The sequence below is a fragment of the Pseudomonas juntendi genome (genome assembly GCF_009932375.1).
Classification (GTDB): Bacteria; Pseudomonadota; Gammaproteobacteria; order Pseudomonadales; family Pseudomonadaceae; genus Aquipseudomonas; species Aquipseudomonas juntendi.
Genome location: NZ_BLJG01000072.1, coordinates 1 through 49,930, shown reverse-complemented (window position 1 = coordinate 49,930; position 49,930 = coordinate 1). Strand labels below are relative to the sequence as shown.

Genomic DNA, 49,930 nt, shown 5'->3' with positions numbered 1-49,930 from the left:
ACTATCCTGACGCGGCGGGCGCTCTTCAACGCTGAGTTCGGTATAAGACATAGGGGCAGCACCGTACCGGAAAGGTCAGGTGTTGCACTCAGTTTTTGCCGCCGCCCTTTTTCGCGGGATTGCAGCCAAATGGCGCCTTACTTGACTACTCACTTGTAGTATCCATTCGCCGTCATTTGCATTCGATCTGACGTAGTATTTTCATACAGGATGACCACCTCAATGCCGCCGCGCCTTGATGAGTAGTCAAAGCCAACGCACATCGCAGCTAAGGAACGCCATGCGAGTAATGATTCTGGAAAATGACGCTTGGTGTGCAGACCTACTCAAACAGATCGTGCTGAGTATTCGTCCCGGCGTCCAGGTCGATCGGTTCACCCGAGTCCAGAATGCGATTGAGGCCTGGCAGCTTGCTCCCTACCAATTGGTCTTGACCGAATGGAATCTATCCGATGCCACCGGCATCAATCTGCTGAAAAATATCCGCCGGGAGGATCGCCGCACGCCTGTGGTCATCGTTACCGGTCATTCGGATCGGGCTAGTGTCCTAGCGGTTCGCACTCTGGGTGTTAACGCCTTCATCACCAAGCCGTTTCAAGTCCCGCGTGTCATCGAGTACCTTGCGAAGTTGATTCCACAGCCTGACGCAGCCACCAACAGCCCGCTCTTGGGGGAGGACTTGATCGCGTACCTTGCCGGGAAAGATGCCGGTGAACTCGACATGCCGTTGATCGGCAATGTAAGGGAGCAGTTGTTGAGCTGTCTCAAAGGAGAGGAGCAAGATCTGCGTGAACTCGCGGAGTCCTGGCGACATGACCCTGCCCTATGCGCCAAATTGATTGCCGTCGCCAACAGTAGTGCCTATAACAATGGTGGCCGGCCCTGCCTCAACCACATAGAAGCTCTACGCAAGCTTGGCGTGCAGACTTGCCTTAATTTGGCCATGGGGATGGCCTTGCGACAGTACACCGAACAGGCAAGCCCCCTACTTCAACTGAAAATCCAAAGTCAGTTGGACGAAATCGAACGCCTCAGTGATCGAACGCTAGCCTTATCGAGGCAGTGCCGCATAGATCCAGCCCCTCTGCACACCGCAGCGCTGCTCCATCGGATGGGCGAGCTCTGTGTGCTCCACCTCACTCAAATCTGGGAAAATAGCGGCTATATCATTGATGATAACCAGATAATGCAGGGTATTGCCGAATTCAGCGGCCCTTTTGCCATTAGCCTAAAAGCCCATTGGGGCTTGCCCATGCCTCTGCGCGAATTGATCGGCGCAGTTTATGTATTGCCACCGGCACAGGTACGGCGCGAGCAGGTGGTGATGCGCCTGGCAGCTGCAGAACTTCAAGGAGAAGAGCTCTCGACGATTGAGCGGCTAAAGAGACTGGCGGGGTTGGCTTAGCCCAATTGCGCTGGGAACCCTTGCTCGTGACCGACCTTTCGATAGGTCTGATCATCAATCGATCCTCTGCCAGCCACACTCAAGCTTCGCTCACCACAAGTGGGTTTTGCAGACGGTGAACCCGTCGCATGGTCACCATGCTGGTGCGCACCGACTCGAAAAATGATATCAATGAGCCAGGTTCACGAGGGTGATCGTTTTCGGGCAAATAGCCGCTATCTATATATGGATATTATCTATTAATGATTAAGCTTATTCCTGCTAGTGAGCTTTGCCTCGGCATGTATGTCCATGATTTCAGCGACTCAGGAATGGATCCAACTTTTTGGAAAGGACGATTCCTGATCCAGACCTCCTATGATCTGAGACGCATCAAAGACTCGGCTGCTCATGAGGTGTGGATTGATGTCGGCAAGGGGATAGATGTCGCGTTCGGGCGACTTGAAGCGCCACATCTTTCGACCGTAGGGGGTACGGCGGCGCGAGACTTGACGACGTTAGCGGCTGAGTTGCCTCAAGCCCAAAAGCTCTGTGCGGAGGCCAAAATGGCCGTGGTCGCGATGTTCCGCACGGCGCGTATGGGCCAGCCGTTAAAACTGGCGCGTGTTGGCGAACTGGTTGCGGAGTTCTCTGATTCCGTGTTGCGTCACCCCAGTGCCCTGATCAGCCTGGCTCGCCTGAAAACCGCCAACGACTACACGTACATGCACTCGGTGGCGGTCAGCGCGCTCATGATCGCCCTCGCTCACGAGCTGAAACTGAGTCAAGATTTAGTACTTGAGGCAGGCATCGCAGGGCTGTTGCACGACATCGGTAAAATCGCGATCCCAGAAGCAATTCTCGACAAGCCTGGAAAACTCACTGACGAAGAGTTTGACGTTATACGCAAGCATCCGAAAGCTGCAATCAACATCCTGACCGACAATGAGTACGTCAGTGATTTGGTGCTGGATGTATGCCTTCACCACCACGAAAAATACGATGGCAGTGGCTACCCCCATCGACTTGCCAGCGAGCAAATCAGCCTATTTTCGCGCATGGGAGCGGTGTGCGATGTGTTCGATGCGTTGACATCGACACGCCCTTACAAACCCGGTTGGGATCCCGCCGAGGCCATCCATCAGATGGCGACGTGGCAAGGCCACTTCGATACTGAAATATTGCACGCCTTCATTAGAACAATCGGTATCTACCCGGTGGGGGCTCTGGTTCGACTGGAAAGTGGGCTGCTGGGCGTCGTGATGGAGCAGCATGAAAAATCGCTGTTGACACCACAGGTCAAGGTATTTTTCTCAACGCATTCTAATCTACCCGTTCCTCATGAAATCATTGACCTCGCCAAATTAGTAGGGCGTGAAAAAATCATTAGCCGAGAGAGTCCAGCGAAGTGGAGCTTTAGTCAGCTCGATTTACTCTGGACGGGTCTATCGACCTCCGCCGGTCTGACTTTTTCTGAGTAGGTATAAATTCCAAGACAACCCTCCGCAGAGAACTCGCAGTGTTAGCCAAGCTATTCGATGACCTGCTGGAAAACGACGCCGTGCGCGGCCCTGGGCAACCATCAAGCCAAAGCGCTGTTGGAAGCATTGGATGAGTGCTCTCCGAAAGGCTGACTCCATCAGCCGATTCTGGCGGTTCTGCTCAATCACGGCTTGTGCCATGAGGAAACCACCCAGCTCCGCATTGAGGACGTCCCGCATCTGCGCACCCACACAGCAAGGGCGGCAATTGTGTCGCTATTCCCAGTCAGCGACACGGCCGTGACTATTTAAAGTCGTTTGGTCACACTCCTGGAGCAGGAGATTCGCCCGCGACAGAGCGTAGTGGGGGGCATGCCGAGACAAAGGAAAATTAGGACATTTTCGTCGCAAGCGGATGATCTATAAAGTTTTTAGCGTAAACCACTCTAGGCTTTATTGATGGATGGGCGTAGACATCGACCTATCCTCGCACGCCCGGCCGTCAATTTATCCAGCGCTCGATAGAGCGTTGAGCGATGCACAGCCTGATAGGCCGCACTCGGTCCGATTACCGATAGAGCCCGCGCTCTGCAGTGTGATCAAACTCAATCCGCCAAGCCATAACGCTTCATCACATCCTCTAAGGGTACCGACTCCGAGCGCCCCTCCCGGGTTACCCAGCAGGCGCTGTTCCTCTAGATACAGGTCTTCCAGATCATCCAGGTGCGCCACGATGGCTTCCCGGGCATAAAAGGTTTTGGTTCTGCCGGTGGCTTTGGCAAGGTTTTCCAGCTCCGAAGGCAGTCGAATAACAACCATGACCAAACTCCATAGTTAGAGGTTGCTACCGGCCTCAGCCCACTTTAGGCGATGGAAGTCGAAAGACTGCTGCAACTTCGGCTTTACGATGCGAAAGTATGGCGAGACGTCGAAGTCGCGTGGCACGAACAGGCTGTAGTTGCGGATGTGTAACAGCTCGCGACGCGCCTGTTCTACCGCCGGATGCAGGGGATCGCTGCTGTCGATCTCCGGCAGGATGGGGTAGTGGATTGACTCGAAAGCCTGTGCCAGCAGCGTCGAACAGATCGCACGGGTGGGAGAGCCACTGCCAAACGCGATCATCCGCCGCTTCAGTCGCCCAGGTAGTGGTGGCCTTATCAGGTAGCGGGCAAGATCGAACAGGTTGCGCAGATCGTAGCCCTGTCCAAGCCGCACGCGCACGAAATCCAGCAACGCCGCGAGGTCGGTCTCATCCAGCCCGACCGGGCGGCAGATGCGAGTGTGCTGGTCCAGGAAGTCCGCCAGCGGCACTAGGTGCACGCCAGCCACTACATCGGCTTCGATCAGCGCGCGCACCGGCTCGCTAGCGCCGGGCATAGGAGCCAGGCGGTCGCCGACGTAGAGTGCTGCGTGCGACCAGGTGGACTGGGTCAGGTACTTGATCGCGCTGGAGAGGCGGCTGGTGCCCTCTACCAGTAGCACGTCGCCCACACGCAGGGTGGCGGCGAGGTGTTCCGGCGGGAAAGCCGGCAGCTGGCTGTGGCCTGGGCGCGGCCGCGTCAGGTGGGCGGCCAGGCGAAGGCCAAGGGCATGTAACAAGGACATCATTTGCTCCAGGTTGGGCTGACGATAAGGCCAGCGCAAAGCCACGGGACAGGCTCACTTCGTCAGGCCGAGCACGTCCTCTGCGCTATGGTCCAACATGGAGTTCCATTGCTCCCTAAAACCCCGATTTCGCCTTCGGCCTGCTCGATCAAACTCGTATTACCTTGACCCCAACGAGAAAAATTTCAAATTCCGAATCACTAATTTGGCCGACCGGACCAAAGCCCAGCGCTCTGAAGTAGGTTGATTGGCTGACCCATTGCGTCATGCCATTCATGGCATCCAATGACGTTTGACTCGCCGACTCAGTGATCGTGTATCGACACCCAGATTTGTCTACTGCTTCAAAGCAATCTATTTCTTGAACGCGAGTAGCCACTTCAATGACTTCCATATCGGCTGCAGAAATTAAACGATAGCACTGCTACACCGCGACGCTACTCAGCGGGCCTTATGCTTCAGTCATGCCCAAGTACGGAAACGAGCGCATGGCGTTCTTTCGCCGCCCGCTCAACAATCTCGATTTGGATCATAGCTTTTCGCCATTACCTTGACCTGCTCAGACTGTAGTTGTAACGGCTTGCAATCGAAAATAGCCGCGCTCGCAATCAACGCGATTTTCGGCTCAGATTATCTGCGACTGACGGAGCCCTCTGGCTCAGATTAGCTGCGACTGAACATCCTCTCCAAAGCCCCTAATCAACCGGTAAGCTGCTTGATGCGCTCCGCCAAGCGTGTGAATGCCTCGTTCGTGTAGTCCCGCACCTTGGATTCTGCTCCCTGTGCACGTAGGGAGGTCTTGAAGTCGGGGGCGATAGAGAAAACGGACAAAATCCGCTAAGCGTGCGGCCTGTCAGGTTGAGGCCATAGAGGCTGCCGGCGAAGCGTCAGAAAATGCAGGGTTCGGCCCTATCCTGACGTTGCGCAGGGTGCCGGACGTGTTCTTATTGCGTATGCGGTCTGGCGGTCAAATCAACTCCCAGTGCCCGCATCACTACCAGCATGGTTTTCAGTGTAGGGTTCCCGCGTTCGCTGAACGACTTGTAAAGCTGCTCTCTGGCCAGCCCCGTTTCCTTGGCCAGCTCGGTCATCCCCTTGGCGCGGGCAACCACTCCCATAGCCTTAGCGATATAGGCGGCGTCTCCAGTGTCCAGGGCGTCCGCGATGAACACCGCTATCGCCTCTGGACTGTCCAGCGCTTGCGCGGGATCGTAGTCATAAATTGGCTCGGTCATTGCGGTTTCCACTCATTTGCTAGGCGTTTCGCCGTTTCTATGTCCCTGGTCTGGCTGCTCTTGTCTCCACCACATAGCAGGATGACGATTTCTGTCCCGCGCTGCTGGAAGTAAACCCGATAGCCTGGGCCATAGTGAATCCTCAACTCGCTTACTCCCCGGCCGACTGGTGACACGTCGCCGGGTAGACCATTCGCCAAGCGGAAGATGCGAGCGGCAATTGCGGCCTTTGCCCGCTGATCCTTTTGTATTTTATAAATCACAAAAGGTCAATCAAATGCGGGCTTCGCGTACGGTTTTTCCCGAATTCTGCGGGCTCCCCGTATCAACCTTACCGGCGGTTACGCCTGGCGGCAGAGCCGCAGGCAGGAGGGCGTAAAGTTCCGAGCGCTTCGGAAGCTATATAATTACTTAGAAATCAACTACTTATGGAGTCGCTTGTGCAGTCCACGGTGGAGTTTTTGCTTGATCTCGGCATACCCCACTTACGGGTCAATGTCGCCTAAGTTATACATTGGGCACAAAAAATCGGTTTATAGTGGCTTATTGATATTTTCGCGCGGCTTCGCCACGTACGCTAAGGATGGGAGTTTTATGCTTCTGAGCAGCTACAACAATGTCCTCGTCACTTTCTCTATGATTGTCGCCATTCTTGCCTCTTACACGGCCCTCAACATGGCCAGTCGAGTGTCCAGCTCTACGGGGAGAGCATCCGCGTTTTGGCTGATCGGTGGCTCGTTCGCCATGGGGTTCGGTGTCTGGTCAATGCACTTTATCGGCATGCTCGCTTTCAATCTTCCCATTTCCCTGGGCTATGACATCCCGCTCACACTCCTGTCGCTGCTGATCGCCATTGCCTCATCGGCCTTTGCGCTCTGGCTGGTTTGCCAGAAGGATCTGCCTTGGGCTCGCTTGGCTCTAGGTGGCCTGTTGATGGGTAGCGGCATTGCGGCCATGCACTACACCGGCATGGCTGCCATGTTGATGACGCCGAGTGTGATCTATATTCCCTGGATATTTGCCCTGTCCATTGTCATTGCGGTTCTTGCCTCAGGGGCGGCCCTGTGGATCGCCTTCCAACTGCGCAAAGACTCAAAAAAGGCTACCTATGCCCGTATCGGGGCGTCGCTGGTAATGGGTTGTGCCATCCTCGGCATGCACTACACCGGCATGGCTGCTGCGCAGTTTCCTGTCGGAAGCTTCTGCGGGGCGGCAAACACCGGCATCGATACCAAGTGGCTGGCAGTGCTGGTGATTGTGGTGAGTCTGGCGGTATTCGCTATTGCCTTAATCATTTCCATGCTGGATGTGCGTACCAAGTTGCTAGCGACCTCACTTGATCGGGCCAACAGTGAACTGGTTCAGCTGGCATTGCACGACAACCTAACCAAGCTGCCCAATCGCTTCCTGCTGGATGATCGCCTAGAGCAAGCCATTCAAAAAGCTGCACGGGAAAAGCGTCATTTTGCGGTGCTATTTATGGATCTGGATGGTTTCAAGGCCGTCAACGACCTGTACGGGCATCACGTCGGCGATCTTTTGCTGATCGAGGTCGCACAGCGGATTCTCGACACCCAACGCAGCGAGGACACGGCGGCGCGGCTAGGAGGCGATGAGTTTGTCTTGTTGATTGATACGGGGGAGCCCGAAGATGCGGCGATGCTAGCGCAAAGGCTGATCGAGAACATTGGTAATGCCTATCACATCGGCCGCAATAACCTGCACGTCTCAGCCAGTATTGGTATTGCCTTGTTCCCCAATGATGGTCTGACCGCGCATGAGTTGATGGTTAACGCGGATGCCGCGATGTACCACGCCAAGGAAATAGGACGTAGTGGCTACAGCTTTTTCGAAAAGACGATGAACACCAATGCCCATCAACAGATGCAACTTCAACACGATCTGCATCAGGCGCTGGATCGATGCGAATTTGTCCTGCACTACCAACCGAAAATGCTTGCTCCCAATGGCCCGATGATCGGGGTCGAAGCGTTATTGCGCTGGCAAAGCCCGGATCACGGTCTGGTCCCGCCAGACAGTTTCTTGCCACTCGCGGAAAGGACCGGTCTGATCATACCCATTGGCAACTGGGTGATCGACGAAGCGTGCCGCCAGATGCGCGAATGGCACGACGAGGGGCATCAGGACTGGAGCATTGCGGTCAACCTGTCCACGGTTCAACTGGGGCAATTCGGCTTGGTCAATATTGTACGCATGGCCTTGGAGCGTCATTCATTGGATGCTCGTCATCTCGTTCTTGAAGTCACCGAGTCCACCGCCATGCGCAATGCCGAGGCCAGTTTGGTAGTCCTGAAAAAACTAGCAGAACTGGGGGTGAGCATCTCCATCGATGACTTCGGGACGGGCTACTCCAGTCTGCTCTATCTTAAGCGCCTACCGGCCAATGAACTGAAAATCGACCGAGGCTTTGTCACCGAGTTGGCTCAGGGCAATGACGATGCGGCAATTGTTTCGGCGATTATTGCGCTGGGCCAAACACTGGGGCTGAAGATTGTGGCCGAAGGGGTGGAGACGGCAGAACAGCAAGAGTTGCTTACCCGACTAGGCTGTCATACGTTGCAAGGCTATTTGCTTGGCCGTCCTTTACCCGCAGAACTGCTGGTCAAAAGTCTGACTGCAACACCGATTGCCGAGACTACAGCGACTGCTTGATGCGCTGTAGGGAGCAAGCCGACGTTTTGCAAGGAGCCCGCAGGATGCAGGCCAGCTCGCGCTAGGGGTGGTGCCGGCCCGCGGACAGCTCCGCTCGTGCACAAACAGCCGATTGTCGTCACTGGCTGCCTGTCCGGCGCCACAGGCTGTACAGCGCAGATAGATTCCGGTCAGCAGCCAGTGCCGCGAATGCTCCGCACCTGCTGACCAAGTGCTGAGGGCCCGCCGCTAGCCTCTCAGAGGCAATGACGGAAGCCCGCAGAATTCGGAAAAATCGTACGCGTGCGGCAATTGAGGGACGCATGACCGGCCAAGTCCACAACTACTTGGGCTTGTTAGTTCGTCTTCGTGATTTTCGCGGACACGAAAAGACACAAAAAACTACAGATCAAATCCTCGCGGTAATTTAGTGCCGTGCACACACGGCAGATGACTTTCACAGGTTTCTGCCCCACGGCGCTGGCCCTATCTCGCAAGTCTACATCAATCATTTGCCAGCGCCGCGAACGCTTAAGCCCTTGCTAATCCAGCGTTTGCGGTGCTACGGCGCTGGATATTAACCCTACAGTTCACCCGTTGAATTTACGTACCGGATCTAGCAGTCTGGGATCGTCGCTCATGGATAGTGGCATTGCGCAATCAACGGCCAATGGCTGTGGCTAGCAATCGAACAGAATAGGACTGCCCACCACGATCCCTCCTCTTCAAGGCTACCGACATCATGTTGTTCAACGCCTCTAAAAAAACCATTAATGCGCAGCAACAGACCATCGCCCTGCAAGCCAGTCAGCTCGAAGCCATCAACCGCTCCATGGCGGTCATCGAATTCGACCTGAATGGCATCGTCCTAGCGGCGAATGAGAATTTTCTTAAGGCCATGGGGTATCGTTCAGAGCAAGTGCTTGGTCAGCCGCACCGACAGTTCTGCCTGCCAGACTACGCGCGTAGCGGCGAGTACCAAGCCTTCTGGCAGCACCTCAAAAGCGGCCAGTTCGAATCAGGAACCTTTGAAAGAGTGGGTGCTAATGGCCAGCCAATTTGGCTGGAGGCCAGCTACAACCCGGTCAAGGACGAGCAGGGCAACGTGGTGAAGGTGATTAAATATGCGCTTGACGTCACGTTGAAGGTACAACACGAGAGCCAAACCAAAGGCAAGTTGCAAGCCCTCGACCGGGCCATGGGTATTATCGAGTTCAACCTGGACGGCAGTATTGTTGATGCCAACCAGAACTTCTTGAGTCTGGTCGGCTACAGCTTGGCCGAACTCAAGGGCAAGCACCATAGACTGTTCTGTAAGCCTGCATTGGCTAGCAGTAGTGAATACCAGGACTTCTGGCGGCGACTGAATCAAGGCGAGTTTTTCAACGGGCAATTTGAACGGGTCGGCAAGCGTGGGCAAACCCTGTGGTTGGAGGCCAGCTATAACCCGGTGTATGACGCCAGCGGGCAGTTAAGCAAAGTGGTGAAATTTGCCTCGGACGTCACCGCGATGGTTGAGAAGCATGCGCAGGACACTCAGAGCGCTAGTCAGGCGTATCACATCTCAGTCGAGACACGCCAAGCTGCCGAACATGGCACGGTGGTTATCCAGCAAGCTGCGAGCGAAATGCGGGAAATCGCCGCTAATATCGAGGATTCGTCGGTCATCATCGCCAAGCTCGGAGAGCGTTCTGAGCAGATCACCGCCATCGTCAAGACCATTCACGGGATTGCCGATCAGACCAACCTGCTGGCTTTGAACGCGGCCATCGAAGCCGCCCGAGCGGGTGAGCAGGGTCGTGGATTTGCGGTGGTCGCCGATGAAGTTCGACAATTGGCCTCACGTACCAGCGGCTCGACGATGGAAATTTCTGGGATGGTTAACATGATCCAGAGCGAAACTCAGCTAGCAATCAAGAGCATGGACGGCACCCGTGAACGGGCGACCAAAGGTGTCGACTTGGCAAATCAGGCTGGTGCGGTGATCCAGCAGATTCGCGATGGAGCAAACGATGCAGTGCAGGCGGTGAGCATGCTTGCCCATGAGCGTGGTCAGTGAACATGGCGCTTGATTTGCTGGAAGCCATATCCAGATGTGCAGTCATCTTTTGGAAATGACTGGTGGCAATCTGGCAGATTGAGCACTTACGCATAACGACGTTTTCGTTCAGTCGCCCCCCACAAAAAAACCACGCAGTGGGTTTTTTTCGCCTGCTGGACGCCAGGTATGGGGGGGCTGGCCTAGCCTTCACAGGGTGAGTGGTATGACGTACAGGCCACTCCTTACTCTATAAGGATCTGATCCATGTCAAACGATCCAGCTGACCGTAATGTGTTGAATTCTACCGCCGCGTATGAGGCTGTTTTGGGGCTAAGCAGCGGGCAGACGGCACAGTGGGGGAACCTGCTGCTCAAGATCATCGAAGGCAGATCCCTGCATCAGGTGATGGAAGTGGCCGGTCGTGCTGAGGGGTATGCCTTGGGCTTACGCGATGCGGGAGTCATCACTGAAATTCAGCGTGATCGAATGGCATGTGTGGCCATGGCCGTGGCCGCTGAAAAAATCCAGAGCTTGCCTAACGATGCGTGACGGTATCCATGAGGACGCGCTGCGATCTTGGGTCAGCCTGACAGACAAAGCGCTTAGCGTACGAAATTTTCCGTTTTCTCTGTTAGCCCCAAGGTCGCCCGCAGCGCCCATGAAGCCGTGATGTGGCTCGGCGCATCGCAGCGACGCCGGAGTACGCGCGCTCTCGCTACGAACGTAAGAAAGGTGAAATGTTGTTTGCCCACCTCAAACGCATCTTGAAATTGGGTCGCTTGTGACTACGAGGCATGAGTGGCGCAAGCGATGAGTTCACTCTGGCGGCAGCGGTACAGAACCTGCGGCGATTGGGCAAACTTGCTTCTCAAGGGCCGCCAGTTACGGGATAGGTGCACCTGCTGTGTAGTCCGCTTCTGATCCTCAGTGCTGTTGCCTTCTGAAAGCGACAAAACTCTCACACAACCCCGCATCGCTGCTATCCAACTACAGTCTCCATCTTTCAGCATCCGACTACACTGAGTTACCGCTGAATAGTTGGACAACACCATGTTGATTGGATACGCCCGTGTCTCAACCGACGACCAACTCCTCGATCTGCAACGCGATGCGCTGACGAAAGTCGGTTGCGAGCGCCTGTTCGAGGATACCGCCAGCGGCGCCAAGGCCGAGCGGGTCGGGCTGACTGCCTTGCTGACCACGCTTCGCCGTGGCGACACCGTGGTGATTTGGCGCCTGGATCGCCTCGGCCGCTCGCTGAAGGATTTGATCCGGCTGGTCGAGCAATTGGACGCCGCCGGCGTCGGCTTACGCAGCTTGCAGGAGAATATCGACACTGCCTCGATTGGTGGCCGCCTGGTGTTTCATCTATTCGGTGCCTTGGCCGAATTCGAGCGCAACCTGATCCGCGAACGTACCCAAGCCGGTTTGTCCGACGCGCGGGCTCGTGGCCGCAAGGGTGGCCGTAAGAAGCGGCTTGATCCGGCCAAACAGGAGCTGGTCCTACGCCTCTATCACGAGCGGCAACACACGGTGGCGGAAATCTACCGGATGATGGGCATCGGCCGCTCGACACTCTACAACTACCTGACCGAGGCCGAGCGTGATGCCCAGCGGGCGGCGTAAAGCCATTCCAACCGATTCGCTGATGCAGTTGCGGCAGCGGCTTGACCGCTTGCCGAAGAAAAGCCCGGAACGAACTACCCAGGTGGCCGCAATAGCCGAGTTGTACGGCGTGTCCCCAAGCACCGTTTATGGGGATGTAAGCCGGAACCCCAGAAATTTCCGTCACCCTAGTTGGGTGGGCTCAACACTCGTGTCACCAGCTACCTTCTGGAGAATCGAGCTCGGCCATCCCTCCCTGGACGGGCATCGCTCGACGATGTTCAACGGCTCCCTCACGGGGCCGTCGTTTTGTGGGGGCTATTCCATCCACAAGTCGTCGAGGTTCTTGAAGTTCCAGAGCGTCGGGTCTTCGGGGCCAGTGATACTGTCCTTGCAACTCGTGGCCGCCAGGTCGATGGTCTGCATCGGGATCGGCTCTCTCGAGCGTAGCGAGAAGAACACGCGAACCTTGGGAGTCAGCAGTGATTCCATTCCCGGCTCAACGACAACGGCCAGACGCTGAGAGGACAGGCGAACCAAGGAGCCGACGGGGTAGATGCCCACGGCCTTGACGAAGGCGTGGAAGATGCGTTTGTCGAAATGGCCCTCCCACTTGGCCATCTGCCGCATCGCCGCGGACGGGTCCCACGGCTTTTTGTAGGCTCGCTCCGACGTCACGGCATCATAGACGTCGCAGATTGCGCCCATGCGGGCCAGGAGTGAAATGGCGTCACCGGCCAAGCGATCCGGGTAGCCGGTTCCGTCGATCTTCTCGTGATGGTGCAGGGCAATGTCCACCACCCCGGGCTCGGCCCCGCCTGCGCGCAGCATCTTTGCGCCCTCCACAGGGTGGCGCTTCATGATGGCGAACTCGGCATCGGTGAGCTTGCCTGGTTTGTTAAGCACTTCCAGCGGCATCGCGGCCTTGCCTAGGTCGTGCATCAGTCCGCCGATGCCAGCCAGGCGCGTTTGCTCCTCGTCTAGATCGAGATGCCGGGCCAGCGATAGCATCAGGGCGCAGACGGCAACCGAGTGCAGGTAGGTGTAATCGTCGTGCGTTTTGATGCGTGCGACGCTGATGAGGGCATGAGGTTGGCGCAGCACCGAGGCAGCGATTTCTCCGACCAGCGGCAACGTCGTGCTTGGGTCGACGGCCTTGCCAAGCCGGGCTTCCTGGAACATGTCCATGACTTGGGACTTGGCCGCAAGACAGAGTTTCCGTGCATAACACATTTCGCTCTCCATTGAGGTTGCGCCGTCACTTTTCTTGCTTAGTGGACTAGACGGCAGAGATTGCTCCTCCGACAATTCTCTGGGCTCTGGGCTCTGGGCTCTGGGCTCTGGGCTCTGGGCTCTGGGCTCTGGGCTCTGGGCTCTCTGGGCTCTCTGGGCTCTCTGGGCTCTCTGGGCTCTCTGGGTCGACTTAGCTTTTGGCCAAGTCGACCCAGACCTCCCCGACGCCACATTCTCGAATGGCAGAGAGATCCTGAGGCTCGGTCAGCAGGAAGCTGCCGCGCCAGAATGGGTGTCGAACCCAAGAGCAGGCGAGCTTGTGGATGTACATGCCGAGACGAAGCTCGGATACGGGAATGCGTTTTACCAACTTATTTTCCTTTCTGAGTTGGGTGGTTAGGCGTGCGCCGAGGCTGGCACCCAGCGGTAGAGCGGAGGTAAGGTCACGCCAAGATTCTTGGATCAGCCGGAACCGCCGAAATTTCCGTCAGCCGATCAACATGGCTTTGTCTCGCGCTCGGTCGATGCGTTCCTGCATCGCCTGCATGACTTCTTCGTGGGTGTACGACTTGGCGTTGGGGTCGTCGGCCTCTCGGAGAGCTTCCTCGACCTCGCGGGTCATCCGCGCATATTCTTCCGGCCACAGCGCTTGCTCCATGCGCAGCGACGCCTGCCCAAGCAGGTGCAGCAGGCCGAACAGCCGCATGTCATTGGTGGCGACGACGTGCTCTCGAATCCGCTCCTGGATCACCTCGCAGGCCCGATGCGCCTCTGGCGTCGCCGTGCCCTCGTAGCCGGCTGGGAGTTCTGCTTCTTCAGCGATTCGCGCCCAAGCGATAGCCAGCGCCTCGATGGTGGACAGGTTCATTTGCTCATCCACTTGCGCAGCAGACGCTTTTTCAGGGAGGCGCGCTCTTGCGGATTGCGTCCCTTGTGGTTGGCAATGCGATCCGCCGTGGCGGCCTGGCGCTTGATGGGCCAGTAGGAGCGGCCATCCTTACCCATCGACCAGACGTTGCTGACCTGGTTTTCCAGTAGAGGCAGATGGGCGCATAGAGCTTCCGGCGACGCGCTGGCCAGCGCGGTGCGCTCGTGGGTTCGCCAGCGCTGATGCCAGAGTTTCTTGTCCTCGCGCTCGCTACGGCAGGTCGTGTGCCCAACGATGGGCGTTTTGCGGCGGCTGCGGCTCATGATGTGGTTGTCTCCAAGAACATTCAGGACAGGCTTTCTGGGTAGAGCGCCGTCAACCGGGACAGGGTTTCTTGCACTTGTTCCAGCGAGGTCATCAGATGATCAACCTGATCCTGAAGATCCACGGCGAGATCAAATAGCTCAGCCACTCGGCTGCGTGATCCCTCGTTGAACGCGGCCATTGCCAGTTGATGCAGCTTCAACAGGTCGGTGCGCAGTTGCGGAGGTGCGCCGTCTGCGCTGTCATTCAAATCGCCGCGCAGCACGTCCACGGCATCGACTGCACGCAGCAGTGCCGTGGTATCGAAATTCTCGGGAGTCAGTTCGTCCCATTCGTCGTCGGTGATGCGGGCTGCCATCAGGAGGGCTCCGATTAAGCGGTTGCGAGCGTTAGATGCCCGATCGGCTCGGCTGCTGGCCGTACCTTGATTTCGATGTCGTAGCCGAGGCGATTCAGACAATCCATCAGCTTGCGTTCGGATAGATTGGTGAAGTCGCCGCGCATCATGCCCGACACCTTCGGTTGCGGGATGCCCATGCGTTTGGCCGCCGCTTGTTGAGTCAGCCCAAGGGCGCGCATGGCCCTCCTGATCTCGACCACCAGGCCGGTCTTGATCTTGAGCTTTTCAGCGTCAGGCAGTCCAAGGTCGGCAAAGACGTTGCCCGAGCTGCGCTGAACCTCGACGCCTTCAATGATTCGTTTTTGCATTTCGTAGCTCCTGTGCCAATACCTCGGCCACCTTCAGCCGAGCGCGGATGATGTCCATGTCGGCCTTTGGCGTGGCGATTCCGCTCTTGCTCTTCTTCTGGAAGCAGTGCAGGACGAACACCGCTTCCGCAAACTTGACCGTGTATACCGCTCGATAGGTGCCGCCGGCATCGTCTTCGACGACCTCCAGCACGCCGGCACCACCGAACCCCTTGAGCACCTTTGCTGCGTCATCCTGATCGCCTATCTGCGCCAACGAGAGCGCGTAACCGAAACGGCGACGCACGTCGGACGGCAACGCCATCAAATCCTTGTGGCTGCTCGCGATCCATTCGAGCGGTTTTTCTTTGTTTGTCATGACGGAATTTTATACCTGTTCAGGTAATGATGTAAACGCGGCAACCTCAAGGAGGTGTCGTAAAACATTTGATTGTGGGGACGATAGAGAAAACGGACAAAATCGTACGCTAAACGTGCGGCCTGTCAGGTTGAGGCCCTAGAGGTTGCCGGCGAGGCGTCAGAAAATGCTGGAATCGGCCCTATCCTGACGTTGCCCAGAGTGCCGGCCTGACGCCCAGTTAGGGCATAGCCTAGATTGACATGCGCGATGCAACCCTTAACTTGCTTGCACCTATCGTTTCCATGCTAGCTTTATCGTAACGCTAAAGAAATTGGGCTTAATGCCGAACACAATAAAATAAAACAGCCAACCCTTGAGGCTCTTATGCGCCAGAATTTACCAGTGACGGGTCGAAACTTAGAATTCCCAAAAGATGCCAATATTCTTTCGACTACCTCCCCTCAAAGCCATATCACGTACGTTAATCCTGACTTCATTAAAATCAGTGGTTTCACTGAGGAAGAACTATTAGGCCAGCCTCACAACATCGTAAGACACCCAGATATGCCGCCTGCTGCATTTGAGCATATGTGGAGTACATTAAAATCTGGCCGCTCATGGATGGGGCTAGTAAAAAATCGCTGTAAAAATGGCGACCACTATTGGGTAAGTGCTTATGTAACGCCAATAGCTAAGAATGGTATATGGACTCTCCCCACAAGTAGTGAGTAAAGCTTTGCTTTTGCACCTGTCGTCAGCGCGGTTGCATTCGTATATCCGGCCTGTTTTGGACTTTTCCGCCCTGGCCATTCTGTAGTTCGCGCAGCGGGGGCCAAGCGTTCAATCGATCACAAAGATCATCATTGTTATCGGCCTTGCTCCGCTGCAGGACTCGCCTGTTCCGACAGTGCTGCTGCTCACCACAACCACAAGAAAACCATCACACCTTTACTGATCACCCCCGCCGTCAGGCGGGCCTTACGCTTTGCCAATTGCCATTGAAGCGCCGCTCGTGGCACCACACCGCCCAGCAGATCCGCACCAGCTTGTTGGCCAGTGCCACCGCCGCTTTGTTGTGACCGATACGCGCCGCCGTCTGCACAGCCCAGCGCTGTAACTGCGTCAGCTTTTCCGGCGTTCGAGCCTGGCAGCGTTGTGCGGCGAGCAAGGCTGCACGTGAGCCGTGGATCAGTAACGTGCGCACATAGACATTGCCCTGCCGGCTGATATGGCCGAGCTTGCGGCTATTGCCACTGCTGAACTCACGCGGCGTCATACCCAGCCAGGCGCTGAGCTGGCGACCATTGGCAAAGCGTTCGGGCTTGCCGACAGCGGCGGTCAGGGCGCTGGCGGTTAGCAGGCCAATGCCACTGACTTCATCCAGTTTGCGCACGATGTCATCATCAGCATGCCAGCGCTTGAGTTGCTGTTCGCATTCAGCCATGCACTGTTCGTACAGGTTGATCTCGGCCAGGACGATATGCAGCAGGCGGCTCAAGCATGCGAGTTCAGGTTGGTCTACCAGCTCACTGGCAGCCCGGATGAAGGCTGCGGTCGACGTTGGAGCTTCGATACCCGCTTCACGCAGCATGCCGCGCAGCAGGTTGATGCGCTGGGTGCGGCTCTTCTTCCAGGTTTCACGTAGCCCGTGCAATTGCTGGAGCTGTTGTTGATCGTGGCTCTTCACCGGCACGGGATGAATGTCGGTGCAGCGCGCCGCTTCGAGCATGGCATCGCAGTCATTACGGTCGGTTTTGTTACGACGGCGATAGGGCCGCACATAGCGTGGGTGCAGCAGCTTCACCTGATGACCGAGCGATTGCGCCAGCCGCCCCCAGTAATGCGCTGTGCCACAGGCCTCCATCACCCACTCGACCGGCTCGGCCTGCTCCTGTATATATCGCCGGAACGCCTCTCGGTTCAGCCGCTTGCGCTGCACCACCTGGCCGGAGCGGACACTCTCGGCAACTTGGTAAACGGACTTGGCCAGATCAACTGCGATGCGCTTCATGAGGACACTCCCAATTTCAGTCACCACCGTTCTCGGTATAGAGCTGTGGCGCGGGGAAAGTCCATTACAGCATTTAAGATATCCATTATCGTTATAAATAAAGAATTCCGAGCCAGATTAAACTTATCGAGAGCTATAATCCGGAAACGCTTAGTATCTTTTGCTTGGACACCTGATCAAACAAAAGATACCAAATTCAAAAACGAAGCCCTTATGCGTAGATTTTGTGCGCCCGGATCAATAATCGGCCACCGGCATATACAAGGTGTACAGCGAGTTTTCCTCACGCGAAATTCGATCCTGCAATGCGCTGCCGATCCCTTGTAGCTTTTCCGTAAATTCATCAATATTGCGCCCATCCACTTCGCTCGTTATGTAGTGGCGAAGGAACTGCGTTACTGTCCGCCCGATCTCGGACATTTCCCGGCGCATCTGATTGATGAGCAAAGCGCTATCTTCGTTACCCGAAAGGCACTTACTCAGATAGGTGTATAAACGCAGGTTTTCTTCAAGCAGGTGCTCATTCAATACGCGCTGGAAGCGCTGCAATGCATCCATAACACCGGGGTAATCGTGCGACGCAGCACTGGTCGAGATAGTGCCGAATATTGACAGAAGCGAACCGTGATGCCCCTTGAAGCGAGTAATCAACATGGGATCATAAGAAACTTGCGTGCCGGGTGCGTATTGCGTACCGCCTGTATTGCCTTGCAAAGCGGCCTCTTGTGCGGCCTCTTGCTTGCCCCCTAACCAACTGAAGAAACGACTCAACATATATTTCTCTTTGTGTCCATGCCCAATATTAATAGCACTGCTTCTGCGGTGGTGGTCGATTGTACTACAGCATTGAAAGTGCACGAAATTGGGTAACCCCAATTAGGCCCATGAAATTGTGTTAACTTTTGTTAGCACCAGCTTAGTTGTGATGACTCTTGTATCGATTTCCTTATGCATAGACATGAGGAATCACCAGCAACGCCAACATATTTTCCTTGACTTTAAATTTCCCAAGTACTGCCTCGTCAGCATCAGCGCCTATCGCCATTGCCAAACGGTCACATTTTGCAGAGCGACCATCGCTAATGAATGCGTTCAGAGGCTTTTCCCACGCATCATTCGGCCCGCCATCAGAAACCAATACGACCGTCGGACGATACGCACGCGAAGGGACGACATCTTTGTCCTCGATCATCGCTTTGGCCATTTGCAATGCCGTGCCAAGCGGGGTCATGCCGCCAGCAGAAAGATCCTGCCAATGAATATCGCTGGCGCTGGCAAGCGGCTGATGCAGCACTACCTGAGAGCCGAAAGTGATGATCGCCACATGGATTTCAGTTTCACCGTTCTCGGTGTCGCTGAACGTATCCAACATATCGCGAACGGCATCATTCACATTGCGGATCTTCTCTCCGCTCATGCTGCCGCTGACATCGAGAAGAAGCACGACGGGTAGAGGCTTCGCTTTCGGTGCCGTGAATTTCGACGGATCGAATGGGATATTGCTCATATAAAAAACTCCTTTATCCAAAATTACGGGTTCGCACGTAGTCATGACGAAAACTTGTCTCGCCGTAACGACGGCAGGACCTACCCCTTTGCCGCCTCGGTCAAAAGATCGTCAACCGAGCGCGCCACCACATACCGGGCTGGGTTCTCACCAACCCCCAGCGCCGTGAAATGCGCCTTGCCGCATTCGATCTTGGCGCTTTCCTTGTCGCGCAGGTCGTCGGTGAACAGGCTGCTTTTGGTTTCCACCACAAAGTACAGGTGCTGAGTGCCGTCTTCTTCCACCAACACGGCCCAGTCGGGGTTGTAGGTGCCCAGCGGCGTGGGCACTTTGAACCAGCCTGGCAACTTGGCGTAGAGCTTGATGGCGTCGTTCTTCTCCAGCCCATCGGCGAAATCCCGCTCAGTGGTCGAGTCGTACACCACGTGCTCGTAGATCGACTTCTGGGTATCCAGCAGCATGTTCTTGAGATAGCCGGTGAGCTCTTCCTTCTCGAACAGCTCCTGCGCATAGACATGCTGGTCACCCAGCTTCTGGTACTTGATGCCATCGACCAGGGCCAAGCGCTTGCAGCGGTTGATGGTTTCGGCAGTCAATTCGATGAACTGCTGCGGATTGCGTTTGAAGTCGTTCAGGCGACCGCTTCCCGTCAGGATGCTGACGATGGTGCGCCGGGTGAGCTGGGTGCGATCCTGAAGGTCGGTCAGCAAATCCGGCAGCTCAATATCCGCCTCGTCCAGCACCACGGTCGCCGCGCCCGCTTTCTCCGTCGCGGCGACACCCGCCTTGCCGATAGAGATGTCGGCCTTGCGCCATTGCAGTCGTGCTTTGGCAATCACCGGGGCCTTCTGCAACGCTGCGATGCAATCCGTCACCAACTTGGCGTTATCGAACTGCACGCGGTACGTTGTTTGGTGCTTGATGCGGTCCCACAGTGCCTTGAACTCGTCACTCAGATAAACGGCCTTGCCATCCTTGCCCTTGCGCAGCGGCACTTGCCTGCGTTCATCGGCATTTTTGATATCGAGCCGGCCCGACACCTTGCGCAGCACTTCAGCAATCTGGGCCTTTTGCGCATCAAACTCGTCCGGCAGTTCCAAGGTGCCGTTCTTCAGCGCCGTTTTCAGTGAATCCTGCACCTTGCCTTTGGCATCTATATGGCCGGCGGCTTTCAGGTGCTCCCACAGTGCCTTTGATTGCTCGATGCCCAGCGGTGCGGCGTGCCCATCAGCGCCAGTCACGGCAATGGCGGCAAATTGGTGCTGCTCCACGATGCCAAAGCGGATGCCTGTGTCTTTCTCGATTTCCTTCTGCAGGTTTTCGGCAAACTGTTCGTAGTTTTCCGTGGCCACCACGGTCAGGGTGTTGACCTCGAAGCCCCGTACCCGCTCGCCATCCTGGTTGACGCACAGGCGCAGGCCGCGACCAATGGTCTGGCGGCGCTCGCGCTCGGTCTGGATGTCGCGCAAGGTGCAAATCTGGAACACGTTGGGGTTGTCCCAGCCTTCCTTGAGGGCGGAGTGGGAGAAGATGAACTTCAGCGGCGTGCTGAAGGACAGCAGCTTCTCCTTCTCTTTCATGATCAGGTTGTAGGCGCGTTCGGCATTCTCCCGGTTACCCGCATTGTTCTCGGCGGTATCAAGCCAGCCGCCCTTCTTGTCGATGGAGAAATAGCCGTTGTGCACTTCTTCGGCGGCGGACTCCAGGTCGATCTCGGCAAACAAACTCTGGTAGGCCGGCAACTTGGCGGCACGGCGATATTCTTCCTCGAACATCTGCGCATACACGCCCTTGACCGGCTGGCCGTCCGCATCGTACTGACGGTACTTGTCCACCGCGTCGATGAAGAACAGGCTCAACACCTTGATCCCCAATGGACGCAGGTGCTTTTCCTTGTCCAGATGCTCCTTGATCGTGCGGCGGATCATCTCGCGTTGCACGGCCAGCGCATCCACATCACCGTGGGCCTGACCCGGCTGCAAAAACACTTCGCCGCCGGGGCAGCGCAGCTCCATGAACGCTTCGCCCTTGGCCGTATTGATCTCGCCCACCCGAAAATCGGCGTAGATCGCACGGCCATCGGCGCTCTGCTGAAGGTCGTCGCCATCGCTGACCGTCACCTCAGTCCTTTGCACGCCAGTGGCGGTCTGTTTATCCAGCTCGACCTTGGCGCTGATGCGGCCGCGCTTGTTTTCCACCTTCACCAGGCGCACGAAAGGCTTGTTGTGCGCATCCTCCACCGTGGCCGACGCCACCTCGATCTGCTTGACCAGCTTGCGCTCATAAGCATCCACGGCATCCAGGCGGAACACCATGTGGTGCTTGTCCACATGGGTAGCGGAATAGCGCAGCGTGCAGAGCGGGTTCATGGCATCCAGCGCTTCCTTGCCGCGTCCTTCAAGGCCGCCGTCCACACTTTGCGGTTCATCCACGATGATGATCGGCCGGGTGGCCTTGATCAGGTCGATGGGCTTCTCGCCGCCCGTCTTCTCGGTCTCTTTGTAGAGGTTGTTCACATCCTTCTTGTTGATGGCGCCCACCGTCACCACCATGATCTGGATGTTGGAACTAGTGGCGAAATTGCGCACCGGCCCGGGCTTGCCCGAGTCGTACAGGAAGTAATCGAAGGGCACGCCCGCGTAGAGCCCCTTGAAGTGATCCTCGGTGATCTGCAGGGTCTTGTAGACGCCTTCCTTGATCGCCACCGACGGCACCACGATGACGAACTTGCTGAAGCCATAGCGTTTGTTCAGCTCGAAGATGCTGCGCAAATAGACGTAGGTCTTACCGGTGCCGGTTTCCATTTCCACGGTGAAGTCGCCGGACGCCAGCGAGCCGGATGGGGGCAGACCGCCCCGCAATTGAATGTCCGCTAGATTCTTGTGCAGCTCATCGTCCAGCAGCGTCAGTCGGTTACCGACACCCAGATCCGACTCGGCCATGCCCAGCGTCATTTGCTCAGGCTGGGTCCCGGGAAACAGATCCGACCCCACCGGCGTCGGCGCCTTCATCGTCACCGTGAACTCGGTGCGGCACACCTCCTGGCCACGGAACAGGTCGCACACGGCCTCAATGGCCTGCATCTGGTAGTCGAGGTTCGGCTCGAAGTGAAGTTTCATGGCGAGCCCCCCTTACAAGCTGCGCACGTTCTGGATGCCGTGCTGCTCCAGAATCGCGGCGAGGTTGGTTTTGGCCACGTCGTCGGCAAAGGCGCTGTCACGGAACACGCAGGTGCTTTCTTTTCCAGCAGGGCCAGCGGGTGCCAGCTCTTTGTGCCAGGCGATGATGCCTTGGGCGAGTGGCTCCACCTGCTCACGGGTGATCTTTTCGGCCAGGCAGGCCAGTAGTACACCGCCGCCCAAGGCATGCACATCCAGCCCTTCAATACTGCGCTGTTCGATGGGCACGCACAGATCAAGTCCGAGCTTGAGCAGCAGTTCGTAGAGCACATCGGCCTCGCTGCGGCCTTCGAGCAGGTGATCCTGATGGTCGAACAGCGTGGCTTCCAGATCGTCCGGCTTCGGATTCCAAGCGCGAATGTTGGAGGTGTCGAGCTTGAAGACGCGGAAACCCGTATCACCCACGAACAGTGGGTTGTCCGCTTTGACCTTGGCTCCGGCACGACGTAGGCGTTCTTTCGTCAACTCAGCGATGTTTCGCTTAAGTCCAAGCTTGTCGCATACGGCTGCGGCTGCCTTCTGGCTCTTTTCTGCTGGATTCAGCGGCTCTGGAAGTTGAATCGTCAGGATGCGTCGCGCAGACCCGTCGATTGCGTTCTGCTGCATTACGGCTTGTCCTGCTGCTGCAGAACCCGCAAAAAGGTCGGCAACAATGTCATTTCCACTCGAACCAAGCAGTACGCAGGTGCGAAGAAAATCAATTGACTTAGGAAAATCGAATGATTCGCCCGGAATCAACTCTTTCAATGCTCGCTTGGCACTATCGGTCGAAAATTCGCCGCCAAACCACACCGACTTCGGCTTCGAAGTGCGCTCAATGGTCTCGTCTTCGTCATCATCAGCTTCATCGTCGGCATCATCTACTGCTATCGACGGATCAAGGTACACCCGATGATCAACATCCAACCTGCCACTACGTCCGGATCGCTTTGCGTGCATCCAATCCAGATGCTGTTCCACTTTTTCATATCCCCAGCGCCAGCGCCCTTCAGAACCGTCTCCACGCAGAGGGAAAATCTCGACATCGGTGGCGCTTTTTCGATTCAACGAACATACGCCAGTCGTCTCATCCCAATAAATAGGGAAATACATCTTGGGGCGATCCTCGCGACGATCCGGGCCGCCGCGCTTTCTCAGGTCTCGAAGTGCATACTTTTGACCATTTTCGTCCTCGTATTTGAATGCGGCTCGTTGCGCCTCAGTCAGCGGTAGACCGTTGGAAACAAAGCCAGGGTTTGCGTAGATGACAACGTATTCGTGACAAGCGGCGATGTGCTTTTTGTCGTTGCGCCCCTTCATGTTGTTGACAACAGAAACGGTGGCAACGAAGTTTTCTTCGCCAAATATTTCATCCGCAAGCATGCGAAGGTTATGAAGTTCATTGTCGTCGATCGAGATAAAAACGACGCCATCTTTCTTAAGCAAACTCTTCGCTACCTTCAAGCGCGGATAAATCATATTCAGCCAATCCGTATGAAACCGCCCGCTGGCTTCGGTATTGCTGCTAATCTTCTGCCCGCCATCGATTTGGCCGGTCAATTCCAGATAGTTCTTGATGTTGTCCTGAAAATTATCCGGATACACAAAATCCTTGCCGGTGTTGTAGGGCGGGTCGATATAGATCAGCTTGACCTTGCCGGCATAGCTTTTTTGCAGCAGCTTGAGCACTTCGAGGTTGTCGCCCTCGATCATCAGGTTCTGCGTGGTGTTCCAGTCCACGCTGTCTTCCAGGCAGGGGCGCAGGGTGCCGGTGCTGGGCGTGAGCGCCAGTTGGCGGGCACGACGCTTGCCGTGCCAATTGAGGCCGTACTTTTCGTCGGCGTCGGTCACGCTGGCATCACCCACCAGCGCCTTGAGCACATCCACATTCACGGCCACGCCGCCCACGCCCTCGGTGATCAGCTCAGGAAACAGCGCCTTGAGCTGTTCGATATTTGCCGCCACCAAGTCGGCGGACTGGGCTTCGGGGCTGGCTGCCGTGAGTTTTTCCATGGTCTTCTCCGTCATTCGTTCAATCTTCAAAGTTGTCGGCGCGCAGCGGCCAGTTCGGCCTGGATGCGCTTGAGCGTCAGGTTCAGTTCTACCTGGCGCGCCAGTTGTTTTTCCTTGGCGGCTTGCGCTCGCAGGCGGTCGATCTCGTTCTCCAGCCGCTCACAATCAGCCAGCGCCTGCCAGCGGGCAGCCGCTTGTTCCGGGGTTGTGTCAGCCTGGTAGGTTCCCGTCAGCCGTGCCGCCTGCCAGGCCCACACGCGCTCCATCCAACCCTGATAAAGGGCATGCAGCGTGGTCTGGGGTTGGCGTGCAATCGACAGGGACTGCACGAAGGCGCGCTCGATTTCGGGGGCTATTGCGTCTTCCACTGCGGCGGCATCTTCGGTTGCGTGGGGCAGCGAGGCCAACACTGGGTCGCCGTCGAGCACGACCTTACCTGCCTCGTTCTGCGCCCAGCGTTTGTGCGCCAGCGAGAGGGTCAGTGCCTGGCCTTGCACAAGCAGCAACACGGGATACGGCACGGCCCGATGCACCAATTCGGCAAGGCGAGCGAGACTGGCGGGCTTGACGGTGCCACGCAGGGTCAAGCCAAGCACGGTGACTTCCAGGTATTCACGCTGCGCGTCCCGGTAGCTGGGTACGCCAATGGTGTTGGGCTTGAGTGCGGCAAGCCACTGGATTTCTTCAATGGCGTCCGTGATTAGGCGCTTGTCGGATGCCGTGGGCGCACCGTTCTCCAGCAACAGCTTCTTGGGGACGCGCTGATCCACCCGTGCGCTGTCGGGAAGACACAGTGCGGCAACGACATCCGTCCGGTTCATGACGACAGTTCCGCGCCAAAGGCCTTGATGGTTTCTTCGCTGTCGCGTCCGGCAATGGCTTTGCCCATGGCCTGTTCGATGAGCTTCAACAGCGCAGCAGCGCGTTGGCGGATGAAAGTATCAAAGTCGTCCGAGCGAAGTACCTGTACCGGAATCACATGCGAAGTCAGGAACTCATCGAGACTGTCGGGGGCAACCTGCTTGGCCTTCTGGATACGGGCGAGGTAGACGCTGGGGGCATCGCCACTGATGAAGCGGTTGGTGCCTGCCGCCAGCGGAGCCTTGTTGACCACGCTGTTCCACTTTTCCTTGGGCAGCTTCTGCTTTTCGCACCAGGCGCGGGGAAAGACGTGGTGGATGTCGATGGCGTTGTTGAAGTAGGTATTGAGATCAATGGGCGTGCCGCTGGCGAAATCACGGCCACCGTGCTTCATGAGCAAGGCGGCCAGCCCTTTGTAGGCCGCAGCGAGGCGGCTTTGCAGGGAGAGCAGCCTTGTCGGTGCGAAGTTGGCATCGCGGACCGTGCGCGGTTCGCTGCCGCCTTCGACCCAGGCGACCACATCCTGGATGTCCATGCTAAAACGGGTTTCGTTGGCGCCACCGTACAGTTCGCCAAGCACACCACTCCAGTACCAGCGCAGCAGCTTCTGTTTGACGCCGTGTTGCGTCGTGCGGTCTGCCAGGTGAGCGCAGATGGCCGACAACGGTATGAGCTGTGTGGCATAGGGAAGGCTTCGGTCGTCGAAGATTTTTTCTTCTGCAAGCAACTCTGCTGCGCGCTTGAACCCTTGCTCCAGCGCGGGTTCGAACGCCTTGAAATCCGCCAACGGCAGCCGCAGCACGTCGGCGCGCTTGCAACTGACGGGCGTGCCCTGTGCCTTGTGCCTTTGATAACTGGCTAGCAGAGTCACTGCGGTGAGAAAGCTGGTGCCATCCACCGCCTTGAGCACGTCATGCTTGGCGGTCAGTCGCTCCCGCCGGGCCTCCCAGTCGTCACGCAGATTGAATTCATCGGCTGCGAAGGTGGCCGTCATCAGCTCGAAAACTGTGAGCGTCACGCCGCCGGTATTGACCTTCTCGAACACCTGGCACACGGCTTCGCGTGGCGTGTCCTGGGTCAGTTCGATGGCGGGAACCTTGAACTGCTGGAAGCGTAGCCAGATGTCGTTGCGGAATCGTTGCATGAACTGCATCGCTTCCGCTGCGAACTGGTGATGGGCGCTGAAGCCGCTTTCCCAAGCCATGAAACCCTGAATATCGAAAAGCAATGCCACAGGGAAGAGGCGTTGGCTGTATTGCAAGTCTGGCGTGCTGACGTCCAGCTCAACCTTGCGACCGAAATCGGACGTGACTTGCAGCGTCTCCGGCACCGAGAGAACAGCTTCTTCGCGGTCTGCCGATTCGTCCAGGCATTGGGCCATGTCAAGGAAATACAGGCGGCGAATGTTCGCGCCTTTCTCCGTGCGCGTCGGCACGGGCTGGCCGCTGCGCAGCGCCAGGTACATCGAGGTCAGGCGTTGCTGACCATCAAGTACGAGGGTCTTTGGAGTAGGCGCAGGCTGCAGGTTGACGCCGGCAAACAGTCGGGGCTTGAACGGTACCCCACCTGCTTCCAGAAACATAACCGCGCCGATCGGGTAGGACAGCGAGAGGCTCGCGATCAACGACCGAATATGGTTGTCATCCCACACCCAGCCGCGTTGGAAGTCAGGAAGCTGGATCTGCCCCGATGCGATTCCATCGAGGACATCTTTCAATGCGGGTTCGGCGGTGCGAAAGCTCATGCTGGTCCTTGTAATCAAATACTTGGCTGATCGGGCAACACAACGAGGAATGCCACCACCTCGAAGTCGTCACTGCCAGCGAACTCGCCCTTCATGGCGTGCGTGCCGCCAGGTGTGAAGAGGCTGGCAACGGCCCGTTCCTCATGCTTGCCGGCGACGGATGCCACGGCCGCCGCGAGCAGCTTCTGGGCGTGGCGCATGTCCTCACCGCTTTTTGTCGCCTTGTCGAAGCGCGCGCAGGCACTGTCATCCGGCCGTTCTCGCCCCAGCGCCAGGCGCTTGAGGCGATCCAGGATGCGCTTGGCCTGCGGGTAGGGCAGCAATACGTGGCCGTCATCGCCGACATGCACCAGGTAGTGCGGCGCGAGCGGGTAGTCGGACGACGCGGCGGATTTTGCCGTCGGGCCGCAGGCTTGCAGGCAAAAGATCACGCCAGGGGGAATGTCGGCATCCAGCGTGGTGGTGACCGCAAAAGCCCCCAGCGGCTGGGTGTCCAGCTTGCCGGGGTGGCTTTTAAGGAACTGCGCGAGGTCGATGCGGAAGTCGGTCAGGGTGAGGTCGGTGATCGCCACGCCGGTGGACAGATCTTCCATGTCGATCACCGTGTCCTGCAGCTTGAGCAGTTGCTTGCGCCGGTACTCCAGGTCGTTCATGGCGTTGCCGGACTGCTGTTCGATCAGGTTTTCTTCGCCGGTGGCCGAGATATCGAGCAGCACCATGCGCCCGCTGACGCGCTGTTCCAGGTTGATGTATTCCTCCAGCTCCATGTTGGGCCAGAAGTTCACCAGCTGGATGCGTTGGTTGGGCGAGCCGATGCGGTCGATACGCCCGAAGCGCTGGATGATGCGCACCGGGTTCCAGTGAATGTCGTAGTTGATCAGCCAGTCGCAGTCTTGCAGGTTCTGCCCCTCGGAGATGCAGTCGGTGGCGATCAGCAGGTCGATTTCGCCTTCATCCGCCATCTCTTGCGGACGTTCCTTGGCGCGCGGCGCGAAGGCCGAAAGCACATCGCCCATGCCTTTGCGCAGGCCCGGCAACGTGGCCTGGATGCCGGCGCTGCCGGTGACGACCGCCGCGTGCATGCCCAGCGTATCCCTGGCCCAGGAGGCAAGTTGGGCGTAGAGATAGTGCGCCGTGTCCGAGAAGGCCGTGAACACGATGATCTTGCGGTTGGCTTTGCCATCGTGGGTGTTGATGGGTTCGGCACATTTGCGGGCAATCATGTCGCGCAAGGCCGCTAGCTTGGCATCACGTGCGGCATCCACTTGGCGCGCTGCCGCCAGCAGGGTCGCCAGGCGGTTGCGGTCTTCCAGCAGATCCTGCTTCCAGCGGATCAGATCCACATCGCCCAGCAGCACCTTGACCTTGCGACCGACCAGCAAGGCCTCGAACGCCGGGTCGTCGATATCGACGTCGGCAATGTCGATTTCCTCCAGTGCTTCGGCATGGGATTCGATGCGTGCCAGTGTGTTCTCTACATCCTTGAGTTGGCGCTGCACGGTCAGGGTGAAGGCCGATACACAGCTTTCCATGCGTTTGAGCACGTTCACGCGCAGCAGGTGGATCAGGCTTTCCTCGCGATCCGCCTGGCGGAAGAAACCTTCGCCGCCACGCACCTGGGTGCTGTATTTGGCGTCGTAGGCCGCCTGCTTGTGGGGCAGCACATAGCGCAGCGGCGCGTAACTGGCGAGCGTGAGCCGACGGATTTCCTGGTTGATGTCGCGGATGGCACGGAATTCGCCCGCAAGGTCCACGTCGGCCTTGATGTTGATGGGCGGCAGTCTGTCAGGGAAGCGGCCGGTCTCGCTGGTGCCGTAGTACTTCTCAACATGCCGCCTGGAGCGGGCAATGGTGAGATGGTCTAACAGGGTGAAGTAGTCGAACCCCAGCATTTCTACCAACTGACTGGGGGTCTTTTCAGCTTCGTCCAGCGCCAGCCAGCGATTGAATTGCGCCTGCGCCTTGCGGGTCGTGGCCTCGATACTGACGATGCCATGCTCCATCAGGGCGGTGTCATCACCTTCGGTGGCAAAGGCAATCTGGTTGCGCAGGTCGGCCAGGCGATTGTTCACCGGCGTGGCCGAGAGCATCAGCACGCGGGTCTTGACGCCTTCACGGATGATGCGTCGCATCAGGCGGTCGTAGCGTGATTCCTTGCCCTTGTGCGTGGCCTTGTTGCGGAAATTGTGCGACTCGTCGATCACCACCAGGTCGTAGTTGCCCCAGTTCACATGAGACAGGTCGATGTCACCCGACAGGCCGCCATCGCGCGACAAATCGGTGTGGTTGAGCACGTCGTAGTTGAACCGATCAGCCGCAAGGATGTTGCGCTTGTCGTTGGCCTTGTAGAGCGTCCAGTTGTCGCGCAGGCGTTTGGGCGCCAGCACCAGAACGCGGTCGTTGCGCAGCTCGTGATACTTGATGATGGCCAGTGCTTCAAAGGTTTTACCCAGCCCTACACTGTCGGCGATGATGCAGCCGCCAAAGCGGTTCAGCTTGTCGATGGCACCCACCACCCCGTCGCGCTGAAATTTGAAGAGCTTTTTCCACACCACGGTATTACGGATGCCAGTGGCAGACTTGACGATGCGCTCCTCGTCCATCTCGTCACCGCTGTCCTGAAACAGGCGGTGCAGCATCAAGGTGTAGATAGTGAACGGGTCACGGTGTTCGCCAAGGGCTCGCAACGCCTCAAGAACGGATTCGTGCTCTTCTCCCTGACCCTCGGAGTCGGTTGAAGCAGCAGTTCGCAAGGCTGCCCACTGGTGCTCGAACCATTGGGCGAGCTGCGCGGCTTCCTCGGCCGTTTCTGACGCCTGAATCAGGTTCAATGGATTGCCTGGCGTCAGGCCAAGGCCAGATGTGTTGAAGGCAAAGGAGCCCAGAACCACTTGTGCAGGTGCCCCGTCCGGGCCGCGCATGACAGCAGCCCCCTGTGGCACCGACCTCGATGCCCGCCGGAGCGCTACTTTTTCACTGATCCATTTCGCGCACTGATTGGCCAGCCAACGTGCCTGCAGACGATTGCGCGCAGCGCGGTCGCCCTCCGTGCCCAGGAGTTCGAGCGCCTCGTTATCTGGAGGCACGATCAATTGGACTCGATCCAGAGCGGACAACGCCTCCTGGATTTCCGCGAAGGCGTAGAGAGAAAACGAAGGCGTTACACAGTCGAGTCGGTTGCCGTGTTTGAGGTTGGGCCTCATCAAGTCGATGACGCGCTGTGTTCCGGTGTTTTGGATCAGCTTCATGGTCGTTTCCGTTCAGTCATCAGTCGACGTTTCTGCGCTTGGCGGCGCATACCCCGGCGCCAGCACCGCATTGCGCACGCCATAGATGGCGAGGTGATCCTTCAACCAAAGCCGGTACTCAGGGCCGCGCAGGCTATGGTCTGAGGAGCAGTCCACACTCCATTTGCGCAGGATGTAGCCGGCGGTGGCGGCGCGCAGCTTCATGTGCAGCACGCCGCCCTGCATGGCGTAGTCCATTTCGGTGATTTCTGGCCGGGGTTGGTCTGGGTGGGGAACCAGCTCCAGCTCGACGATCCGAGTCCACTGAATGTCCTGATCGTTCATTTCATGGGGCGCCACGGGCTGCCCCTTGCGCACCACCGGGCGCTTGATCCGGGTGATGACGAAATCCCGGAACTCCTGCGATTTGCGGTCGAAGGCGCGGACGTGCCAGCGCAGGCCGTTGTCGATCAGCGCGAACGGGACAATCTCCCGCGCGGTGCGGCCACTGGAGATGGAGTGGTATTCGATACCCAGGGGGCATTCGTAATGGATGGCCCGAGTGACGCTCGCCAGGATTGCTAGGTCAGGGTGAGTGAGCCGGGACGGGCTCTCGCTGGCCACCCACGCCTTGATGTGCATCGGTTCACCGTCGCCAAACCCCTGCGTCAGCCAGGACAACACTCGCTCGGGTGGGAAATCGAAGATCGGCTGGAAGCTCGAACCCAGGACGTAGAACTTGCCTTTGCCGTCGTAGTCGATATTGCCCGGTGCCAAGTCCTTGTACAGCGCCAGATCCCTGGACGCGGCAGCGGACTGGATACCAAAACGCGCGACCAAGTCCTGGCGGCGCATCTCCCCAATGAAGCGCAGACGCAATTCCACGAACGCGAGGCGGTCACGCTGTGGTTGGGTTAGATCGGCAAGCTGTTCGTGGGGCATCCTGGTTGGCTCGTTCGGGTTAGCGAATGCTTATGCAGATTTCTGCAGAAAGTATATGAGCTGCTTGAAAAGACGTCTATGAATCCAAGCGAGTTTGCTAGTACGCTGCATTATGATAACCATTTTTTGAGGCGCAAATGAATGATCTGTCACGGACGAGTAGGCGATCAGCCCAGCGGAGCGCACCAGGAACGGCGTGGAATGGGGTGCATCCAGCAGGCCATCGCGGACGAAAACTGATGCGAATAGATCCTTGATATGGAACAGGAGCACGGCCCATGGAACTGCGACACCTTCGCTGCTTTGTGGCTCTCGCAGAGGAGCTGCACTTCACACGGGCCGCCGAGCGCCTGCATATCGAACAACCACCCTTGTCCCGCGCCATCAAGGAGCTTGAGGACGACCTGGGCGCGGTGCTCTTCGTGCGCAACCGCCGGGGTACGGCGCTTACCGAGGCGGGCGCAACGTTCCTGCAAGACGTGCACAGGGTGTTGGCCGCGCTGAAATTGGCTCAGGAAAATGTCCGGGCGGTCGCGTCGGGCCTGAGCGGAAGCCTTCGAATCGCCATCTCCGACGGCGCAATCGATCCCCGGCTGTCAGGCCTCCTGGCCCGTTGTCGCGAGGAAGAGCCAGAGATCGAAATTCGCCTGTCCGAAGTGCCGCTGGCCGAGCAGTTGCGCGGGCTACGCTCGGGCGACTTCTCGATCGGCTTCGCGCACACTGCGGAGGTCGGCGATGACATCCTGACTGAGCCACTCTGGCACGACTCGCTGGTGGTCGCGGTGCCCGCCCGGCACCCCTTGCTTTCGCATAAGACCGTTCCGCTGCACAAGCTCGCGAGCTACCCTCTGGTCTTATGCGATCCACAGCTATACGAAGGCTACTACCGTGAATTGGCGCGGCTCCTGCGGCCGCTGGAGCGTGAGCCTGACGTCGCCGAGCATGTGTCTTCGCTGGACATGATGCTTACCCTGGTCGGTGCGGGCTACGGAGTTGGCTTCATCAGGGCAACCAGGGTCGCGGCGAGCCAGCGCTCCGATGTGGTGATCCGCCCCCTGGCCATGGATTCCGCAGTCATCACGACCTACTTGCTTCGGCCCGTCAGCGAGGATTTGCCGGTGTCGGCTGCGCGGTTCATCGCGCGCCTGCACGAGCACTCGGGCGATTGATCGGGCGGCAAGAGCTGCTACTGAAGCTCGGGCTGTTATGGCGAGCCTGGCGGCTCACTGCCAGAGTTGAGGTTCTTTTCAGTCGCCGCCATCAACTCGCTGGCGCTGATTCCGAGCGCGGCAGCAATTTTCAGTATCAAAGGCAGCGTCGGCACATGCTCCCCGCGTTCGATCTTGCCCATGTGCGAACGCGATATTCCCGCCTGATACGCAAAATCGTCTTGAGCGACCCCCTGCGCGACGCGAGCGGCACGCACGGCCCGCCCGAAAGCTAATGCTGGTTCGGATTCATATGTGGGTGTGCCAGGTGGACGACCTGGCTGAATAGTAAGCTTCTGCATCAACAGAAGCGTCAAACAATCCTCTTAAATTAACCACGTTAAACATATAGACGTTAAACTTCTCTCTTTACTATGATGCTGGTTTGCCCTTGACCTGCTTCGTCGCTTCTGTAGGTTCTCCGTGGACAACATCACCAGCCAACCCGCCCACCTCAGGCTTGCGATTGCGCCAGGCGTATCGTCATCTCAGCTCTCGGCGCTGCTCGCGCTGCAACGAGCGGAAGAACCCGAGGTCAGCATCACGTTCTTTGAAGTGGCAGGTGACGAGCTGCTTGATGGGCTTCGTGAAGGCCGCTACGACGTGGGAATGTCGCTTCAAGGAGCGAGCGATCCGGCCCTGGAAACCCAGCCCTTGTGGATTGAGCACATGGCCGTTGCGATACCGCTGAGGCTTCCCTTGCTTGAGCAGGCATCGCTCACCATCGCCGACCTCCAGAACTATCCGATCTTTCGCTGGGAGGCTGAGACCTGTTCTTCGCTGGATCGTCGGCTGCTCGCGCGTCTGCCTGCTGACCCGCAGAACCTTCAGTACGTGACTTCCTTCGAGATGATGGCGCTATGGGTTTCTGCCGGCTACGGTGTCGGGGTATCCGCACAATCGCGTATCAAGCACGCCCCTGGATGGGGAGTCAGCATGCGACCACTGGACGACGGCCCCTACGAAATCGTGGCGCACCTGCATAGGCCCCAGGGGCAAGCGAACCCTGTTTCCGAACGGTTCGAGCGCAGGGCACTGCAGATCGCAAAAGCGCTCCCTTCCTGATCGCAGTGGCTGTCGGTAGCTGCCAGCAGAAGGCGGTGGATTTATGCCTTTCGCCAAGAGGGGTGATGTGGTACATTCAGAGGCCACTTCTGGTTTTAATAACCAGAAAAAATCTTTATTAATCAATGGGTTGGCTGCCTTGGGTGATTCCCTCTACCCGCTCCACATTACATTCCCCCGCATGGCGTTCCGGCAACGTCATCGCTGTCAAAAGGAGCGTTCGCTCCTTTTTTCGTTTCTGCCCATCGCTTCGATCTGCTGCTTTCGATGATCAGCAGCATGGCCAATTGCCTGTCGATCCGTTTCAATGCACCCAAGGTTTCGTGAAACATTTCGAAAGGACGACGCATGTTGCTCTCCCGCTGGCTACCGGGCCTTGCCAACCTGCTGCACTACCGCCGCGAATGGCTGCACGCCGACCTGCAGGCAGGGCTGTCGGTGGCAGCCATCCAGATCCCGATTGCCATCGCCTACGCCCAGATCGTGGGCCTGCCGCCGCAGTACGGCCTGTACGCCTGTGTGCTGCCGATGATGGTCTATGCGCTGATCGGGAGCTCGCGCCAGTTGATGGTCGGCCCCGACGCGGCTACCTGCGCCATGATTGCCGGGGCCGTGGCGCCGCTGGCCCTGGGCGATCCGCAACGCACTGCCGAGCTGTCGGTCATCGTCACCGTGCTGGTCGGGGTCATGCTGATTGCCGCTGGCCTGGCGCGGGCCGGGTTCATCGCCAGCTTCTTCTCGCGGCCGATTCTGATCGGCTACCTCAACGGTATCGGCCTGAGCCTGATCGCCGGGCAGTTGTCCAAGGTGGTGGGGTTCAGCATCGAGGGCGACGGTTTCATCCTCAGCCTGATCAACTTCCTCCAGCGCCTGGGCGAAATCCACGGGTTGACGTTGTGCATCGGCCTGGCCGCCCTGGGCCTGCTGATCTGGCTGCCACGCCGCTACCCGCGCCTGCCGGCCGCGCTAACGGTGGTGGCGCTGTTCATGCTGCTGGTGGGTCTGTTCGGCCTCGACCGCTTCGGCGTCGCCATCCTCGGCCCGGTGCCGGCCGGCATCCCGCAACTGGCCTGGCCACACAGCAACCTGGCAGAAATGAAAAGCCTGCTGCGCGACGCCCTGGGTATCGCCACGGTCAGTTTCTGCAGCGCCATGCTCACCGCGCGCAGTTTTGCTGCCCGGCATGGCTACGCCATCAACGCCAACCACGAGTTCGTGGCGTTGGGCGTGAGCAATCTGGCCGCCGGGGTTTCCCAGGGTTTTGCCATCAGCGGTGCCGATTCGCGCACCGCCGTCAACGACATGGTCGGGGGCAAAAGCCAGCTGGTCGGCATCGTCGCCGCCCTGGTGATCGCCTTGATCCTTTTGTTTTTCACCGCGCCCATGGCGTGGATCCCTCAGGCGGCGCTGGGCGCGGTGCTGCTGATGGCTGGCTGGGGGCTGATCGATATCAAGTCATTGGGCCACATTCGGCGCCTGAGCCGTTTCGAATTCTGGCTGTGCCTGCTGACCACCGTGGGGGTGCTGGGGCTGGGCGTGCTGCCCGGCATCGTGTTTGCCGTGACCTTGGCGATACTGCGCCTGCTGTACAGCATCTACCAGCCTACCGACGCCGTGCTCGGCTGGCTGCCGGGCACCGAAGGCCAGGTCGACATTCGCAAGTTCAAGGATGCGCGGACGGTGCCCGGCCTGGTGGTCTACCGTTTTGACGACGCAATCCTGTTCTTCAATGCCGACTACTTCAAGATGCGCCTTCTCGAAGCGGTGCAAGGCGAGGCCCAGCCCAAGGCCGTGTTGTTCGATGCCGAGGCCGTGACCAGTATCGATGTCAGCGGCATGGCCGCATTGCGTGAAGTGCGCGATACCCTGGCCGCGCAGGGCATTTTCTTCGCCATCGCCCGTGCCCGCGGCAGCTTTCTGCGCATGCTGGTGCGCTCGGGCATGGCGCGCGAGATGGAGGACAAATTGCTGTTCGGTTCGGTGCGCGCCGGCATCCGGGCCTACCGGGTATGGCGTAACCGCAAGCGCAGCGTGCCGGCGGCCAGGCAGGGTTGATACCCCTTGCCCCCGCCTGACATGCTAAAGTCGCCCCGCGCCCGCACCACCAATGGACCCAGCATGCCTGCACTCGACGCCCCACTCCTGCCCTGGCCGGAACTTGCCGCCCGCCACCCCTGCGATGCCCTGCTGCTGGGTAACGGCGCCAGCCGCGCAGTGTGGAAGCCGTTCGGCTATTTCTCGCTGTTCGAGGAGGCGCAACGCGCCGGTCGCAAGAAAGGCCTGGCGATCAGCGACCAGGCCCTGTTCAAGTCCTTGGGCACGGAGCTGTTCGAACCGGTGCTCAGCGCGCTCAACACCACCGTGCGCGCCAATGCTGCGCTCGCCATCAACTCCACTGCGCCGCTCAACCGCTATTACTCGATCAAGGAAGCGCTGATCCACGCCGTGCGCACCGTGCATCTGCCCTGGCGGCTGATGCCCCCGGCAACCCTGGCCGTGCTCAATCAGGCCTTGCGTGGCTATCGCAGCGTCTACACCAGCAACTACGACCTGCTGCTGCCTTGGGCCCTGCAACATGCCCCGCAGGGCTTCGCGGACCTGTTCGACGAGCAGGGTTACTTCGATGTGCGTCAGCGCAGCAGCGAGGGTACCCGGGTGATGCACCTGCACGGTGGCTTGCACCTGCTCAAGCAACCCGACGGCACCACCCGTCAACGCAGCGCCGAGAGCGCCGAGCTGCTGGAAGGTTTTGCCGTGAACATTCCCGGTGAGGTGCCGCTGTTCGTCAATGAAGACCGCAGCGACGAGAAACTGCGCGCCATCCGCCACTCGGACTACCTGAGCTGGTGCCTGGGGCAGCTGGCCCAGGAACACCGTGGCCTGTGCCTGTTCGGCCAGCACCTGGACAGCACTGACCAGCACCTGCTCGACGCCATTCGAATGGCCGGGCCCAAGCACCTGGCGATCGCCATTCGGCCGTTGAGTGAAGCGTCGGTGATCAACCAGAAGCAGCATTTCGTCGATCGCCTGGGCGCCATGCCGGGCACGTCACTGCACTTCTTCGATGCCACGACCCATCCGCTGGGGCAGGCATCGCTGTCTATCGAAGCCGTGGCCACCCGGAGGTTGAGGCCAGCCTCAGGCGCCTGTTGAAGGGGCCAGGTCTGGCTCGCCGAGCACGCGTTCGTATGCTTTGGACACGTTAACGGCCATTGCCATGCGCGCAAGCTCCAACGTGCTCTTGCCGATCGGGTAGCTCCCTCGCGCCTGCAGCCATGGCAACACATCGGCCAGGTGCCACAGAGCGGTGCTGCCATCATGCACGGGTACTGGGAAGCTACCTGCATGGGCGAGCATCAATTTGCGCATGTTCTGCCGAGATACACCGATGAGTTCCGCCACATCGCTGAGCCCGACCAGATCGGGGGTCGCTTCGATCAGGCGAGCGCCTGGAACCGCTCTGGCAACATCACTCAATGCGCTCTCGATGGCCTGCCTGGCAGATGTCGCCTGGCGAGTGAATGCCAATGCCAGACGCCCAGGTTGACCTACACCAGCCAATGCATCATCACATCCGTACTGAGCCAGGCGCTCCAGCAACGCATCGATATCTTCGTTCCCGCTCAGCTGATACCTGAGAGTGAACTCATACTCCATCGCTACTCCTCCTTGGGGGTACACATTGCCAGCCTGTCAGCCGAACAGTGATCAACCACACGCCTCAACTGTCGCGCTAAATTACCGGCGTTACGTGGCGTGCTCCATATGCTGGTAATGCAATACTCCCCGCATCGACAGTCGGCATCGTTGAAAGGGCAATACATTTTTCCCCAACAATGTCCCCCGCCTACCGCAACTCTCCATCCCTTTGATTCCGCGTGCCTCAAGGCCAATTCAACCTCTTTCCTGGCATGACTGGGGCGGGCCATCAGCTTTTCTCCAGTGTGGACTTACTGCTCATGGGTTGTCAAATGACAACCCGGCTAACTGACTACTCAGCACGTCACACTACAGAAACGCTGATCAGAGAACGCCTTGAAAGGCACGGCTAGGAAATGCCCTACAAGCATTACCGATCAAGGGCAAAGGAATTCTGTAGGGATGGTAGGGATACGCGCCCGCTCAGAGCAGCCCGTCGCACCGCAACAGCGTCTCCAGGCAATGCTCCTGCACCCCATAGAACGCCTTGAGCTGGGCGATTTTCTCCAGCAGCGCACGGTTGTCGCCCGGCTGGCGCCGCTTCACCGCAAGAATCATCTTGTTCTTGTTGGTGTGCTCCAGGGAGATGAACTCGAATACCTTGGTCTCATAACCACAGGCCTCCAGGTACAGCGCCCGCAAGCTGTCCGTGAGCATTTCGGCCTGCTGGCCCAGGTGCAGGCCGTATTGCAGCATTGGCTGCAGCAGGCCCGGGCTGTGCAGTTGCGGGCGGATCTGCTTGTGGCAGCACGGCGAACACATGATGATCGCGGCATTGCTGCGGATGCCGGTATGGATGGCATAGTCGGTGGCGATGTCACAGGCATGCAGGGCGATCATCACCTCGATGGCGTCGGGCACCACGCTGCGCACGTCACCACACTGGAACTCCAGGCCCGCATGCTGCAGCCGCACCGCGGCGGCGTTGCACAGGTCGACCATGTCCTGGCGCAGTTCAACCCCGGTCACCTGCGCTTCGCGGCCCAACGTATTGCGCAGGTAATCATGCATGGCGAAGGTCAGGTAGCCCTTGCCCGAGCCAAAGTCGGCCACCCGCAGTAGCTGCTGTGCCGGCACCGGGGCGCTGGCCAGGGCGTGGTCGAAGACCTCGATGAACTTGTTGATCTGCTTCCATTTGCGCGACATGGACGGGATCAGTGCCCCCTGCGCGTCGGTCACGCCAAGGTCGCGCAGGAATGGGCGCGACAGCTCCAGGTAGCGTTTTTTCTCACGGTCATGGCCACTGGCGGGCGCGGCCTCGCGCGGGGCTTGTGCGCCATGGCGCTGAAGCATCGGCTTGCCCTTCTTGCTGAAGGTCAGCTGTACTTCGCCGTCGGCATCGAAGAGGTGGGCGTTGCGGAAGCTGCCCGGCAGCAACTCGGCCACCAGCGTCAAGGCATCGTCCAGGGCCAGGTTGCGGGTGATGTCTCGGGTCTGGTGACGGTAGACCAGCGACAGGCAGGGCTGGCCCTTGACCTGCAGCGGCTTGGCGATGATTCGTTGCAGGGTCTGGTCGGCACCGACATGGCGCGCCAGCACCAGCTTGCTTAACGTGCCGCCCTGCAGGGCAGCGTTCAGCAGGTCGAGGAACTGGGCGAGTGCGTCCGGCGCGGCGGAAGCGGAATGACTGGCGGGCATGGACAAAGGGGCCTTGGGTAGCGGAACGCTCATTCTACCGTGTGCCGTGCGGCCAGGCATACCTTGGTCACCCACGGCCGCGTCACGCCCAGGCCAGGCTAGGCCAGGCGCTGCATAGCTTGTGGCAAACACCTGCCGCAAGCGCGACGCGGCCTGTGTGGGAGCGGGCGAGCCCGCGAAGAGCCCAACGCGGTGGCTGGCACCGGCTACGCCGGTGTTCGCGGGCGCGCCCGCTCCCACAAGGGCCCGGCTGAATCAACAAGTTATGTATTGTTCAATAGGAGCTGGCGATGGGCTGCACAGCAGCCCCGAACTGCCTGCCCTTATCCAAGTGCGCGCCTGCATGCTGCCTCAGTCGAGAATCACCAGGCGGTTTGGCAGCTCGTTACGCGCATGGGTCGGTGGCACCTGCTCGCTCAGTAACTCGCCGCAGGCCTCGATGCATTCGACAAAACCCTGCAGGGTCCGCCCCTGGCGCACCTGTTCGGCAAGCCGGCTGACGAGTGCCGCCCGAGCGCTGGCATCCAGGCAGTGCTCGATGCCGCGGTCAACCAGTATTTCCACATGCCGCTCCGCCTCGCTGACGAAAATCAGCACCCCCGTGCCAGCCGCCGTGCGCTGCAGGTTCAGCTCGCGAAATTGCTGGTGCGCCAGGCGCGAAGCACGCCAGCGGCGCAGCACCTGGGGGATCAGCCAGCCGGCCAGGCGCGGGCTGCGCAGCAGCAGGCACAAGCCGACAAACAGCAGCATGTTGGCCACCAACAAGCCACGCACGCCCGGCCAGCCCAGCAGCCACTGCAGCAGGCCCGGCACGGCCAGTGCCAGCACGGCAGCCCAAAGCAGCGGCCAATACGCATAGTCGTCGGCACGCCGCGCCAGTACCGTCACCAGTTCGGCGTCGGTGTGCCGCTCGGCACGGGCTATGGCTTCGGCAATCTGCCGCTGATCATACTCGTCAAAAGGGGTCATGCCGTCGGTCTCTGAGCTTTCTTATAGTTGTTGTCCCGGCATACGGGGCTTCGTCCGCGGGTGACATATTCAGGCATAATCGGCCGCTGGAAGCATTGCCTGCAAATCGTACAACAATAGCCGCCTGAAAACTTCGGCCGCGCGCGTACCACCCTGGATACGGCAGAGGCCCCACAACGGAACTGATGATGAAACTGTCTTTGCTGGGCCTGGCCATGGGCCTTGCCAGTCAGGCGGCCCTCGCCGCCACCTCCGCCCCGCCCCTGCAGGACAAGCAGGCCTTCATCGACCATCTGGTCAGCCAGATGACCGAAGCCGAGAAAATCGGCCAACTGCGCCTGATCAGCATCGGCCCGGAAATGCCGCGCGACAAGATTCGCGAGGAAATCGCCGCTGGCCGCATTGGCGGTACCTTCAATTCCCGCACCGCGCCGGAAAACCGGCCGATGCAGGATGCGGCCATGCGCAGCCGCCTGAAAATCCCGATGTTCTTCGCCTACGACACCGTCCACGGCGAGCGCACGATCTTCCCGATCGGGCTGGGCATGGCCGCCACCTGGGACATGGACGCGGTGGCCAAAGTGGGCCGCACCGCCGCCATCGAAGCCTCGGCCGACGCCCTGGACATGACCTTCGCCCCCATGGTCGATATTGCCCGCGACCCCCGCTGGGGCCGCACCAGTGAAGGTTTCGGCGAGGATACCTACCTGACCTCGAAGATCGGCCAGGTCATGGTGCGCTCGTTCCAGGGCAGCAGCCCGGCCAACCCCGACAGCATCATGGCCATCGTCAAGCACTTTGCGTTGTACGGTGCGGTAGAAGGCGGGCGCGACTACAACACGGTCGATATGAGCCTGCCGAAAATGTACAACGATTACTTGCCGCCCTACCGCGCTGCACTCGATGCCGGTGCCGGGGGCGTCATGGTGGCGCTGAACTCGATCAACGGTGTGCCGGCCACCTCCAACACCTGGCTGATGAACGACCTGCTGCGCAAGGAGTGGGGCTTCAAGGGTGTGACCATCAGCGACCACGGCGCCATCCAGGAACTGATCCGCCATGGCGTCGCCCGCGACGGCCGCGAAGCCGCCAAGCTGGCTATCAAGGCCGGCATCGACATGAGCATGAACGACACCCTGTACGGCCAGGAACTGCCAGGCCTGCTGAAGTCTGGCGAGGTGAGCCAGCACGAACTGGACCAGGCCGTGCGCGAAGTGCTGGGGGCCAAATACGACATGGGCCTGTTCAAGGACCCGTACGTGCGCATTGGCAAGGCCGAAACCGACCTGAAAGACTACTACGGCAGCGACCGCCTGCACCGCGAAGCCGCCCGTGACGTGGCGCGTCGCAGCCTGGTGCTGCTGGAAAACCACAACCAGACCCTGCCGCTGAAAAAAACCGGGACCCTCGCGCTGGTCGGGCCCCTGGCCGATGCCCCGATCGACATGATGGGCAGCTGGGCCGCCGACGGCAAACCGGCGCATTCGGTCACAGTACGCGAAGGCCTGCGCCGCGCCGTGGAAGGCAAGGCCAAACTGGTCTACGCCAAAGGCTCCAACATCACCGGCGACAAGGCCATCCTCGACTACCTGAACTTCCTCAACTTCGATGCCCCGGAAATCGTCGACGACCCGCGCCCCCCTGCGGTGCTCATCGATGAAGCGGTCAAGGCTGCGCAACAAGCCGACGTGGTAGTGGCCGTGGTTGGCGAGTCCCGCGGCATGTCCCACGAGTCGTCGAGCCGCACCACCCTGGAGATTCCTGCCAGCCAGCGTGAACTGATCAAGGCCTTGAAGGCGACCGGCAAGCCACTGGTACTGGTGCTGATGAACGGCCGCCCGCTGTCGATCAGCTGGGAACGTGAACAGGCCGATGCCATTCTCGAAACCTGGTTCGCCGGTACCGAAGGCGGCAATGCCATTGCCGACGTGCTGTTCGGTGACTACAACCCGTCCGGCAAGCTGGCCATCACCTTCCCGCGCTCGGTCGGGCAGATCCCGATGTACTACAACCACACCCGTATCGGCCGGCCGTTCACGCCAGGCAAACCCGGCAACTACACCTCGCAGTACTTCGAAGAGCCCAACGGCCCGCTGTACCCGTTCGGCTACGGCCTGAGCTACAGCAGCTTCGAGCTGTCGGGCCTGACGCTGTCGGCCAACAACCTCAGGCGCGGCGATACGCTGCAAGCCAAGGTCACGGTGAAGAACACCGGCAAGCTGGCAGGCGAGACCGTGGTGCAGCTGTACCTGCAGGATGTCTCGGCATCGATGAGCCGCCCGGTCAAAGAGCTGAAGAACTTCCAGAAACTGATGCTCAAGCCCGGTGAGACGCGCACCTTGAGCTTCCGCATCAGCGAGGAAGACCTGAAGTTCTACAATGGCCAGTTGCAGCGGGTTGCCGAGCCCGGGGAGTTCAATGTCCAGGTCGGGCTCGACTCCCAGGCGGTGCAGCAGCAGAGTTTTGAATTGCTGTAACTGAACGGTCGCCTGTACCTGCCCTTTCGCGGGCTTGCCCGTTCCCACAGGTACTCACACGTGGGGGCGGGCAAGCCCGGGTAAGGGCCAGCCCCGATGTCCCAATGACCCGGATCCGCGCCATGCCCTTTTCCTTTCGCGCCCTGCGGCTGGGGCTGATTACCCTGCTGATCCTGCTAGGCACTGCCCTCAGTGCCGGTTGGGCGATGCACCAGGCCAAGCGCCAGGCCATGGAAAACGACGCACAACGTGCCCACCAGCAACTGGGCTTGTACGCCAATACCCTGCATACACTGATCGACCGCTACCGGGCCCTGCCGGCCGTGCTGGCGCTGGACCCGGAACTGATAGACGCCCTGCGCGGCCCGGTCAGCGAGACGGTGCAAGGCGCCCTGAACCGCAAGCTCGAACGTATCAACGGTGCGGCCAACTCTTCGACCCTCGAACTGCTCGACCGCACCGGCCTGGCCGTGGCAGCCAGCAACTGGCGGCTGCCCAGCACCTACGTCGGCTCCAACTACGGCTTTCGCCCCTACTTCAAGCAAACCCGCAGCCAGGGTACGGGCCGCTTCTATGCCGTTGGCGTGACCAGCGGGGTACCGGGGTACTTTCTGGCCAGCGCAGTCAACGACGAACATGGCCGTTTTCTCGGCGCCATGGTGGTCAAGCTGGAGTTCCCGGAGCTGGAACGCGAATGGCGCCAGGGCAGCGATATCCTGCTGGTCAGCGATGCCCGCGGCATCACCTTCATTGCCAACCAGGACGGCTGGCGCTACCGCGAGCTGCAGCCACTGCGCGGCGCCGACCGTGCCGAACTTGCCGAAACACGCCAGTACGACAAGCAGCCGCTGGTGCCGCTGCACCATCAGGTGCTCACGCGCTTCGCTGCCAACAGCACCCTCAGCCGCGTGCAAGGCCCCGACGGCAGCGCCGAGTACCTGTGGGAAAGCCTGCCGCTGGCAGGCGAGGGCTGGACCTTGCACCTGCTGCGCAAGCCGCAGGTGGCGGCAGACGGCCGCAACGCCGCACTCGGCGCTGCTGCCGTATGGCTGAGCCTGGTGTTCGCGGCGTTGTTCATCAGCCAGCGCCTGCGCCTGGCACGCCTGCGCCAGCGCAGCCGGGAAGAGCTCAAGCGCCAGGTCGAGGAACGTACCCGCGAGCTGCGTACCGCCCAGGAGGGCCTGGTGCAATCCGCCAAACTGGCCGCGCTGGGCCAGATGTCGGCGGCCATGGCCCACGAAATCAACCAACCGCTGACGACCCAGCGCATGCAACTGGAAACCGTGCGCCTGCTGCTCGACAATGGCCGGCCTGCCGAAGCGCGGCAGGCACTCGAGCCGCTGGAGCAGATGCTCACGCGCATGGCCGCGCTCACCAGTCACCTCAAGACCTTCGCCCGTAACAGCCCGATGGGCTTGCGCGAGCGCCTGGACCTGGCCACCGTGGTCGATCAGGCACTGCACCTGCTGGAAACGCGTATCCGCAGCGAAGAGGTCGAGGTCGCGCTGTACCTCGCACGCCCGGCCTGGGTACGGGGCGATGCCATCCGCCTGGAACAGGTACTGATCAACCTGTTGCGCAACGCCCTCGACGCCATGGCCGACAAACGCTACAAGCGCCTGGAGATCCGCATCGAAGCCGATGGCGAACGGTGGCGCCTGAGTGTGCTCGACTCCGGTGGCGGCATAGCCGAGGCCGACCTGGCCAAGGTCTTCGACCCCTTCTTCACCACCAAGCCCGTGGGCGAAGGGCTGGGCCTTGGCCTGGCGATCTCCTACGGTATCGTCCATGAGGTCGGCGGCCAGCTGCAGGCCGAGAACCTCTCTGGCGGTGCGCGCCTGAGCCTTACCCTGCCCCAAGACCTGGAGCCTGCATGTTCAATTCAGTGATCGTCATCGACGATGAAGCCAGTATCCGCACAGCGGTCGAGCAATGGCTGAGCCTGTCGGGTTTCAACGTGCAGCTGTTTGCCCGCGCCGAAGACTGCCTGAGCCAGCTGCCGAAGCACTTCCCGGGTGTGATCATCAGCGATGTGCGCATGCCCGGCATGGGTGGCCTGCAGTTGCTCGAACGCCTGCAGGCGGACGACCCCGACCTGCCTGTGATCCTGCTGACCGGCCACGGCGATGTCCCCATGGCCGTGGAGGCCATGCGCAACGGGGCCTACGACTTCCTGGAAAAACCCTTCACCCCGCAACACCTGCTGGGCAGCCTGCGGCGGGCTCTGGAAAAACGCCAGTTGGTGCTGGAGAACCGCCGCCTGCACGAGCAGGCGGACCTCAAGTCACGCCTGGAAGGCACGCTGCTGGGCATGTCCCAGGGCCTGCAACTGCTGCGGCGGCAGGTGCTGGACCTGGCCAGCCTGCCGGTCAATGTGCTGATCCGGGGCGAGACAGGCAGCGGCAAAGAACGTGTAGCCCGCTGCCTCCACGATTTCGGGCCACGCGCGGCCAAGCCATTCGTGGCGCTCAATTGCGCGGCCATTCCTGAGGCATTGTTCGAGGCCGAGCTGTTCGGCCATGAGAGCGGCGCCTTCACCGGTGCCCAGGGCAAGCGCGTCGGCAAGCTGGAATATGCCAACGGCGGCACGGTGTTTCTCGATGAAATCGAAAGCATGCCGCTGGCCCAGCAGGCCAAACTGCTGCGGGTGATCCAGGAGCAGAAGCTCGAGCGCCTGGGGGCGAACCAGAGTATCAACGTTGACCTGCGCATCATCGCCGCAACCAAGCCCGACTTGCTGGAGGAGGCCCGTGCCGGGCGCTTCCGTGAAGACCTTGCCTACCGCCTGAACGTTGCCGAGTTGCGCCTGGCGCCTTTGCGCGAACGGCGCGAAGACATTCCGCTGCTGTTCGACCACTTCGCCCGCGCTGCTGCCGACCGGCTTGGCCGCGCTGCGCCGCCGCTGTCGGGCGCGCAACTGGCACAACTGCTGGCGCATGACTGGCCGGGTAACGTGCGCGAGCTGGCCAATGCGGCAGAGCGGCATGCATTGGGCCTGGGTTCACCCGGTACCGAGGTGGCCCCTGCCGGGCAATCGCTGAGCGAGCAGATGGAGGCGTTCGAGGCCCAGTGCCTGCGTGCAGCGTTGCGCCAGCATGGGGGCGCGATCAGTGCGGTGATGGAGGCGTTGCAACTGCCGCGGCGAACGCTGAACGAAAAGATGCAGCGGCACGGGTTGTCGCGGGACGATTTTACCGGCCAGTGATAAGCGGAATTCCGCCTATCACTGGCTGGCGATAGGCAGAATTCCGCCCATGCAAAGCACTTTCAGGGCCTGGCTCGCAGGCGCGTGGCCGGCAAAGTGCCCGCAAAGCGGCCTATTGCCCCGGTTTGGGTCGGCCCACCCCGGTTTGGCACACCTTCTGCAAATGCTCGTGTCAGCTGCGCCCAGGCGCGCTCCACAACAACAACGAGAAGGTATCCCTGATGGATAACGCCACCTCCCTGCCCGCTGGGGCGGCCGCTGCGCCTGCCGCAGAAAAAACTACCGCCAGCCGCCTGAAGTCGATCTTCAGCGGGTCCATCGGCAACATGGTCGAATGGTACGACTGGTACGTCTACGCCGCATTCTCGCTGTATTTCGCCAAGGCCTTCTTCCCGGCCGGCGACTCCACTGCACAACTGCTCAACACCGCCGCGATTTTCGCCGTTGGCTTTTTGATGCGCCCGATCGGAGGCTGGCTGATGGGCCTTTACGCCGACCGCAAAGGCCGCAAGGCCGCGCTGATGGCCTCGGTACTGCTGATGTGCGCCGGCTCGCTGGTCATCGCCCTGACGCCTGGCTATGAAACCATCGGCTTCGCCGCACCGGTCCTGCTGGTCATCGCCCGCCTGATGCAGGGCCTGTCGGTGGGTGGCGAATACGGCACCTCGGCGACCTACCTCAGCGAAATGGCCAGCAAGGACCGCCGCGGCTTCTTCTCCAGCTTCCAGTACGTGACCCTCATCTCCGGCCAGCTCATCGCCCTGGCAGTGCTGATCGTCCTGCAACAGACCCTGACTACCGAGCAGCTGTATGCCTGGGGCTGGCGCGTACCCTTCGTGATCGGTGCGCTGTGCGCCGTGGTCGCGCTGTACCTGCGCCGTGGCATGGAAGAAACCGCCTCGTTCACCAAGAAGGAAAAAGCCAAGGAAAGCCTGATGCGCACCCTGCTGCGCCACCCCAAGGAACTGATGACCGTGGTTGGCCTGACCATGGGCGGTACCCTGGCCTTCTACACCTACACCACCTACATGCAGAAGTACCTGGTCAATACCGTGGGCATGAGCATCAGCGACTCGACCACGATCTCGGCCGCCACATTGTTCCTGTTCATGTGCCTGCAGCCTGTGATCGGCGGTCTGTCCGACAAGATCGGCCGGCGCCCGATCCTGATCGCCTTCGGTGTACTGGGCACCCTGTTCACCGTGCCGATCCTCAGCACCCTGCATACCATCCAGACCTGGTGGGGGGCGTTCTTCCTGATCATGGCAGCGCTGATCATCGTCAGTGGCTACACCTCTATCAACGCCGTGGTCAAAGCTGAACTGTTCCCGACCGAAATCCGCGCCCTTGGCGTGGGCCTGCCCTACGCACTGACCGTTTCGATCTTCGGCGGCACCGCCGAGTACGTGGCGCTGTGGTTCAAGAGCGCGGGCATGGAAAGCGGCTTCTATTGGTACGTCACCGCCTGTATCGCCTGCTCGCTGCTGGTGTACGCGACGATGAAGGACACCAAACAGCACTCACGTATCACCACCGAGTGACCCGGTAAGGCCGTTCTGCAAGGGCGCCCAACGTGCAGGGCGCCTTTTTTTATGCCCCCTTAATGCCCCATGAGCCGATTAGCTGAGCTATTCGGCTCATGGCATAGACCATGCCCAGGGTAGGGTCCATGAAGTCGGACATCGTGGTGCCGACGGTGCTGGTGGGCTGAAAAATAGGTAGGTAAGCGATGAAAAAACCTTCATCGGTGATCTGCATCAGGTGTTCTTCTTAATCCCCTATTAATTGCCACCCTTCAGCCTGCACGGGCTGACTGATTAAGGGTGCATGCATCAACCCGTGCCCGGCCAGGCAAACGCCTATACGACGGTTACAGCACCCTAAAATATCGAATAACTCGATTATTTAGTGCATATATTTGCGCTTTTTAATCAGCATATTGGGCGTAATATTTAAGTCACGGAAACAAACAACCCACAAACCCCTGGAGCACTGACCATGAAAAACAAACTGATCCTCACCCTGGCCCTGTCGGTTTTCGCCACTGGCGCCTTTGCCGAAGATGGTTTCGACCAGACCAATGCCCACACCTTTGCCGCAGCCCAGACCCAGTCGGCCAGCTACGCTGAAGACGGCTTCGATCGGACCGGCGGCCAGCGCTTCGCCGAAGACGGCTTCGACCGCACCGGTGGCCAACGCTTCGCCGAAGACGGCTTCGACCGCACTGGCGGCCAACGCTTCGCCGAAGACGGCTTCGACCGCACTGGCGGCCAACGCTTCGCCGAAGACGGCTTCGACCGCACCAACGCCAACCGCATCAGCTGATCCCTGCTGCGAGCGCCCAGCCCGGCTTTTGCCGGGCTTGATCATTTGCAGGCAAGCAAAGGCTTGGCACACTAGGCTTCTTGTCTACCAGGAGGTAGGGCCAGTAAGCCCAGCACAATGTATTACTACGAACCCGCCAAAGGCCACGGCCTGCCCCACGACCCCTTCAACGCCATCGTCGGCCCTCGTCCTATCGGCTGGATCTCTTCGCAAGACCGCGAGGGACGCTTGAACCTGGCGCCCTACAGCTTCTTCAATGCCTTCAACTACATCCCGCCGATCATCGGTTTCTGCAGTGTCGGGCGCAAAGACAGCCTGAACAATATCGAGCAGACCGGTGAATTCGTCTGGAACCTGGCCACGCGATCGCTGGCCGAGCAGATGAACCAGAGCTGTGCGCCGGTGGCTGCCGAGGTCAGTGAATTCGAGTTGAGCGGCCTCACCGCCACACCGTCAAGCCTGGTCAAGGTGCCGCGCGTGGGCGAAACCCCGGTCGCGTTCGAGTGCAAGGTCAGCCAGATCGTCCAGCTCAAGCGGGCCGACCAGGCGCTGGTGCCCAGCTGGCTGATTCTTGGGGAAGTGGTGGCCGTGCACATTGCCGACCACCTGCTGAAGAACGGCATCTACGATACCGCGGCAGCCGAACCTATCTTGCGCGGTGGTGGCCCGGCGGACTATTTCGAGCTGGGCAACCTGTTCAAGATGGCCCGCCCGCCGGCCTGATCACCAGACCAGCTCACCCTCAGCGCTAACGCCTTGCAGGCGCTGCAGTTCGGCCGTGGCCGCTTCGTCGGCGGCCACGGCGCCCTTGAACACCTGGCCGTCGAGCACCTTGTGAAAACGCGGCGCGCCGCCCATACCCAGGGCTTTGACTGCGATGGCCGCGTGATAGCCACCACCTTCGGCCGGCACCATCGCCGACACCGCTTCGAACTGCGGGAATTCCCTACGTGCCATGTTGCTCTCTGCCTGCTTGATCATGGCCCGGCATGTTAACCCAAACCCCAGCCAGCGCGCGCCCTGTGGGAGGGGCCATGCCATCAGTCGAATGTATGCAAGTCCAGGCTGCTGACCACCTGCGCCTGCACCAGCTCACCAAACACCTCCAGCGTGGGCGACGCAAAATAGCCACTCATGGCCTGTTGGTCCTGCCAACTGCCGCTGAGCAGCCACAGGTCAGCGTCGGCCTGCGAACGCTGTACGCTGAAGCTCAGGCAACCCGGCGCACGCAGCGACGGCTCGAGCAGGTCACGCAGGCGCGCGCCAAGCTCCGCCGAGCGCCCGCTGCTGGCACGAATGAACGCAAGATGGGTGACCGGTTGTTTTAGGGCCATTGCACAATCTCCTTGAAGCAAGCGGACGAAAAAGCCAGGCTGCCAAGGTTAGGGGTTCGCCCGCACGACACGTTAGGCCATTACTGCTCGCCGCTTGCCTGATCCTGCGGCGCGGCAGGATCAGGCAAGCGACGTGCAGCTTTCGACTAGCGTCGGCCGTTGCCCAAACCTATGCTGCGACCGTCAGCAGAGGAAAGCATCATGACCATCGCCACGCCCACCGACCCGACCCTGGAACTGCAGCGCCTGGAGCTGGCCGAGCTGATTACCCGCCATGCCGGCGAGCCCCACGGCCCGGCGTCGGCCATCGCGGATCTGTACCTGGTGCGCTACACCGAGAATGTGCGCTCGGTCCCCACCCTGGCGCAACCGGCCTTGTGCATCCTTGCACAAGGCAGCAAAAGCCTGTTTCTGGGGGACGAGCAGTATGCCTACGATCCACTGCACTACATGGTGGTTTCGGTCACCCTGCCGTTGAGCGGCGTGCGGCTCGATGCCAGCCCCGAGCACCCCAGCCTGGGTTTGCGCATGGACCTGGACCCGGCCGAGATCAGCCAGTTGATCGCCGAAAGCGGCCCGATGCTGGTGCCCAACAAGCCATCGGGCCGTGGCCTGTACGTGGATAAAACCGATGCGGCGTTGCTCGACGCCCTGTTGCGGTTGCTGCGCCTGCTGGATAGCCCACGCGACATCCCCATGCTGGCGCCGCTGGTCCGCCGTGAGATCCTCTACCGCCTGTTGCGTGGGCCGCAGGGTTATCGGCTGTACGAAATCGCCTTGGCGAACAGCCAGACCCACCGGGTTTGCCAGGCCATCGCCTGGCTCAACAACCACTACCAACAGCCACTGCGTATCGAGGACCTGGCCCGTGAGGTCAACCTCAGCACCTCGACCTTGCACCACCGCTTCAAGGCGGTGACCTCGATGAGCCCGTTGCAGTACCAGAAGCAACTGCGCCTGCAGGAGGCACGGCGGTTGATGCTCAACGACGGGCTCGAGGCGGCGGTGGCGGCCTACCGGGTGGGCTATGAAAGCCCCTCGCAGTTCAGCCGCGAGTACAGCCGGCTGTAC

Annotated in this window: 45 protein-coding genes and 4 pseudogenes; 20 read left to right on the top strand and 29 right to left on the bottom strand. The window is 59.6% G+C overall.

Going from position 1 to position 49,930, the window contains the following annotated elements; translation table 11 throughout:
* Positions 1 to 280: 280 nt before the first annotated feature.
* Complete coding sequence (locus tag GYA94_RS10895; RefSeq protein ID WP_060495550.1) at positions 281 to 1,405, top strand: HDOD domain-containing protein; 1,125 nt, start codon at positions 281 to 283, stop codon at positions 1,403 to 1,405.
* Between the two features lie 242 nt (positions 1,406 to 1,647).
* Positions 1,648 to 2,865 (top strand): HD-GYP domain-containing protein, encoded by a 1,218-nt coding sequence (locus tag GYA94_RS10890; protein WP_060495551.1) that lies wholly within the window; start codon positions 1,648 to 1,650, stop codon positions 2,863 to 2,865.
* A gap of 507 nt (positions 2,866 to 3,372) precedes the next feature.
* On the opposite strand, the gene relB is transcribed toward GYA94_RS10890, so the two are convergent.
* The 5 genes from relB to GYA94_RS10860 form a co-directional block, all read right to left on the bottom strand.
* Positions 3,373 to 3,684, bottom strand: a complete 312-nt coding sequence (gene relB, locus GYA94_RS10885) for a type II toxin-antitoxin system RelB family antitoxin (RefSeq protein ID WP_218031593.1) — start codon at positions 3,682 to 3,684, stop codon at positions 3,373 to 3,375.
* A gap of 15 nt (positions 3,685 to 3,699) precedes the next feature.
* Positions 3,700 to 4,470: a YiiX/YebB-like N1pC/P60 family cysteine hydrolase gene (locus tag GYA94_RS10880; protein WP_198760205.1), complete on the bottom strand. Its 771-nt coding sequence runs from the start codon at positions 4,468 to 4,470 to the stop codon at positions 3,700 to 3,702.
* A gap of 148 nt (positions 4,471 to 4,618) precedes the next feature.
* Complete coding sequence (locus tag GYA94_RS10875; RefSeq protein ID WP_156356242.1) at positions 4,619 to 4,864, bottom strand: hypothetical protein; 246 nt, start codon at positions 4,862 to 4,864, stop codon at positions 4,619 to 4,621.
* Positions 4,865 to 5,414: 550 nt separating this feature from the next.
* Entirely contained in the window at positions 5,415 to 5,705 is a 291-nt protein-coding gene (locus tag GYA94_RS10865; RefSeq protein ID WP_060495514.1) for an addiction module antidote protein, read from the bottom strand.
* Entirely contained in the window at positions 5,702 to 5,968 is a 267-nt protein-coding gene (locus GYA94_RS10860) for a type II toxin-antitoxin system RelE/ParE family toxin (protein WP_082412254.1), read from the bottom strand. Before GYA94_RS10860 ends, GYA94_RS10865 begins: the two co-directional genes overlap by 4 nt.
* Before the next feature lie 331 nt (positions 5,969 to 6,299).
* Here GYA94_RS10860 and GYA94_RS10855 point away from each other — a divergent pair, with 331 nt between their 5' ends.
* The 6 genes and pseudogenes from GYA94_RS10855 to GYA94_RS10835 all read left to right on the top strand — a co-directional run bounded on the left by GYA94_RS10855 (position 6,300) and on the right by GYA94_RS10835 (position 12,024).
* Positions 6,300 to 8,378 (top strand): putative bifunctional diguanylate cyclase/phosphodiesterase, encoded by a 2,079-nt coding sequence (locus GYA94_RS10855; protein ID WP_060495515.1) that lies wholly within the window; start codon positions 6,300 to 6,302, stop codon positions 8,376 to 8,378.
* A gap of 721 nt (positions 8,379 to 9,099) precedes the next feature.
* Positions 9,100 to 9,864 (top strand): annotated as a pseudogene (locus GYA94_RS28685) (PAS domain-containing protein); the annotation flags it as partial.
* Positions 9,865 to 9,867: 3 nt separating this feature from the next.
* Positions 9,868 to 10,416 (top strand): methyl-accepting chemotaxis protein, encoded by a 549-nt coding sequence (locus GYA94_RS28680; RefSeq protein ID WP_405124342.1) that lies wholly within the window; start codon positions 9,868 to 9,870, stop codon positions 10,414 to 10,416.
* A gap of 246 nt (positions 10,417 to 10,662) precedes the next feature.
* Positions 10,663 to 10,947, top strand: a complete 285-nt coding sequence (locus GYA94_RS10845) for a hypothetical protein (RefSeq protein WP_060495517.1) — start codon at positions 10,663 to 10,665, stop codon at positions 10,945 to 10,947.
* A 113-nt stretch (positions 10,948 to 11,060) separates the two neighbouring features.
* A pseudogene (locus GYA94_RS28175) lies at positions 11,061 to 11,291 on the top strand (transposase); the annotation flags it as partial.
* 157 nt (positions 11,292 to 11,448) lie between these two features.
* Positions 11,449 to 12,024, top strand: coding sequence for a recombinase family protein (locus tag GYA94_RS10835; RefSeq protein WP_161892305.1), 576 nt, complete (start codon positions 11,449 to 11,451; stop codon positions 12,022 to 12,024).
* Between the two features lie 297 nt (positions 12,025 to 12,321).
* Here the strand turns inward: GYA94_RS10835 and GYA94_RS10830 are convergent.
* From GYA94_RS10830 to GYA94_RS10800, 6 genes and pseudogenes are all read right to left on the bottom strand, one after another.
* A pseudogene (locus tag GYA94_RS10830) lies at positions 12,322 to 13,606 on the bottom strand (cyclic di-GMP phosphodiesterase).
* Positions 13,607 to 13,723: 117 nt separating this feature from the next.
* Complete coding sequence (locus GYA94_RS10820) at positions 13,724 to 14,104, bottom strand: hypothetical protein (protein ID WP_001054412.1); 381 nt, start codon at positions 14,102 to 14,104, stop codon at positions 13,724 to 13,726.
* Positions 14,101 to 14,427, bottom strand: coding sequence for a hypothetical protein (locus tag GYA94_RS10815; protein WP_000091614.1), 327 nt, complete (start codon positions 14,425 to 14,427; stop codon positions 14,101 to 14,103). Before GYA94_RS10815 ends, GYA94_RS10820 begins: the two co-directional genes overlap by 4 nt.
* A gap of 23 nt (positions 14,428 to 14,450) precedes the next feature.
* Positions 14,451 to 14,786 carry a hypothetical protein gene (locus tag GYA94_RS10810; protein WP_000741275.1) on the bottom strand — a complete coding sequence of 112 codons (336 nt, stop codon included), beginning with the start codon at positions 14,784 to 14,786 and terminating at the stop codon, positions 14,451 to 14,453.
* Between the two features lie 14 nt (positions 14,787 to 14,800).
* Positions 14,801 to 15,136 (bottom strand): helix-turn-helix domain-containing protein, encoded by a 336-nt coding sequence (locus GYA94_RS10805; RefSeq protein WP_001172026.1) that lies wholly within the window; start codon positions 15,134 to 15,136, stop codon positions 14,801 to 14,803.
* A complete protein-coding gene (locus GYA94_RS10800; protein WP_003151133.1) occupies positions 15,117 to 15,494 on the bottom strand; it encodes a type II toxin-antitoxin system RelE/ParE family toxin in 378 nt (125 codons plus the stop codon). The genes GYA94_RS10805 and GYA94_RS10800 overlap by 20 nt, the downstream gene beginning before the upstream one ends.
* 366 nt (positions 15,495 to 15,860) lie before the next feature.
* Between GYA94_RS10800 and GYA94_RS10795 the strand changes: the two are divergent.
* Positions 15,861 to 16,178, top strand: a pseudogene (locus GYA94_RS10795) (PAS domain-containing protein); the annotation flags it as partial.
* 265 nt (positions 16,179 to 16,443) lie between these two features.
* On the opposite strand, the gene GYA94_RS10790 reads toward GYA94_RS10795, so the two are convergent.
* From GYA94_RS10790 to GYA94_RS10750, 9 genes are all read right to left on the bottom strand, one after another.
* A complete protein-coding gene (locus GYA94_RS10790; protein WP_161892303.1) occupies positions 16,444 to 17,487 on the bottom strand; it encodes an IS110-like element ISPa62 family transposase in 1,044 nt (347 codons plus the stop codon).
* A 237-nt stretch (positions 17,488 to 17,724) separates the two neighbouring features.
* The gene (locus GYA94_RS10785; RefSeq protein ID WP_161892302.1) at positions 17,725 to 18,261 is read right to left on the bottom strand and encodes a hemerythrin domain-containing protein; all 537 of its coding nucleotides are present in this window, start codon (positions 18,259 to 18,261) and stop codon (positions 17,725 to 17,727) included.
* A gap of 172 nt (positions 18,262 to 18,433) precedes the next feature.
* The gene (locus GYA94_RS10780; RefSeq protein WP_255326920.1) at positions 18,434 to 18,994 is read right to left on the bottom strand and encodes a vWA domain-containing protein; all 561 of its coding nucleotides are present in this window, start codon (positions 18,992 to 18,994) and stop codon (positions 18,434 to 18,436) included.
* A gap of 80 nt (positions 18,995 to 19,074) precedes the next feature.
* A complete protein-coding gene (locus GYA94_RS10775; protein ID WP_161892301.1) occupies positions 19,075 to 22,113 on the bottom strand; it encodes a type III restriction-modification system endonuclease in 3,039 nt (1,012 codons plus the stop codon).
* A 12-nt stretch (positions 22,114 to 22,125) separates the two neighbouring features.
* Complete coding sequence (locus tag GYA94_RS10770) at positions 22,126 to 24,165, bottom strand: site-specific DNA-methyltransferase (protein WP_161892300.1); 2,040 nt, start codon at positions 24,163 to 24,165, stop codon at positions 22,126 to 22,128.
* Positions 24,166 to 24,191: 26 nt separating this feature from the next.
* On the bottom strand, positions 24,192 to 24,986 hold the full coding sequence (locus GYA94_RS10765) for a DUF4391 domain-containing protein (protein ID WP_153425795.1): 795 nt from the start codon (positions 24,984 to 24,986) through the stop codon (positions 24,192 to 24,194).
* The gene (locus tag GYA94_RS10760) at positions 24,983 to 26,770 is read right to left on the bottom strand and encodes a DUF262 domain-containing protein (protein WP_153425794.1); all 1,788 of its coding nucleotides are present in this window, start codon (positions 26,768 to 26,770) and stop codon (positions 24,983 to 24,985) included. The genes GYA94_RS10765 and GYA94_RS10760 overlap by 4 nt, the downstream gene beginning before the upstream one ends.
* A 14-nt stretch (positions 26,771 to 26,784) precedes the next feature.
* Complete coding sequence (locus GYA94_RS10755; RefSeq protein ID WP_438826232.1) at positions 26,785 to 29,691, bottom strand: helicase-related protein; 2,907 nt, start codon at positions 29,689 to 29,691, stop codon at positions 26,785 to 26,787.
* Between the two features lie 339 nt (positions 29,692 to 30,030).
* A complete protein-coding gene (locus GYA94_RS10750) occupies positions 30,031 to 30,939 on the bottom strand; it encodes a WYL domain-containing transcriptional regulator (RefSeq protein ID WP_153425792.1) in 909 nt (302 codons plus the stop codon).
* A 278-nt stretch (positions 30,940 to 31,217) separates the two neighbouring features.
* Between GYA94_RS10750 and GYA94_RS10745 the strand changes: the two genes are divergently transcribed.
* A complete protein-coding gene (locus tag GYA94_RS10745; protein ID WP_008268675.1) occupies positions 31,218 to 32,108 on the top strand; it encodes a LysR family transcriptional regulator in 891 nt (296 codons plus the stop codon).
* A gap of 35 nt (positions 32,109 to 32,143) precedes the next feature.
* Here the strand turns inward: GYA94_RS10745 and GYA94_RS10740 are convergent, their stop codons facing one another.
* Complete coding sequence (locus GYA94_RS10740; protein WP_456239184.1) at positions 32,144 to 32,464, bottom strand: helix-turn-helix domain-containing protein; 321 nt, start codon at positions 32,462 to 32,464, stop codon at positions 32,144 to 32,146.
* Positions 32,465 to 32,570: 106 nt separating this feature from the next.
* On the opposite strand from GYA94_RS10740, the gene GYA94_RS10735 reads away from it, so the two are divergent.
* On the top strand, positions 32,571 to 33,212 hold the full coding sequence (locus GYA94_RS10735) for a substrate-binding domain-containing protein (protein ID WP_003158902.1): 642 nt from the start codon (positions 32,571 to 32,573) through the stop codon (positions 33,210 to 33,212).
* 167 nt (positions 33,213 to 33,379) lie between these two features.
* Here the strand turns inward: GYA94_RS10735 and GYA94_RS10730 are convergent, their stop codons facing one another.
* On the bottom strand, positions 33,380 to 33,562 hold the full coding sequence (locus tag GYA94_RS10730; protein ID WP_161892299.1) for a hypothetical protein: 183 nt from the start codon (positions 33,560 to 33,562) through the stop codon (positions 33,380 to 33,382).
* Here GYA94_RS10730 and GYA94_RS10725 point away from each other — a divergent pair.
* Entirely contained in the window at positions 33,561 to 35,267 is a 1,707-nt protein-coding gene (locus tag GYA94_RS10725) for a SulP family inorganic anion transporter (RefSeq protein ID WP_161892298.1), read from the top strand. The two genes, GYA94_RS10730 and GYA94_RS10725, sit on opposite strands and share 2 nt — an antisense overlap.
* 63 nt (positions 35,268 to 35,330) lie before the next feature.
* Positions 35,331 to 36,365, top strand: a complete 1,035-nt coding sequence (locus GYA94_RS10720) for a DUF4917 family protein (RefSeq protein WP_161892297.1) — start codon at positions 35,331 to 35,333, stop codon at positions 36,363 to 36,365.
* Here GYA94_RS10720 and GYA94_RS10715 read toward each other — a convergent pair.
* From GYA94_RS10715 to GYA94_RS10700, 4 genes are all read right to left on the bottom strand, one after another.
* Positions 36,351 to 36,869, bottom strand: coding sequence for a helix-turn-helix transcriptional regulator (locus GYA94_RS10715; protein WP_054912184.1), 519 nt, complete (start codon positions 36,867 to 36,869; stop codon positions 36,351 to 36,353). The genes GYA94_RS10720 and GYA94_RS10715 overlap by 15 nt on opposite strands.
* Before the next feature lie 2 nt (positions 36,870 to 36,871).
* Entirely contained in the window at positions 36,872 to 37,141 is a 270-nt protein-coding gene (locus GYA94_RS28170) for a hypothetical protein (protein ID WP_082416127.1), read from the bottom strand.
* A gap of 193 nt (positions 37,142 to 37,334) precedes the next feature.
* On the bottom strand, positions 37,335 to 38,549 hold the full coding sequence (locus GYA94_RS10705; RefSeq protein ID WP_161892296.1) for a class I SAM-dependent methyltransferase: 1,215 nt from the start codon (positions 38,547 to 38,549) through the stop codon (positions 37,335 to 37,337).
* Positions 38,550 to 38,900: 351 nt separating this feature from the next.
* Positions 38,901 to 39,518, bottom strand: a complete 618-nt coding sequence (locus GYA94_RS10700) for a TPM domain-containing protein (RefSeq protein ID WP_110675714.1) — start codon at positions 39,516 to 39,518, stop codon at positions 38,901 to 38,903.
* A 185-nt stretch (positions 39,519 to 39,703) separates the two neighbouring features.
* On the opposite strand from GYA94_RS10700, the gene bglX reads away from it, so the two are divergent.
* The 4 genes from bglX to GYA94_RS10680 all read left to right on the top strand — a co-directional run bounded on the left by bglX (position 39,704) and on the right by GYA94_RS10680 (position 46,741).
* Positions 39,704 to 41,995, top strand: a complete 2,292-nt coding sequence (gene bglX / locus GYA94_RS10695) for a beta-glucosidase BglX (protein ID WP_161892295.1) — start codon at positions 39,704 to 39,706, stop codon at positions 41,993 to 41,995.
* A 122-nt stretch (positions 41,996 to 42,117) separates the two neighbouring features.
* Positions 42,118 to 43,884, top strand: a complete 1,767-nt coding sequence (locus GYA94_RS10690; RefSeq protein WP_161892294.1) for a sensor histidine kinase — start codon at positions 42,118 to 42,120, stop codon at positions 43,882 to 43,884.
* Positions 43,869 to 45,200, top strand: coding sequence for a sigma-54-dependent transcriptional regulator (locus GYA94_RS10685; RefSeq protein WP_054881649.1), 1,332 nt, complete (start codon positions 43,869 to 43,871; stop codon positions 45,198 to 45,200). The genes GYA94_RS10690 and GYA94_RS10685 overlap by 16 nt, the downstream gene beginning before the upstream one ends.
* Positions 45,201 to 45,421: 221 nt before the next feature.
* The gene (locus tag GYA94_RS10680; protein ID WP_009683086.1) at positions 45,422 to 46,741 is read left to right on the top strand and encodes an MFS transporter; all 1,320 of its coding nucleotides are present in this window, start codon (positions 45,422 to 45,424) and stop codon (positions 46,739 to 46,741) included.
* 49 nt (positions 46,742 to 46,790) lie between these two features.
* On the opposite strand, the gene GYA94_RS10675 is transcribed toward GYA94_RS10680, so the two are convergent.
* The gene (locus GYA94_RS10675) at positions 46,791 to 46,958 is read right to left on the bottom strand and encodes a hypothetical protein (RefSeq protein ID WP_156089060.1); all 168 of its coding nucleotides are present in this window, start codon (positions 46,956 to 46,958) and stop codon (positions 46,791 to 46,793) included.
* Positions 46,959 to 47,198: 240 nt separating this feature from the next.
* Here GYA94_RS10675 and GYA94_RS10670 point away from each other — a divergent pair, with 240 nt between their 5' ends.
* Entirely contained in the window at positions 47,199 to 47,525 is a 327-nt protein-coding gene (locus GYA94_RS10670; protein WP_161892293.1) for a hypothetical protein, read from the top strand.
* A 117-nt stretch (positions 47,526 to 47,642) separates the two neighbouring features.
* Positions 47,643 to 48,248, top strand: coding sequence for a flavin reductase family protein (locus tag GYA94_RS10665; protein WP_009683089.1), 606 nt, complete (start codon positions 47,643 to 47,645; stop codon positions 48,246 to 48,248).
* Here the strand turns inward: GYA94_RS10665 and GYA94_RS10660 are convergent, their stop codons facing one another.
* Together GYA94_RS10660 and GYA94_RS10655 are read right to left on the bottom strand one after the other, a co-directional pair.
* Complete coding sequence (locus GYA94_RS10660; RefSeq protein WP_009683090.1) at positions 48,249 to 48,506, bottom strand: hypothetical protein; 258 nt, start codon at positions 48,504 to 48,506, stop codon at positions 48,249 to 48,251.
* A gap of 59 nt (positions 48,507 to 48,565) precedes the next feature.
* Entirely contained in the window at positions 48,566 to 48,859 is a 294-nt protein-coding gene (locus GYA94_RS10655) for a putative quinol monooxygenase (protein ID WP_054905633.1), read from the bottom strand.
* Positions 48,860 to 49,060: 201 nt separating this feature from the next.
* Here GYA94_RS10655 and GYA94_RS10650 point away from each other — a divergent pair.
* Positions 49,061 to 49,930 (top strand): AraC family transcriptional regulator (locus GYA94_RS10650; RefSeq protein ID WP_161892292.1); only part of this gene is annotated, 870 nt, incomplete at its 3' end.

Bases quoted from the DNA above. Each gene is read 5' to 3' on its own strand.
- GYA94_RS10895 (WP_060495550.1), top strand. From the start codon at position 281: ATGCGAGTAATGATTCTGGAAAATGACGCTTGGTGTGCAGACCTACTC.
- GYA94_RS10890 (WP_060495551.1), top strand. From the start codon at position 1,648: ATGATTAAGCTTATTCCTGCTAGTGAGCTTTGCCTCGGCATGTATGTC.
- relB (WP_218031593.1), bottom strand. From the start codon at position 3,684: ATGGTTGTTATTCGACTGCCTTCGGAGCTGGAAAACCTTGCCAAAGCC.
- GYA94_RS10880 (WP_198760205.1), bottom strand. From the start codon at position 4,470: ATGTCCTTGTTACATGCCCTTGGCCTTCGCCTGGCCGCCCACCTGACG.
- GYA94_RS10875 (WP_156356242.1), bottom strand. From the start codon at position 4,864: ATGGAAGTCATTGAAGTGGCTACTCGCGTTCAAGAAATAGATTGCTTT.
- GYA94_RS10865 (WP_060495514.1), bottom strand. From the start codon at position 5,705: ATGACCGAGCCAATTTATGACTACGATCCCGCGCAAGCGCTGGACAGT.
- GYA94_RS10855 (WP_060495515.1), top strand. From the start codon at position 6,300: ATGCTTCTGAGCAGCTACAACAATGTCCTCGTCACTTTCTCTATGATT.
- GYA94_RS28680 (WP_405124342.1), top strand. From the start codon at position 9,868: ATGGTTGAGAAGCATGCGCAGGACACTCAGAGCGCTAGTCAGGCGTAT.
- GYA94_RS10845 (WP_060495517.1), top strand. From the start codon at position 10,663: ATGTCAAACGATCCAGCTGACCGTAATGTGTTGAATTCTACCGCCGCG.
- GYA94_RS10835 (WP_161892305.1), top strand. From the start codon at position 11,449: ATGTTGATTGGATACGCCCGTGTCTCAACCGACGACCAACTCCTCGAT.
- GYA94_RS10820 (WP_001054412.1), bottom strand. From the start codon at position 14,104: ATGAACCTGTCCACCATCGAGGCGCTGGCTATCGCTTGGGCGCGAATC.
- GYA94_RS10815 (WP_000091614.1), bottom strand. From the start codon at position 14,427: ATGAGCCGCAGCCGCCGCAAAACGCCCATCGTTGGGCACACGACCTGC.
- GYA94_RS10810 (WP_000741275.1), bottom strand. From the start codon at position 14,786: ATGGCAGCCCGCATCACCGACGACGAATGGGACGAACTGACTCCCGAG.
- GYA94_RS10805 (WP_001172026.1), bottom strand. From the start codon at position 15,136: ATGCAAAAACGAATCATTGAAGGCGTCGAGGTTCAGCGCAGCTCGGGC.
- GYA94_RS10800 (WP_003151133.1), bottom strand. From the start codon at position 15,494: ATGACAAACAAAGAAAAACCGCTCGAATGGATCGCGAGCAGCCACAAG.
- GYA94_RS10790 (WP_161892303.1), bottom strand. From the start codon at position 17,487: ATGAAGCGCATCGCAGTTGATCTGGCCAAGTCCGTTTACCAAGTTGCC.
- GYA94_RS10785 (WP_161892302.1), bottom strand. From the start codon at position 18,261: ATGTTGAGTCGTTTCTTCAGTTGGTTAGGGGGCAAGCAAGAGGCCGCA.
- GYA94_RS10780 (WP_255326920.1), bottom strand. From the start codon at position 18,994: ATGAGCAATATCCCATTCGATCCGTCGAAATTCACGGCACCGAAAGCG.
- GYA94_RS10775 (WP_161892301.1), bottom strand. From the start codon at position 22,113: ATGAAACTTCACTTCGAGCCGAACCTCGACTACCAGATGCAGGCCATT.
- GYA94_RS10770 (WP_161892300.1), bottom strand. From the start codon at position 24,165: ATGGAAAAACTCACGGCAGCCAGCCCCGAAGCCCAGTCCGCCGACTTG.
- GYA94_RS10765 (WP_153425795.1), bottom strand. From the start codon at position 24,986: ATGAACCGGACGGATGTCGTTGCCGCACTGTGTCTTCCCGACAGCGCA.
- GYA94_RS10760 (WP_153425794.1), bottom strand. From the start codon at position 26,770: ATGAGCTTTCGCACCGCCGAACCCGCATTGAAAGATGTCCTCGATGGA.
- GYA94_RS10755 (WP_438826232.1), bottom strand. From the start codon at position 29,691: ATGCGCGGCCCGGACGGGGCACCTGCACAAGTGGTTCTGGGCTCCTTT.
- GYA94_RS10750 (WP_153425792.1), bottom strand. From the start codon at position 30,939: ATGCCCCACGAACAGCTTGCCGATCTAACCCAACCACAGCGTGACCGC.
- GYA94_RS10745 (WP_008268675.1), top strand. From the start codon at position 31,218: ATGGAACTGCGACACCTTCGCTGCTTTGTGGCTCTCGCAGAGGAGCTG.
- GYA94_RS10725 (WP_161892298.1), top strand. From the start codon at position 33,561: ATGTTGCTCTCCCGCTGGCTACCGGGCCTTGCCAACCTGCTGCACTAC.
- GYA94_RS10730 (WP_161892299.1), bottom strand. From the start codon at position 33,562: ATGCGTCGTCCTTTCGAAATGTTTCACGAAACCTTGGGTGCATTGAAA.
- GYA94_RS10720 (WP_161892297.1), top strand. From the start codon at position 35,331: ATGCCTGCACTCGACGCCCCACTCCTGCCCTGGCCGGAACTTGCCGCC.
- GYA94_RS10715 (WP_054912184.1), bottom strand. From the start codon at position 36,869: ATGGAGTATGAGTTCACTCTCAGGTATCAGCTGAGCGGGAACGAAGAT.
- GYA94_RS28170 (WP_082416127.1), bottom strand. From the start codon at position 37,141: ATGGCCCGCCCCAGTCATGCCAGGAAAGAGGTTGAATTGGCCTTGAGG.
- GYA94_RS10705 (WP_161892296.1), bottom strand. From the start codon at position 38,549: ATGCCCGCCAGTCATTCCGCTTCCGCCGCGCCGGACGCACTCGCCCAG.
- GYA94_RS10700 (WP_110675714.1), bottom strand. From the start codon at position 39,518: ATGACCCCTTTTGACGAGTATGATCAGCGGCAGATTGCCGAAGCCATA.
- bglX (WP_161892295.1), top strand. From the start codon at position 39,704: ATGATGAAACTGTCTTTGCTGGGCCTGGCCATGGGCCTTGCCAGTCAG.
- GYA94_RS10690 (WP_161892294.1), top strand. From the start codon at position 42,118: ATGCCCTTTTCCTTTCGCGCCCTGCGGCTGGGGCTGATTACCCTGCTG.
- GYA94_RS10685 (WP_054881649.1), top strand. From the start codon at position 43,869: ATGTTCAATTCAGTGATCGTCATCGACGATGAAGCCAGTATCCGCACA.
- GYA94_RS10680 (WP_009683086.1), top strand. From the start codon at position 45,422: ATGGATAACGCCACCTCCCTGCCCGCTGGGGCGGCCGCTGCGCCTGCC.
- GYA94_RS10675 (WP_156089060.1), bottom strand. From the start codon at position 46,958: ATGCAGATCACCGATGAAGGTTTTTTCATCGCTTACCTACCTATTTTT.
- GYA94_RS10670 (WP_161892293.1), top strand. From the start codon at position 47,199: ATGAAAAACAAACTGATCCTCACCCTGGCCCTGTCGGTTTTCGCCACT.
- GYA94_RS10665 (WP_009683089.1), top strand. From the start codon at position 47,643: ATGTATTACTACGAACCCGCCAAAGGCCACGGCCTGCCCCACGACCCC.
- GYA94_RS10660 (WP_009683090.1), bottom strand. From the start codon at position 48,506: ATGATCAAGCAGGCAGAGAGCAACATGGCACGTAGGGAATTCCCGCAG.
- GYA94_RS10655 (WP_054905633.1), bottom strand. From the start codon at position 48,859: ATGGCCCTAAAACAACCGGTCACCCATCTTGCGTTCATTCGTGCCAGC.